The sequence below is a fragment of the Streptomyces sp. R-74717 genome (assembly GCF_047305335.1).
GTDB lineage: Bacteria > Actinomycetota > Actinomycetes > Streptomycetales > Streptomycetaceae > Streptomyces > Streptomyces atratus.
The window spans coordinates 8,010,001-8,067,671 of record NZ_CP102361.1 but is presented as its reverse complement, the minus strand read 5'-3'; the positions used below and the strand labels follow the sequence as shown (position 1 = coordinate 8,067,671).

Annotated in this window: 48 protein-coding genes, 2 rRNA genes, 2 pseudogenes and 1 riboswitch (1 of these 53 running past the window's edge); of the genes and pseudogenes, 19 read left to right on the top strand and 33 right to left on the bottom strand. The window is 67.7% G+C overall.

From position 1 onward, the window contains the following. From NRF20_RS37025 to NRF20_RS36995, 7 genes and pseudogenes are all read right to left on the bottom strand, one after another. Positions 1-434 carry the 5' portion of a uracil-DNA glycosylase gene (locus NRF20_RS37025; RefSeq protein ID WP_114243368.1) on the bottom strand. Its footprint begins 250 nt before the window's first position, so 434 of the gene's 684 nt are visible here — the first part of the coding sequence; the start codon lies at positions 432-434; its stop codon lies beyond the left edge, outside the window. 87 nt (positions 435-521) lie between these two features. Beyond that, the gene (locus NRF20_RS37020) at positions 522-2,102 is read right to left on the bottom strand and encodes an ABC transporter substrate-binding protein (RefSeq protein ID WP_398632477.1); all 1,581 of its coding nucleotides are present in this window, start codon (positions 2,100-2,102) and stop codon (positions 522-524) included. Positions 2,103-2,220: 118 nt separating this feature from the next. Further along, complete coding sequence (locus NRF20_RS37015; protein ID WP_398632476.1) at positions 2,221-2,976, bottom strand: SDR family oxidoreductase; 756 nt, start codon at positions 2,974-2,976, stop codon at positions 2,221-2,223. Positions 2,977-2,996: 20 nt separating this feature from the next. After that, positions 2,997-3,758 carry a 3-oxoacyl-ACP reductase FabG gene (fabG, locus tag NRF20_RS37010; RefSeq protein ID WP_413753981.1) on the bottom strand — a complete coding sequence of 254 codons (762 nt, stop codon included), beginning with the start codon at positions 3,756-3,758 and terminating at the stop codon, positions 2,997-2,999. Positions 3,759-3,993: 235 nt separating this feature from the next. Then, positions 3,994-4,377: a DUF3037 domain-containing protein gene (locus NRF20_RS37005; protein WP_266363421.1), complete on the bottom strand. Its 384-nt coding sequence runs from the start codon at positions 4,375-4,377 to the stop codon at positions 3,994-3,996. Next, positions 4,374-5,231 (bottom strand): HipA family kinase, encoded by an 858-nt coding sequence (locus NRF20_RS37000; protein WP_266363419.1) that lies wholly within the window; start codon positions 5,229-5,231, stop codon positions 4,374-4,376. The genes NRF20_RS37005 and NRF20_RS37000 overlap by 4 nt, the downstream gene beginning before the upstream one ends. 108 nt (positions 5,232-5,339) lie before the next feature. Continuing rightward, positions 5,340-5,642, bottom strand: a pseudogene (locus NRF20_RS36995) (cytosine permease); the annotation flags it as partial. A 69-nt stretch (positions 5,643-5,711) separates the two neighbouring features. On the opposite strand from NRF20_RS36995, the gene NRF20_RS36990 reads away from it, so the two are divergent. Both NRF20_RS36990 and NRF20_RS36985 read left to right on the top strand, forming a co-directional pair. Then, positions 5,712-6,344 carry a TetR family transcriptional regulator gene (locus NRF20_RS36990; RefSeq protein ID WP_398632474.1) on the top strand — a complete coding sequence of 211 codons (633 nt, stop codon included), beginning with the start codon at positions 5,712-5,714 and terminating at the stop codon, positions 6,342-6,344. A gap of 140 nt (positions 6,345-6,484) precedes the next feature. Then, positions 6,485-7,504 (top strand): ankyrin repeat domain-containing protein, encoded by a 1,020-nt coding sequence (locus NRF20_RS36985; RefSeq protein ID WP_413753980.1) that lies wholly within the window; start codon positions 6,485-6,487, stop codon positions 7,502-7,504. Between the two features lie 42 nt (positions 7,505-7,546). Here the strand turns inward: NRF20_RS36985 and NRF20_RS36980 are convergent, their stop codons facing one another. Beyond that, positions 7,547-7,927, bottom strand: coding sequence for a hypothetical protein (locus NRF20_RS36980; RefSeq protein ID WP_398632472.1), 381 nt, complete (start codon positions 7,925-7,927; stop codon positions 7,547-7,549). 39 nt (positions 7,928-7,966) lie between these two features. Between NRF20_RS36980 and NRF20_RS36975 the strand changes: the two genes are divergently transcribed. Both NRF20_RS36975 and NRF20_RS36970 read left to right on the top strand, forming a co-directional pair. Beyond that, positions 7,967-8,608, top strand: coding sequence for an alpha/beta hydrolase family protein (locus tag NRF20_RS36975; RefSeq protein ID WP_413753979.1), 642 nt, complete (start codon positions 7,967-7,969; stop codon positions 8,606-8,608). Between the two features lie 279 nt (positions 8,609-8,887). Next, positions 8,888-9,340 (top strand): Rieske (2Fe-2S) protein, encoded by a 453-nt coding sequence (locus NRF20_RS36970; RefSeq protein WP_398632471.1) that lies wholly within the window; start codon positions 8,888-8,890, stop codon positions 9,338-9,340. Positions 9,341-9,364: 24 nt separating this feature from the next. Here NRF20_RS36970 and NRF20_RS36965 read toward each other — a convergent pair whose 3' ends face one another. Further along, a complete protein-coding gene (locus NRF20_RS36965; protein ID WP_413753978.1) occupies positions 9,365-10,012 on the bottom strand; it encodes a cysteine hydrolase in 648 nt (215 codons plus the stop codon). A gap of 112 nt (positions 10,013-10,124) precedes the next feature. Between NRF20_RS36965 and NRF20_RS36960 the strand changes: the two genes are divergently transcribed. Next, positions 10,125-10,601, top strand: a complete 477-nt coding sequence (locus NRF20_RS36960; protein ID WP_413753977.1) for a pyridoxamine 5'-phosphate oxidase family protein — start codon at positions 10,125-10,127, stop codon at positions 10,599-10,601. Between the two features lie 17 nt (positions 10,602-10,618). Here the strand turns inward: NRF20_RS36960 and NRF20_RS36955 are convergent, their stop codons facing one another. Next, on the bottom strand, positions 10,619-11,533 hold the full coding sequence (locus NRF20_RS36955) for a LysR family transcriptional regulator (RefSeq protein ID WP_398632468.1): 915 nt from the start codon (positions 11,531-11,533) through the stop codon (positions 10,619-10,621). A 74-nt stretch (positions 11,534-11,607) separates the two neighbouring features. On the opposite strand from NRF20_RS36955, the gene NRF20_RS36950 reads away from it, so the two are divergent. Further along, positions 11,608-12,618 carry a DMT family transporter gene (locus NRF20_RS36950; protein ID WP_398632467.1) on the top strand — a complete coding sequence of 337 codons (1,011 nt, stop codon included), beginning with the start codon at positions 11,608-11,610 and terminating at the stop codon, positions 12,616-12,618. Here the strand turns inward: NRF20_RS36950 and NRF20_RS36945 are convergent. Then, positions 12,609-13,940 (bottom strand): aminotransferase class I/II-fold pyridoxal phosphate-dependent enzyme, encoded by a 1,332-nt coding sequence (locus NRF20_RS36945; RefSeq protein WP_398632466.1) that lies wholly within the window; start codon positions 13,938-13,940, stop codon positions 12,609-12,611. The genes NRF20_RS36950 and NRF20_RS36945 overlap by 10 nt on opposite strands. A gap of 35 nt (positions 13,941-13,975) precedes the next feature. Between NRF20_RS36945 and NRF20_RS36940 the strand changes: the two genes are divergently transcribed. Then, on the top strand, positions 13,976-14,671 hold the full coding sequence (locus NRF20_RS36940) for a pyridoxamine 5'-phosphate oxidase family protein (protein ID WP_398632465.1): 696 nt from the start codon (positions 13,976-13,978) through the stop codon (positions 14,669-14,671). A gap of 54 nt (positions 14,672-14,725) precedes the next feature. Here NRF20_RS36940 and NRF20_RS36935 read toward each other — a convergent pair whose 3' ends face one another. The 3 genes from NRF20_RS36935 to NRF20_RS36925 all read right to left on the bottom strand — a co-directional run bounded on the left by NRF20_RS36935 (position 14,726) and on the right by NRF20_RS36925 (position 17,381). Beyond that, positions 14,726-15,682 (bottom strand): DMT family transporter, encoded by a 957-nt coding sequence (locus NRF20_RS36935; RefSeq protein ID WP_398632464.1) that lies wholly within the window; start codon positions 15,680-15,682, stop codon positions 14,726-14,728. A 157-nt stretch (positions 15,683-15,839) separates the two neighbouring features. Continuing rightward, positions 15,840-16,859 carry an EamA family transporter gene (locus NRF20_RS36930; RefSeq protein ID WP_413753976.1) on the bottom strand — a complete coding sequence of 340 codons (1,020 nt, stop codon included), beginning with the start codon at positions 16,857-16,859 and terminating at the stop codon, positions 15,840-15,842. 63 nt (positions 16,860-16,922) lie between these two features. Then, a complete protein-coding gene (locus NRF20_RS36925; protein ID WP_398632462.1) occupies positions 16,923-17,381 on the bottom strand; it encodes a nuclear transport factor 2 family protein in 459 nt (152 codons plus the stop codon). A gap of 103 nt (positions 17,382-17,484) precedes the next feature. Here NRF20_RS36925 and NRF20_RS36920 point away from each other — a divergent pair, with 103 nt between their 5' ends. Then, the gene (locus tag NRF20_RS36920) at positions 17,485-18,057 is read left to right on the top strand and encodes a TetR family transcriptional regulator (protein WP_413753975.1); all 573 of its coding nucleotides are present in this window, start codon (positions 17,485-17,487) and stop codon (positions 18,055-18,057) included. A 23-nt stretch (positions 18,058-18,080) separates the two neighbouring features. Here the strand turns inward: NRF20_RS36920 and NRF20_RS36915 are convergent, their stop codons facing one another. Then, positions 18,081-18,650 (bottom strand): Clp protease N-terminal domain-containing protein, encoded by a 570-nt coding sequence (locus NRF20_RS36915; protein ID WP_413753974.1) that lies wholly within the window; start codon positions 18,648-18,650, stop codon positions 18,081-18,083. A gap of 245 nt (positions 18,651-18,895) precedes the next feature. Between NRF20_RS36915 and NRF20_RS36910 the strand changes: the two genes are divergently transcribed. Both NRF20_RS36910 and NRF20_RS36905 read left to right on the top strand, forming a co-directional pair. Continuing rightward, complete coding sequence (locus tag NRF20_RS36910; RefSeq protein WP_398632459.1) at positions 18,896-19,126, top strand: hypothetical protein; 231 nt, start codon at positions 18,896-18,898, stop codon at positions 19,124-19,126. A 61-nt stretch (positions 19,127-19,187) separates the two neighbouring features. Continuing rightward, positions 19,188-19,619, top strand: a complete 432-nt coding sequence (locus NRF20_RS36905; RefSeq protein ID WP_093893207.1) for an SRPBCC family protein — start codon at positions 19,188-19,190, stop codon at positions 19,617-19,619. Between the two features lie 68 nt (positions 19,620-19,687). Here the strand turns inward: NRF20_RS36905 and NRF20_RS36900 are convergent, their stop codons facing one another. Next, positions 19,688-20,314 (bottom strand): PadR family transcriptional regulator, encoded by a 627-nt coding sequence (locus tag NRF20_RS36900; RefSeq protein WP_114243391.1) that lies wholly within the window; start codon positions 20,312-20,314, stop codon positions 19,688-19,690. A gap of 352 nt (positions 20,315-20,666) precedes the next feature. Continuing rightward, positions 20,667-23,762, bottom strand: coding sequence for a VCBS repeat-containing protein (locus NRF20_RS36895; protein ID WP_413753973.1), 3,096 nt, complete (start codon positions 23,760-23,762; stop codon positions 20,667-20,669). Positions 23,763-24,024: 262 nt separating this feature from the next. Between NRF20_RS36895 and NRF20_RS36890 the strand changes: the two genes are divergently transcribed. The 3 genes from NRF20_RS36890 (at position 24,025) to NRF20_RS36880 (ending at position 31,269) form a co-directional block, all read left to right on the top strand. After that, positions 24,025-30,420, top strand: a complete 6,396-nt coding sequence (locus NRF20_RS36890) for an RHS repeat-associated core domain-containing protein (protein ID WP_413753971.1) — start codon at positions 24,025-24,027, stop codon at positions 30,418-30,420. A 25-nt stretch (positions 30,421-30,445) separates the two neighbouring features. Next, positions 30,446-30,937 (top strand): hypothetical protein, encoded by a 492-nt coding sequence (locus NRF20_RS36885; protein WP_398632456.1) that lies wholly within the window; start codon positions 30,446-30,448, stop codon positions 30,935-30,937. Positions 30,938-31,077: 140 nt separating this feature from the next. Then, positions 31,078-31,269, top strand: coding sequence for a DUF6191 domain-containing protein (locus NRF20_RS36880; protein ID WP_266363381.1), 192 nt, complete (start codon positions 31,078-31,080; stop codon positions 31,267-31,269). 75 nt (positions 31,270-31,344) lie between these two features. Here NRF20_RS36880 and NRF20_RS36875 read toward each other — a convergent pair whose 3' ends face one another. Further along, the gene (locus NRF20_RS36875; RefSeq protein WP_413753970.1) at positions 31,345-31,983 is read right to left on the bottom strand and encodes a hypothetical protein; all 639 of its coding nucleotides are present in this window, start codon (positions 31,981-31,983) and stop codon (positions 31,345-31,347) included. Between the two features lie 460 nt (positions 31,984-32,443). Between NRF20_RS36875 and NRF20_RS36870 the strand changes: the two genes are divergently transcribed. Next, the gene (locus NRF20_RS36870) at positions 32,444-33,265 is read left to right on the top strand and encodes a PhzF family phenazine biosynthesis protein (protein ID WP_398632454.1); all 822 of its coding nucleotides are present in this window, start codon (positions 32,444-32,446) and stop codon (positions 33,263-33,265) included. A gap of 124 nt (positions 33,266-33,389) precedes the next feature. On the opposite strand, the gene NRF20_RS36865 is transcribed toward NRF20_RS36870, so the two are convergent. Next, a complete protein-coding gene (locus NRF20_RS36865; protein ID WP_398632544.1) occupies positions 33,390-34,169 on the bottom strand; it encodes a CPBP family intramembrane glutamic endopeptidase in 780 nt (259 codons plus the stop codon). Positions 34,170-34,353: 184 nt separating this feature from the next. Between NRF20_RS36865 and NRF20_RS36860 the strand changes: the two genes are divergently transcribed. Further along, positions 34,354-36,147, top strand: a complete 1,794-nt coding sequence (locus tag NRF20_RS36860; RefSeq protein ID WP_398632453.1) for a substrate-binding and VWA domain-containing protein — start codon at positions 34,354-34,356, stop codon at positions 36,145-36,147. A 51-nt stretch (positions 36,148-36,198) separates the two neighbouring features. Here the strand turns inward: NRF20_RS36860 and NRF20_RS36855 are convergent, their stop codons facing one another. Continuing rightward, positions 36,199-37,704: a glutamate-cysteine ligase family protein gene (locus NRF20_RS36855; protein WP_413753969.1), complete on the bottom strand. Its 1,506-nt coding sequence runs from the start codon at positions 37,702-37,704 to the stop codon at positions 36,199-36,201. Positions 37,705-38,188: 484 nt separating this feature from the next. Here NRF20_RS36855 and NRF20_RS36850 point away from each other — a divergent pair, with 484 nt between their 5' ends. The 3 genes and pseudogenes from NRF20_RS36850 to NRF20_RS36840 all read left to right on the top strand — a co-directional run bounded on the left by NRF20_RS36850 (position 38,189) and on the right by NRF20_RS36840 (position 40,595). After that, positions 38,189-38,782 carry a hypothetical protein gene (locus tag NRF20_RS36850; RefSeq protein ID WP_398632451.1) on the top strand — a complete coding sequence of 198 codons (594 nt, stop codon included), beginning with the start codon at positions 38,189-38,191 and terminating at the stop codon, positions 38,780-38,782. Between the two features lie 184 nt (positions 38,783-38,966). Next, positions 38,967-40,071: pseudogene (locus tag NRF20_RS36845) on the top strand (IS30 family transposase). 317 nt (positions 40,072-40,388) lie between these two features. Then, entirely contained in the window at positions 40,389-40,595 is a 207-nt protein-coding gene (locus NRF20_RS36840; RefSeq protein ID WP_093897298.1) for a DUF5999 family protein, read from the top strand. An 85-nt stretch (positions 40,596-40,680) separates the two neighbouring features. Here the strand turns inward: NRF20_RS36840 and gcvP are convergent, their stop codons facing one another. Beyond that, positions 40,681-43,566, bottom strand: coding sequence for an aminomethyl-transferring glycine dehydrogenase (gcvP, locus tag NRF20_RS36835; protein ID WP_413753968.1), 2,886 nt, complete (start codon positions 43,564-43,566; stop codon positions 40,681-40,683). 194 nt (positions 43,567-43,760) lie between these two features. Then, a riboswitch (glycine riboswitch) is annotated at positions 43,761-43,857 on the bottom strand. 113 nt (positions 43,858-43,970) lie between these two features. On the opposite strand from gcvP, the gene NRF20_RS36830 reads away from it, so the two are divergent. Next, positions 43,971-44,339 (top strand): PRC-barrel domain-containing protein, encoded by a 369-nt coding sequence (locus tag NRF20_RS36830; protein ID WP_398632449.1) that lies wholly within the window; start codon positions 43,971-43,973, stop codon positions 44,337-44,339. Here the strand turns inward: NRF20_RS36830 and NRF20_RS36825 are convergent. The 12 genes from NRF20_RS36825 to NRF20_RS36770 form a co-directional block, all read right to left on the bottom strand. Beyond that, the gene (locus NRF20_RS36825; protein WP_413753967.1) at positions 44,264-45,724 is read right to left on the bottom strand and encodes a DNA polymerase IV; all 1,461 of its coding nucleotides are present in this window, start codon (positions 45,722-45,724) and stop codon (positions 44,264-44,266) included. The genes NRF20_RS36830 and NRF20_RS36825 overlap by 76 nt on opposite strands. 57 nt (positions 45,725-45,781) lie before the next feature. Continuing rightward, a complete protein-coding gene (locus tag NRF20_RS36820) occupies positions 45,782-46,399 on the bottom strand; it encodes a MerR family transcriptional regulator (RefSeq protein WP_398632447.1) in 618 nt (205 codons plus the stop codon). A gap of 168 nt (positions 46,400-46,567) precedes the next feature. Then, complete coding sequence (locus NRF20_RS36815; RefSeq protein ID WP_006123076.1) at positions 46,568-47,041, bottom strand: bifunctional nuclease family protein; 474 nt, start codon at positions 47,039-47,041, stop codon at positions 46,568-46,570. A 53-nt stretch (positions 47,042-47,094) separates the two neighbouring features. After that, positions 47,095-47,838: a MerR family transcriptional regulator gene (locus NRF20_RS36810; protein WP_413753966.1), complete on the bottom strand. Its 744-nt coding sequence runs from the start codon at positions 47,836-47,838 to the stop codon at positions 47,095-47,097. A gap of 17 nt (positions 47,839-47,855) precedes the next feature. Then, complete coding sequence (locus NRF20_RS36805) at positions 47,856-48,644, bottom strand: FHA domain-containing protein (RefSeq protein WP_266363357.1); 789 nt, start codon at positions 48,642-48,644, stop codon at positions 47,856-47,858. Positions 48,645-48,834: 190 nt separating this feature from the next. Continuing rightward, positions 48,835-49,623, bottom strand: coding sequence for a DUF881 domain-containing protein (locus tag NRF20_RS36800; protein ID WP_398632445.1), 789 nt, complete (start codon positions 49,621-49,623; stop codon positions 48,835-48,837). Between the two features lie 5 nt (positions 49,624-49,628). After that, a complete protein-coding gene (locus tag NRF20_RS36795) occupies positions 49,629-49,961 on the bottom strand; it encodes a small basic family protein (protein WP_003970459.1) in 333 nt (110 codons plus the stop codon). Then, the gene (locus NRF20_RS36790; RefSeq protein ID WP_398632444.1) at positions 49,958-50,881 is read right to left on the bottom strand and encodes a DUF881 domain-containing protein; all 924 of its coding nucleotides are present in this window, start codon (positions 50,879-50,881) and stop codon (positions 49,958-49,960) included. Before NRF20_RS36790 ends, NRF20_RS36795 begins: the two co-directional genes overlap by 4 nt. Before the next feature lie 98 nt (positions 50,882-50,979). Continuing rightward, positions 50,980-53,475 (bottom strand): sugar phosphate nucleotidyltransferase, encoded by a 2,496-nt coding sequence (locus NRF20_RS36785; protein WP_398632443.1) that lies wholly within the window; start codon positions 53,473-53,475, stop codon positions 50,980-50,982. Positions 53,476-53,589: 114 nt separating this feature from the next. After that, entirely contained in the window at positions 53,590-54,198 is a 609-nt protein-coding gene (locus NRF20_RS36780) for a CDP-alcohol phosphatidyltransferase family protein (RefSeq protein ID WP_266363350.1), read from the bottom strand. 148 nt (positions 54,199-54,346) lie between these two features. Further along, positions 54,347-54,463 (bottom strand): 5S ribosomal RNA (gene rrf / locus NRF20_RS36775). A gap of 79 nt (positions 54,464-54,542) precedes the next feature. After that, positions 54,543-57,667: ribosomal RNA gene (locus NRF20_RS36770) — 23S ribosomal RNA — on the bottom strand. Positions 57,668-57,671 lie beyond the last annotated feature (4 nt).

Sequence of the window (57,671 nt, the reverse complement as noted above, 5' to 3'; positions counted from 1 at the left end):
TTCTCCCAGCCCTTGCCCTTGTGCGAGTTCGCCTCGCCCGCGCGCACCGTCAGCACGGCGTTGAGCAGGAGCACGCCCTGCTCGGCCCACGGCATCAGATACCCGTTGTCCGGGATCGGCAGGCCGAGCTCCTCCTTCATCTCCTTGTAGATGTTCCGCAGGGAGGGAGGCGTCTTCACGCCCGGCCGCACGGAGAAGCACAGCCCGTGTCCCTGCCCCTCCCCGTGATACGGGTCCTGACCGAGGACGAGGACCTTCACCTTGTCGTAGGGCGTGGCATCCAGGGCTGCGAACACCTGGTCGCGCGGCGGATAGACCGGCCCCTTGGCCCGCTCCTCCTCGACGAACTCGGTGAGCTCCTTGAAGTAGGGCTTCTGCAGCTCTTCGCCGAGGACGCCGCGCCAGGACTCGGGCAGCAGGTCGGTGTCGGTCACGTCAACAACCTCCGGTAAGTAATAAGTTCTTCAACCGAGAACCTACCGGGGGCCACTGACAACGGACCCTGCGAGCCCCGCCGGGGCCTACCAGCTGGCCTTGCGGTACAGCTCCCACATCTGCATGACCGTCTGCGGGTCCAGGGCACGCTCGCCGCCGCCGATGTCCTCGCCCGACGCGACGTACAGCTTGCCCTGCCACAGCGGCAGCATCCGTACGTCGCCGACCAGGATCTGCTGGGCCCGTTCGAACTGCTTGCTGACCGCGCCCCGGTCGCTCTCCTTGCGGGTCTGCGGCAGCAGCTGCTCAGTGATCTCGCTCTTCATGTACGGCGTCCCGGTGACGCTGTCCTCGCCCACGAAAGGGGCGATGAAGTTGTCCGGGTCCGGGAAGTCCGGGAACCAGCCGCGGCCGAAGACGGGGTACTTGCCCTTGGTGAAGCCTTCCTGGAACTCCTTCCAGGGCTTGCTCTTCAGCGTGATCCGGAACAGCCCGGAGGCCTCCAGCTGTCGCTTCAGCTCGTCGAACTCGGGGGCCGTGGACGAGCCGTACCGGTCGGTCGTGAACCAGAACGTCATCGAGACGGGCTTGGTGATGCCCGCCTTGACAAGGATCTGCTTCGCCTTGTCCTTGTCCGGGTCACCGTAGGCGTCGAAGAAGCTGGTGGTGTGTCCGGCGATGCCCTTGGGGACCATGGAGTACAGCGGCTCGGCCGTCCCCTGGTAGACCTTGGCCACCAGGGCGTCACGGTCGACGAGCTGGGCGATGGCCCGCCGTACGGCCGCATTCCCGGCGGCCGGATCCTCGGGGTTGAAGACCAGGAAGCGGATGTCCGCGCCGACCGTCTCGACAATCTGCAGATTGCTGTTCTTGTCCTTGTTGTCTTCCAGGCTGACAACCTCTTCGGCGGTGAGGCCGCGGTAGATCGCGTCGATCTCGTTCTTCCTCAGCGCCGCGACCACGGGGGCGGATTCCTTGAAGTACCGGATGGTCACAGCGTCGTTCTTACGGTTGGCGAAACCCTTGTAGTCCGGATTCTTCACCAGTTCGGCCCGGTTCCCCGGCTTGTACGAATCCAGGAGATAGGGGCCGGATCCGGTGACCTTTCCGTCGCTGCGGATCTTGTGCTTCGAATAGTCGCTGGGCGCCACCAGCGACATCGCGGGCGTGGCGAGGATGAACGGGAATGTGGCGTCCGGCTTGGTGAGATGGAAGACGACGATGTCGTCCCCCTTGGTCTCGACCCGGTCGAGCGAACCGAGCATGCCGACAGGGCCGCCCTTGACCTTGATGGCCGTGATCCGGTCCATGGAGTACTTCACGGCCTCGGCGTCGAGTTTGTCGCCATTGGAGAATTTCAGGCCCTTGCGGAGTTTGCACCGGTAGGACGTGCTGGTCGTGTCGGTGAACTTGCACCATTCCGCCGCATCGGGCTCGGGGCTGGTGCTGCCTGTGGGGAAGCTCACCAGGGTCTGGAAGACATTCCGCATCATTTCCCAGGAGTTGTCCCACGCCGCCGCCGGATCGAGGGTGGAGAGCTCGCTGGTCGTACCGACGACTATCTTCTGCTCCGCCTTCGAGCCGCTGTCGGAGAGAAGTCCGCAGCCTGCCAGCAGAGAGAGGGAAGCAAGGACTGCAGTGGCCTGCAGACTGGCCCGGTAGAACACGTGAACGCTCCTCGATCAGCCATGGGTCGGCAGACCATACCGCAGTGCCCCGTCGGGTCAATCCGCAGGCCCGACGGGGCACTTGAGTCAATCAGGGCCAAACCCGCTCAGGCCGCTCTCACCTCACGCCCGCATTCAGGAAGATCCCGCCGTCGACCACCAGGGTCTGTCCCGTGATCCAGTCGCTCTGGCTCGACGTGAGGAACGCGGCGGCGCCGCCGATGTCCTCGGGGACCCCCAGCCGGCCGAGCGGGTAGGCCGCGGCGGCCTCCGCCTCGCGGCCCTCGTACAGCGCCTGGGCGAACTTCGTCTTCACGACCGCGGGGGCGATCGCGTTGACCCGGACGGCCGGCGCGAACTCGTGCGCCAGCTGAAGGGTCAGGTTGACCATGGCGGCCTTGCTCATGCCGTACGCGCCGATGAAGGGCGAGGCGGAGATACCGGCGACCGAGGCGATGTTGACGATCGCCCCGCCGTTCTCCTTCTGCCAGGCCTTCCAGGTCTGCTGGGCGAAACCGAGCGCCGAGATCACATTCGTCTCGAAGACCTTGCGGGCGACATCGAGGTCGAGCTCCGCGATCGGACCGAAGACCGGATTCGTACCGGCGTTGTTGATCAGGAAGTCGACACGGCCGAACGCCTCCATCGTGCGCTCGACCGCCGCCGCCCGGTGCGCCTCGTCGTGCGCCTTGCCCGCCACGCCGATGACGCGGTCGGAGCCGAGCTGCTCGACGGCCTCCTTGAGAGCGTCCTCGCCGCGTCCGGTGATGCACACCCGGTCGCCGCGCGCCACGAGCGCCTCGGCGATGCCGTACCCGATGCCCCGGCTCGCGCCCGTGATGAGCGCGACCTTCCCGCTGTCCTGCACAGTCATGATGTCCGTAACCCTTCGGGTCAGTTGAGCGGTCCGCCGGCGACGTACATGACCTGACCGGAGACGAAGCCGGCCTCGTCGCCCGTGAAGAAGGCGATGGCGCCCGCGACGTCCTCGGGGCGGCCGACGCGCTGCACCGGGATCTGGGTGGCGGCAGCGGCCTGAAACTCCTCGAAGCCCATGCCGACCCGGGCCGCGGTCTGCGCGGTCATCTCGGTGACGATGAAGCCGGGTGCGACGGCGTTGGCGGTGATGCCGAACTTGCCGAGCTCCTTGGCGAGGGTCTTGGTGAAGCCCTGCAGACCAGCCTTGACGGCTGAGTAGTTGGCCTGGCCGCGGTTGCCGAGCGCCGAGGAGGAGGAGAGCGAGACGATACGGCCGAACTTGGCGTCCACCATGTGCTTCTGGACGGCCTTGGCCATCAGGAACGCGCCCTTGAGGTGCACGTTCATCACGGTGTCCCAGTCGGACTCGCTCATCTTGAAGAGCAGGTTGTCGCGGAGCACGCCCGCGTTGTTGACGAGGATCGTCGGGGCGCCGAGCTCGGCGGCGACCCGCGCAACCGCGGCTTCCACCTGAGCGCTGTCCGACACATCGCAGCCGACGGCGAGCGCGGTGCCCCCGGCGGCGTCGATCTTCTCGACGGTGTCCTTGCAGGCCGCCTCGTCGAGGTCGAGTACGGCGACGGCGCGGCCCTCGGCCGCCAGGCGTACCGCGGTGGCGGCGCCAATGCCCCGCGCCGCTCCGGTCACGATGGCGACGCGCTGCTCGGTGGTGGACATGCTTGGTTCTCCTCGCCCTTGGATCGCGGCTCAGCGGACGTCGGGGCACCCCCGGCACGGAACCTTCGCGTGCGCGGAGCCTTCCCGATAACTGAGCAACCGCTTAGTACCTTCAGCAGACGAGACGCTAGAAGCCCTGACACTCGGTGTCAACGGCCCACGGCCGCAGGGGCGCATGTCACACCCGGCGGCGCCGCTGCCGCAGTGGCTGCCGGCGGCGCCGCAGGGCGGCGGATCAGCGCACCAGCAGGTCGAGCAGCCGTTCGACCTCGGCCTCCGGGTCGGTTGTGAGACCGCTGTGCACGGGGCTCGGCTGGACAACAGTGGAACGCGGGGCGATCAGCCAGCGGAAGCGACGGCCTGCGTCGTCGCGGGCCGCCTGGCCCGCGTCCGTGCCGCCGCGGCACACGCCCTCGACGGCATGCAGGGCGGCCCGTACACCGACCACGTCCGCACTCGGGTCCAGGGCCTTCAGCTTGGTCTCGTCGAGATGGGTACGCGCGGCGACGAAACCCCGTGCGTGGCAGTAGACGACCACGCCCGCGTTGAAGAACTCGCCGCGCTGCACCCGCGGCACCACGCGCAGCAGCGCGTACTCGAAGACATCGCGCTTGGTCACTGCTGGCCGTCCTTGTCGTTCTTCTTCTTGGTGGGGTGCGGCCAGGGGGTGAGGTGCTCGGTGAGCCAGCCGGGCGCCTGTGACGGCTTGGGCTCGGTGGGGCCCTCCATCGTGATCCGCTCATGAATGGTGGCGGCGCGCGGCAGCAGCGCTTCCACATAGGCGCGGCGAAGCTCGTCGGTGGAGTCGAAGCCGGGCTCGTCCACCAGCCACTCGTCGGGGACATCGGCCGCGACCTCGGTGAGCAGTTCCTCGGTGACCAACGGGGCGAGCTCGGCGGCAGCCGCCGCGATATCGGGGGCGAACGGGGCCAGCGCATGGTCCGAGGCGTTGTACGGCTTGGCGGCGGATGCCTGGGCGCCGGGCCAGTTGTGGTGCCAGATCATGGTGGCGCCGTGGTCGATGAGCCACAGGTCGCCGTGCCAGACCAGCATGTTCGGGTTGCGCCAGGACCGGTCGACGTTGTTGATCAGCGCATCGAACCAGACGACACGTCCGGCTTCCCGGGAGTCCACCTGGTAGGCGAGCGAGTCGAAGCCGATCGAGCCGGGCAGGAAGTCCATCCCGAGATTGAGCCCGCCGCTGGCCTTCAGGAGTTCCTGCACCTCCTGGTCGGGCTCGGCGAGCCCGATGACCGGGTCGAGCTGGATCTGCACGAGGTCGGGGACGCGAAGGCCGAGCCTGCGGCCGAGCTGTCCGCAGATGACCTCCGCGACCAGTGTCTTGCGGCCCTGTCCGGCGCCGGTGAATTTCATGACGTAGGTGCCGAGGTCGTCGGCTTCGACGATTCCGGGCAGCGATCCGCCCTCCCGCAAGGGCGTGACGTAGCGGGTCGCGGTGACTTCGGTGAGCATTTTCCCAGGCTATCCGGCGCTCGGACCGCACGATCCGCGGTCGGGCCGAAGCCTCAGTCCTCCCGTGGGACCCGGCGGGGCGATGAGGGTGATCCCGCCCGCGAAGGCCGCCCACAGGGCCGGACCGGAGACGGCCGGCAGGCCGGCCGGAGCGCAGAACAGGTTGCCCACGACGATCACGGCGAAGGCCTGCCAGAGGCTGAGGCCCATGAGTATCAGTGCGCCGCCGACCACCAGGCTCAGGTAGTTGACGTTTGCTGCCGCCCAGACGGTGAACAGCTCCCGTGCACAGCCGTGCCGTTCACGCTCGGGAATGTGGTCGATGCCGTGGGCCTCGATGCGTCCGGCCTGATCGGAGACCGGCCCGACGCCGGACGCATCTGTGTGCGGGTCGGGAATCGTGGAAGCCATGGAGCACTCCGGGCGCTGGGCGTACCCACTTGCCTACTTATTGGTCGCACACTCAACAGTGTCGCCGGTATGTCGTCCAGCATCCAGCGGAAGCGGATGCGAAAGACACCATCGGACCGACGTGCGGAAATCGTCGACGCGGCTGCCGCCGTCGCCCTGACCGAGGGTCTGGAGTGCAGCACTCTGCGTCGGATCGGCGAGCAGTTCGATGTCCGCCCAGGTCTCATCGGCCACTACTTCCCCGCGGTGCAGGACCTCGCGGCCGAGGCGTTCGGCACTGCCGCCGGCGCCGAACTGGACACCCTGGTACCTACGGACAGGGCGGCGGGAACGCCCACGGAGCACCTCGCGCGCCACTTCGCACTCGGGACGGGTGCCGACCACCAGGAGGCCATGTGGCGCAGCCGCCTGGAGGGCCTCATCCGTGACGGCGTGGACCGAGGGGAGTTCCGCACCACTGACCCGTATGTGACGATCATTCAGATCCTGGTCGTCATCGACGGTCTCGGCGCGCACGCCAACACCGACACCGGAGACCGTCCCGAAGCCGTGACGCGGATGGCCGTCAGCACGGCCGAACGCGAACTCGGCCTGGAGAGCGGCACGCTCATGGACCACGCCGGTGCGCTCGGAGTCAGCCGGACCGTTGTACGTCGGGCGCCCGGGACCGACGACACCACCGCCGCCGGTCCCGGCGACTGAGCAGTCATCGGCCGCGCCCTGGGTCGGCCCGTGCACCGGACCGAGCGGTCCGACCTGTGCCGGACCGGCCAGGCCCTTTTTGCTGCCGTCAGCCCTGCCCAGGACGTCGACGCTCCGAACGGGCCGCCGAGGTCCGCGCCTTGATCGCCGAAGGCGCGGACATATCGGCCCGCGACGAGGACGGAGCCACCCCTCTTCACCGAGCGGTCACGACTCCGTGGGACAGCGAGGTTCCGCTGCCGTGCCCGGAGACCGCACGGGCGCTTCTGGAGCGCGGCGCGGACGTGCACGCCGTCGACAGTCGCGGCGAGACCCCGCTGGGGATCGCACTGCGTCTGCCGCAGTTCAGCCGGACACAACGGGCGACGCGAACGGAGATCGTGGCCATGCTGAAGGCGGCGGGCGCACCGGCCCATGGCGGTGATTCCGCAGTGGACGAGAGGCCGTTGCCCATCGACATGGCGGTTGCCCGCCGGATCGCCGAGGCAAAGCGGGTCACTGCGTCCGAAGCCTGCCGGGCCGCCGGGATTCCGGACGGGAGTGGCTGGCTGACGGAGTTCGTGCGGCCGGAGTTCGACAGCTACCAGGAATTCGTCGCCGAGCTGCGCAACGACGCCGATCCCGATCACGTGCGGCTGATGCCGGAGTTGTGCGCAGAGATTCTCGGCGACGACGCCTGTACGGACCGTACCTTGATCGGTGACCAGCGGACGGGCGTGCCGTTCTTCCACCACGGGGATCTCGTGGTGAAAGGGCATCCGGACGTGGTGTCCCCGTTCGTGGTCACCGGCTCGTTGAGCGTCGAAGGCTGTCTGGCCGACTGCAGCCCCGACTCCGTCGTCGCCGTCGGCGGTGATGTGACAGCCCGCGCGGTGCACACCGACGGCGAGATGTCCGTCGGCGGCGACATCGAGGCCGAGGTCGTCCACGGCTACTACAACGACCAGACTCTCCAGGCGGGCACCATCCGCGCCCGACTGGTCATCGAGGACGAGCACTGCACGATCGCCATGGTGGAGGCGGACACCCACTTCGATCCGGACGACTACCGGCAGGGGTTCGGCGACGGCGTACAGGAGCAGCTGCACCGGACCCTCCTCTTCGCCCGGTTGCGCGAGGGAGAACCGGTCTTCCGCGCGAACGACGCGACAGCTCGCTGACCCCGCATCGTGACCGCACGGGAATCTCAAAAGTCGCATCGCCTACGAACACAGCTCCGCCACGACTCGGCTGCGGAGAAGCTCATACTCCTCACGGAGCCGCACGATCTCCGCAGGCCGTTCAATCACCACTCCGCCGACGACTGTCTCGTCGGGGCCGAACTGCTCGCGGGTGAGATCGACTTCGATCCCCATGCCCAGGCGGTTCCACCAGTGGTAGTCCACTCGCGCGCCATTGACATGAACTTCACCGCGGATCAGCTCACCGCCCAACAGGTCGTGCACCACCAGGGCGGTGACACCGCACTGGTCGCGCGCCGGATTGTCCGGGGTCCAGTGCGGACGGTGATCCGGCGTCGTGGTGTCCGCGCCCCAACCGCCGCGAATGGCCCGCTCAAGGTCGTTGAAGTTCCTCAGTGTCATACCGCTCAGCCTCGCAGACGCCTCTGACAATCACGCGCGATGCGTGGCCCCTCCCCACAGCCCGGCCCGTTCCTGGGGAGGGGCCGGTCCGTCCGGATTCCGCCTGTCGTGGCGTCTCCGTTACTCCCCCGTCCGACTCCACGGCTGACGACGCGCTCGACACCCCCGGCGATTCCCCCTGCAGTTCACCCGCCCCCTCCGCTGCTCGCTCTGAGTCCCCAACAGTTCGCCGTCTCACCGGGCGGCGCCCGGGTGCTCCTCGTACCGACCAGGTCCGGTACGGCTCAGGTCAGCCCGCTCCGGCTGTACGAGGACGGTGACGTGAGCTGCGCAGCAGGCCGCATCTGCCGCCTTGGCACCGGCCGGGGGACGCCCCGCTGCCCGTGCTGCTCAACCCGCACGCGGGCCACTCCATGCAGGGACACGCTGCACGCGGCTGCCGCTCAGCATCCCGAGCTGGACCCGGCGCGGGTCGCCATGCACGGCCGGTCGTTCAGCGGGTATCTCGCGGCTGCCGCTGTGCTGCGTCACCCGGAGGTCCTCCACGCGGCGGTCGCCGGTGGTACGCGGACCGGCCGACGGCTCTGCGACACCCATTGGGAGGAACGGTTTCTCGGCCACTCGGATGTACTTCCGGTGAACCACGACCCCATTTCACTGCTCTCGAGGCGGCCGGGCTGACACGCCCGCTCATGCTGGTGCACGGACTTGCCGATGACAATGTGGCCGTCGCCCACATGCTGCGGTTCTCCGCCGCGCGGCCGACCGCGGGCCGGTCGCGCACGGTTCTGCCGTTGCCGGGCCGGCCATTCGGTCGCCCGGGAGGAGACGGTCAGCAAGCTGTTGCTGCTGGAGCGGGACTTCCCCAAGAAGTCCCTGGGGCGTTGAACGCGGGCGTTCCGCTGCGCGTACCCCTGGTCGGACACTGAAGTCGTGAACATCGCGGAAGGGAAAGCCAGCATGAGCGCATCGCAGGACCACGAGGTCCGTCCCGGGCGTCGGGCCGTTGTCGCAGCGGCCGGGGCCGTATCGGTGGCTGCCGTACTCACCGCTTGCAGCAGCAAGAAGGACTCGGGCGGTTCGGATGCGGTCGAGGCGGCTCATGCCTCACCGGACGGCGGCGGAGACGCTCTGGCGAAGACCGCCGACATTCCGGAGGGCGGCGGAATGATTTTCGCCGCCCGGGGCGTCGTGGTGACACAGCCCAAGGCCGGCGAATTCAAGGCGTTCTCGTCGAAGTGCACCCACCAGGGATGCGCGGTGTCGAGCGTGTCGGACGGCACCATCAACTGCCCCTGTCACGGCAGCAAGTTCGATGTGGCGACGGGCAGCGTGACGGCAGGCCCGGCCACCCAGCCGCTGCCCGCCCGGCCGATCACGGTCGAGGGCGACTCGATCACGCTCGTGTCCTAGCGCCGGTCCGGCCTGATCCGCCGGTCAGACCTTGGCCCGCCCTCGGCTCCGCCAGCAGCCGAGTACGTCATCGGTGGTCGTGATGGTGGCGACGAGGGCGAGTGTGTTGCGGATCATCGCGGGGGTGTAGTCGGCCGGCACCCCCGCGATGGCGTCGGACGGCACCACAGCCGTGTATCCGAGATTCACCGCGTCGAACACGGCATTGGGGATGGCGACATTGGCCGAAACCCCGGTGACGACGAGCGTCCGACAGCCGAGGTTGCGGAGCAGTGCGTCCACGTCCGTGCCGGCGATGGGCGAAAGGCCGTGCAGTCTGCGCACGACGAGGTCTTCGTCCGCCACCTCGATGGGCCCGGCGATCCGTACCGCCGTGGTGCCGGAGTGCTGTTGTACGGGCAACCGGCCGGCGGCCCGGAAGAGGCGGGCGTTGTTGTTGGCACCCCGCCCGTCGGGCCGCCGTTCGGCCACCGCGTGCAGTACCTGGACCCCGGCCTCGTGGGCGGCTGCGACCAGTCGGGCGACGCGGTGGAGGGCACCGGAGGACCTGACCTCCTCGGCCAGTTCGGGCAGCGCGCTCCCGGGGCCCACGACGCCCTGCTGGCATTCGACCGTCAGAAGCACGGCGGTGGCCGGATCGAGCTGCTCGGCGAGTTGTTCCTTCGACGGCACGGCTGCCCCTTTCGGTGGCGAATCGGGCGCGCGAGGTTAACCGCCATTGCGTGATGAGGGAAGAGGCCCCATGATTTCTGACACAAAGTCAGCTATCGGGAGGGGGCGCCCCATGGCCGCCATTCAGCGACGAGGCCGTCGGATCATGATGACGGACGCGGAACGCGACACCTATCTCGCCGAGCAGCGCACCTGCCGGGTCGCCACCGTGTCCGCGGACGGCCGCCCGCATGTCGGCGCCCTCTGGTTCGCCTGGGACGGCACCTCGATCTGGCTGTACTCGATCACCCGCAGCCTGCGCTGGTCCCAGCTGCGCAAGGACCCGAGGATCGCGGTGGTCGTGGACGACGGGGTGGAGTACGAGGATCTGCGCGGCATCGAACTCTCCGGCGCGGCCGTCCCTGTCGGCGAGGCGCCCCGCACCGGCGAGCCGCGCCCCGAACTCGAAGTCCCGGAACGGCTGTTCGCGGCGAAGTACTTCGGGATGGACGCCATGCCGCACGATGGCCGGCACGCCTGGCTACGGCTCACCCCTCAGTCCATCACCTCCTGGGACTTCCGGAAGCTCGCAGGACCGTCCGCGACCTGAGGACACCCTTTCCCGTCCTACGACGACGGCGCATCCAGCTCCCGACCGGCCATCCGCAGCGCCGCCACCGCCGCCCTGATCGACGGACGCCGGTCCGCGTCGGTACGCCACACGGCATGGACGTGCCGTCGCATCTTCTGCCGTACGGGCACGAGCCGCACCCCGTCGGGTACCGGCCCTCGGCCCAGCCGCGGCGCCACACAGACCCCCATCCCTGCGGCGATCAGGGCGAGTTGGGTGTGGTGCTCGCCCGCCAGATGCGCGATGCGCGGTTCGATGCCCTTCGAGCGCAGAGTGAACATCAGCCAGTCGTAGCAGAATTCGCCCTCCGGCCATGACACCCATTCGTCGTCGGCGAACTCCTCCAGGTCCACCTCCGCCCGGTCCGCGAGCCGATGACCGGCCGGCATCGCGATATCAGGTGCGTCGTCGAGGAGTTCGACCTTGGCCAGGCCACCGGGCACCGGCAGCCGCTTGTTGCTCCAGTCCAGCACCACCGCGAGGTCGACGTCACTCCTGATCACCGCACGGATTCCGTCCTCGGGCTCCAATTCGCGTGTGCGCACGCGCAGTTCGGGATGATCGGCGCGCAGCGCGAGGAGCGCCGCGGGGAAGAGTCCGCGCGCCGCGGTCGGAAATGCGGAGAGCCGGATCTCGCCCACCACCTCACCGCGCTGCGCCTCGATGTCGGACTGGGCCAGCGCGACCTGGGACAGGATCCGGGCCGCGTGCTCGGCGAGCAGCTGACCGGCGTCGGTGAGCCGGATCCCGCGGCCGTTCTTGGCGAGGAGCTGCTGTCCCACCTCCCGCTCCAGCTTCGACATCTGCTGGGAGACCGCCGATGTGGTGATGTGCAGCCCCTCGGCGGCACCGCTGACCGAACCGTGCCGGGCGAGGGCATCCAGGGTACGCAGGCGCTCCAGGTTCAACATGTAAGCAATGCTACGCGAATTCCCACACGAAATCTCACTTGTCCTACGCGATTGTTTTCGTCATGGTTGACCCCATGAGCGCCCCTGCCACGCCGAGAACCACTCCTCCCGCCAAGCCCTCCACCCCTGCCCTGCCGACCGGGACGACCACTCCGGCTCCGATCTCAGCGCCTGCCGCGCGCCGGGCCTTGGACTGGCGGATCCGGTTCGGGGCACTCTCGCTCATCTGGGGATTCAGCTTCCTTCTGATCAAGGTCGGCACCGAGGGGTATGCCCCGTTCCAGGTCACTCTCGGCCGCCTGCTGTCGGGCACGGCGGTGCTGGCCGTCGCAATGGCGGTACGGCGTGAGCGGCTCCCGCGCGGCGCCCGCACATGGGGGCACCTGGCCGTCGCCGCGTTCTTCCTGAACGCACTGCCGTTCTCGCTCTTCGCATATGCCGAGCTGAGCATCCCGTCGACGCTGGCCGGAATCTGCAATGCGACCTCGCCCCTGTGGGGCATGGCGCTTTCGCTCGTCGCGCTCTCCGAGGACCGGCCGACCCGTCGCCGCGTCGCCGGACTCGGGCTCGGATTCCTGGGTGTACTCACCGTGCTGGGCGCCTGGCAGGGGTTCTCCGGGCTGGACTTCAGCGGCACGGCCATGGCCCTGCTCGCTTCCCTCAGCTATCCGGTCGGCTGGATCTATGTCCGCAGGACGCTGGCGGGCAGCAGTTCCTCCACGCTCGCCCTGACCGGCAGCCAGCTCTTTCTCGGCACGGTGCAGATCGCCCTGGTGACCCCGCTGTTCACATCGGCTCCCGATGGATTCCCGCTACTCCCGACACTTGCCGTGGTCGCCCTGGGGGCGCTCGGCACGGGCCTCGCGGTGCTGATGCAGTACGGCCTGGTGGAGGAGGTCGGACCGACGACCGCGCAGATGGTCACCTACTTCATTCCGGTGATCGCCACTTCGGCCGGAGTCGTCGTGCTCGGCGAGCAGTTGAGCTGGAACACTCCGGTCGGCGCGCTCGTGGTCCTGGCAGGCGCCGCTCTCACCCAGAGCAGGGCGCGCAGCGGCAAGGCCAGGACCGAGGCTCAGCCGTAGTTCAGCGGTTTCGCCGGTCCCGCCGCTGCCGCCACCGCATCGGCCAGCGGCCCGATGTCGGCCCCGGTCAGCGGTGAGACGGTGAGCCGGATCCCCTGGGGCGCGGCCATCCGGAACCGCGCCCCGGGCGCCACCGCCCAGCCTGCGTGCAGCAGCCGCGCCACCGCACCGGTCTCGTCACTGACCGGTACCCACACGTTCATGCCACTGCGTCCGTGCGCCTCCACGCCCCGCTCCTCCAGCGCCTTCACGAGCGCGTCCCGCCGCTCTGCGTACGCCTCTGCCACCGCGTCCGAATCGACCGCGCCCGAGGACCACAGGTGCACCAAGGCCCGTTGCAGCAGCCTGCTGACCCAGCCGGGGCCCAGGCGCTGCCGGCCCGACACCCTGTCGACCGTGACCGGGTCGCCGGTCAGCACGGCGACCCGCAGATCCGGTCCGTACGCCTTGGCCACGGACCGCACGAATGCCCACCGGTCCGTGGCGCCCGCCAGCGGGTACAGCGGCAGATCGACGATGGCGTGCCCGTGGTCGTCCTCGATCAGGAGGACGCCGCGGTGTCCGGCAAGAACGCCCCGCAGCTCGAAGGCGCGCCCGGCGCTGATCGCGGCCCCGGTCGGATTCTGCGCGCGGTCGGTGACCACGAGGGCGCGGGCACCGGCGTTCAGCGCGTGCTCGACGGCATCGGGCAGCGGTCCCTCATCGTCGAGCGCGACGGGCACTGGGCGCAGCCCCAGCGCCGGTACGAGATCCAGCAAGCTGCCCCACCCCGGGTCCTCGATGGCCACCGCGTCACCGGGCTTGAGATGCGCGACCAGTACGCGCTCGATCGCATCCAGCGATCCGGAGGTCGCGACCACGGATCCGGCCGGCACTCCGTCGGCATCCAGCGCGGCGCGGGCGAGTGCGGCGAACTCCGGGTCCACCGGTGCCTGTCCGTACATCCCGGGCCGCCGCGCATACTCACCCGCGGCCGCCGCGAACGCCTCCCCCAGCGCGGGCAGCAGCGCCGGATCGGGGTTCCCCTCCCCCAGGTCCCGCCCCCCGGGCGGCGCCTCGACCCGGAGCGAACCGCGCGCCGTACTCGCGGGTCGCGGCCGCACCCTGCTGCCCCGGCGGCCGGCCGTCTCGATCACCCCACGCTCGCGGAGCGTGCGGTAGGCGGCCGCCACCGTATTGGGATTCACCCCCAACAGGTCCGCCAACTCCCGCATGGGCGGCAGCACTTGTCCGGGCGCGAGCTCCCCCGAACCGACCCCGCGCTCCACACTGGCGGCAATTTCCGCTGCACGCCGCCCGACGATCCGATACTCTCCTAGCACAAACAAGATTATGCACTAGTGCAATGGAGTACGCAATGCCGGACACCGCATCGCCGCAGACCACGGGCCCGGACGCCCCGGCCGGATACCAGCCGACCGAGCGCACCGTCCCGACCCGTTCCCGCGATCGCGCGGCGTACGACCGGGAACTGGTCCACTCGATACTCGACGAGGCGTACGTCTGCCATCTCGGCTTCGTCCGTGACGGCTCACCGGTCGTCCTGCCGACGCTCTTCGGCCGGGTCGGCGAGCGGCTCTACGTACACGGCTCGACGGGCTCCCGGCCGCTGCGGGAGGCCGGCCGGACCGACCCCGGCCTGCCCGTCTGCCTGACGGTGACGCATGTCGACGGGCTGGTACTCGCCCGTTCCGCCTTCCACCACTCGATCAACTACCGCTCCGTGGTGGTCCACGGCATCGCGCGCACGGTCACCGACCCGCAGGAGAGGCGGACCGCCCTCGACGCGATCGTCGACCACGTGGTGCCGGGCCGGTCCGCGGACTCGCGACCCGCCGACGAGAAGGAGCTGGCCGCGACAGCGGTCATCCGTCTGGACCTCCAGGAGGTCTCCGCCAAGATCCGCACCGGCGGCCCCAACGACGAACCCCGCGACCTCGAGCTGCCCCACTGGGCGGGCGTCGTCCCGCTCGCCCGCGGCTATGCGGCGCCGCTCCCCTCGAACGACCTCGATCCCGCCATCGGAGTGCCGGACTACATCGCCGCGCTCTGACCCCTCCCGGGGTGGCCGAGCCCGCCGCCGGGTACGGCCCGGCCACCCCGGCGGTCAGGCCGGTACGGCCGCGCGGCGGCGGGCGTACGCGGCGCTGCGCGCCTCGGCGAACGCCAGCCCCGCCACGGCCGCGAGGAGCAGCAGTGTCCCGACGACGGTGGCCGCGGTGAGCTGTTCGCGGAGCACCACCACGGCAATGACCGCCGCGCTGACCGGTTCGAGCAGCATGATCACGGACACAGTCGCGGCACGCACCGCCGCGGCGCCCGCGAAATAGAGCGCATAGGCGAGCGCGGTCGGAACCGCCGCCACGTACACCAGCAGCGTCACGACCTGCGCGGCCTGAGCGGTATGCGGTGCGAGCCCCTCGGCCGCAGCCATCGGCAGCAGCCCGACGGCTCCTATCCCGAATGCCCATGCACTGGTGGCGAGCGAGTCGGTGGCGCCGCCGTCGCGGCCGAGCCACCGGGTCAGCAGGGTGATCGTCGCGTAGCCGGCCGCGGAGAGCAGTGCCAGGGCGACTCCGGCGGGGCGCACGGTGGCCCCGTCGCCGCCGAGCACGAGTACGGCGAGCCCGGCCAGCGCACCCACCACCGCGGTGAGTCCGCCGCGTCCCAGCCGCTCCCCCATGGTCAGCCGTGCGCCGACCGCGATGAACACGGGGCCCGCCCCAAGGGTGATGACGGTCCCGACCGCGAGGCCGGTCGCCTCGACGGCTGCGAAGTACGCGCTCTGGAAGACGGTGAGACCGACGCCGGTTCCCAGAACGCGCAGCAGCCGGCGGCGGCGCGGTTCGGCGGGGACGGCCGCACGTCGGGGCCGTAGCGCCAGCGCGGCGAGCAACAGCACGAGGCCGCCCACACAGCGCCAGAACGACAGGGCGAGCGGGCCCAGATCGCTGACCTCGAAGATCAGCGAAGCGGCGGCCCCGGCAGTGCCCCAGGCAACTCCGGCGACGATCAGATAGAAGAGGCTCCGCCCGACGGGCAGGCCGGTAGCAGGGTTCGACACGTGACTTCTCCGGATGAAGACAGGACGGTGGTCGCTCGGCTCCGTACACGGGCAGCGACAAACCGCTCGGGACTGCCCGAGCCCGGTCTTCGTCAGGAGTGGCCGCCCGCGCTAGGCGGCAGGCGGCGGAAGTACGGTCGAATGCATGATCGGCACATTACGTCGCAGCACGACCCGAGGACAACTCCCCCTCGACAGCGGCACGGCCTCCGTCCGGTCCCGCAGTGCGCCCCTCACCCCGTCCGGACGCGACCGGGCCGGAGGGCGTCTTCGGTGTCCCCGACTGGGCGATGAAGGCACCGATCAGCACCATGGAACCGCCGATGAGCTGCGGCGCCGACAGGTGCTCGCCGAGCATCACCCAGGCGAGCACGGTGGCGATGACCGCCTCGAGACAGGCGACGACACCCGCCACCGCGGGTGAGAGCAGCCGCACCGAGATCACCCCGGTGACATAGGCGAACACCGTCGACATCAGCACGATCCAGACGAGCAGCAGCCAGGCGGGTACATCCGTGCCGTCCATGCCCGCGCTGCCGCCCAGAACCGACCAGTCCATGCCCCAGGGCCGTGCGACCACGGTGAGGACGACCGTGCCGACCAGCAGCCCGTACGCGATGACACCGACCGGATGCGGAGGTTCAACTCCTTCCGCGCCGCCCTGGTCCGACAGGACGAAGTAGCCGACCTGACAGCAGGCGGCGCCGAGCGCGAGCAGCAGCCCGAGCACGTCGAAGCTCAGCCCCGACCAGATCTCGACCACGCAGGTGAGTCCCCCGACGGCGAGCACCACACCGACCGCGGCACCCCGGCTGACCGGCCGGCGCTGGACGAAGCGGACCCAGCCGAGGACGAGCGCGGGCGCCAGATACTCGACGAGAAGAGCGACACCGACGGGGATACGGGAAATCGCAGCGAAGTAGAAGGCCTGCACACCGGCCACGGCGAGCAGCCCGAACCCCAGCAGCAGGATCGGCCGGCTACGCACGAGAAGCCGGTGACGCCAAGCGACGGGCAGCATGACAAGGGCGGCGCCCGCCACCCGTAGCCACACCACATGGAGCGGATCGAGTCCTGCCTCGATCAGCGGCTTGGCCGCCACCCCTGAACCACCGAATGCGAACGCCGAGGCCAGGGCAAGTCCCAGGCTGGCGCTTCTCCCCTGAGACGCGTGCATCGGCACATCATGACAGCTGTGGTCAGTAGCGTCACCCCTGTGACCCCTGACGCACGCTCTCCGTCAGACGCTCGGCTTCACCGCGGCTTTCGCCATCAGCTCGCCCAGCCCGGCGACAGCCAGTCCGTCCATGTAGTCACGGACTCGCGTGATCAGTCCGTCATGGACGCGGACGATCAGCACACCAGGCACGGTGAAGGTGCCGCTCCCGGTCGGCAGTGCGCCGACCACGACGTGCTCGCCAATGATCACTTCCGGATCGGCGGTCTCGTGGATCTCCATGTCCTCGATGGCCTCCACCCGGACGGGGCTCCCGCCCCAGGCCGCCCGGTAGCCGGCACGCACCTCCTCGCGCCCCTCATAGCGGGCGGGGAACCCGGGGGAGGAGAACGGGAACTCATGCACCGCGTCCGCGGCGTACAGGTCGGCGAGGTCATCCGCGGACTTGTCGAGCATGGCCTGGTGGTAGCGGCCCAGCACCTCGCGGGGCGTACAGGCCGAGGGTTTCTGCAGACCTGACACGGAACTCACTCCATCCACTGTCCACTCCATTCGCTCAACGAATGTTGACCCAATTAACGTACGAGTGCGTCAAGGCTTCGGTCAACGGCTGTAGAGTGAAATCGTGACCGTCCCTCACGTCTCCCGTGCCGACCGCCGCCGAGCCACCGAGGCACGCATCATCGACAGCGCCCGCGAGCTGTTCGCCGAGCGGGGTTTCGATCGCACCACCATCCGTGCCGTGGCAGCCGCGGCAGTCGTCGATCCGGCTCTGGTCATGCAGTACTTCGGGTCGAAACGCGAGTTGTTCACCCAGGCCGTGCAGGCGCCTCCCGCGCTGCCGGCCGACACCGACACCGACGGCGACTCGCTGGTGGATCAACTGATCGCCACGCTCGGCCTCAAGCTCGGTGGTCTTCCCGACGGCACGCTGGCGATGATGCGCTCCATGCTCACCGATCCGGCCGCGGCCGATCACGCCCGCGCGAGCCTCGACCGGCAGATCGGCAGCATCGGTGCGGCAATGCCGGAGGTCGAGGACCCCGAGCTGCGCGCCGCACTGGTCATCACCACCATGGTCGGTGTCACCATCGGCCACCAGCTACTCGGCCTCGACGCCCTTCGCAACGCTCCCGCCGACCGCATCGCCACCCTGCTCCGCCCGGCCTTCAAGGCACTGACCGAACCGCCACGGTGAATCGGCGCCCGCACGTCAGGCCGTCAGCCCCCGGCTCCCCGCCACCCCTGGCCGGACGCCTCCACGACCCGGGCCGCAAGCTGCTCCGCGTCGACGCCGGCCCGCTGCAGCACCTCGACGGCCCGGCACTCGTGGTCCGAGGCCAGCGCCACCAGCAGATCCAGCCCTCCGGCCCGCGCGTCGCCGCGCAGCTCCGCCCGCTCATGAGCTTCGGCCATCGCCGAAGCGGCCGAGGGCGACCAGCCCTCCACCCCCGTGTCCCGCACCGTGGAATCCGGGTCCTCGACGACCGGGACAGCACCGGAGTCCTCCACCGCACCCTGCCAGCGGAGCCCGTATCCGATACTGCGCTGGACGAGATATCCGAGCACCTTGGCCAGTTGGGGTCCGCCCTCGAAGGCCGCCCGCACCTCGGGGTCCGATTCGATGAGGGAATGCAGCAGATGCGCGGTGTCGATCTGCCGGTCGCCGTCGCGCAGTGCGCGCCTTCGGGCACCCGTCACCACGGCGGCCAGCTCCACAGTGAGTCTGGCGTCGAACTCAGCACGGTTCGGTGCGAGCTGCTGAGGGATCCGCGGCGTCCGGTTTTGCACACCTCTTACCCCATCAGTCCCACCGCGCCGAAGCATCGCCGGAGGGGCCCATTTTGGCATCCCACGCAAGTTGGGCACACCAGAGCAGTTCCTCCTCCTTACGGATGAGATCTCGCCATTCCCGGACCCGATCCGGGAAAACGGCGCGCGCCGCCTTGCACCGCACCCCGGCGCAACCCCGAGCCTCCCTCGTACGTCCCACAGGCCGCACCACCCATACGACAGCCGGAAGGGAGTCCGCGGACGTGTCCTGGCTGGTCGCCCTACCGGCGCTTGACGGACGGGAGTACGTATACCGGATCCACGCACCGGCGCACGCCCTGCGCGCCGACCTCTTCTGGGCCGCGTTCCACTGCCATGACGACGGCCCGCACCCGCGCGCCTCCGACCGATTCGATGCCGCACTGATCTGGCGGGCAGGAGGGGAGGGAACGGAGGGAACGGACCGCGCGGATCTGACAGTTCATCAGTATTGAATGTTCACGTCACTGCGACTACGTTCCGCGACACCGTAACCCGCCGAGAAGGGGTGGTCGCATGGCCGAAGTCAGTGCAGAAGCACGCATCGAAGCACCGGCCGAGAAGGTCTGGGCCCAGCTGACGGACTTCACCGCGTACGGCCAGTGGAACGCCACCCACACCAGTTTCCCCAAGGGCGGCCCGACAACGCTCGAACTCGCGGCCACCTACGAGGAGAACATGAAGCTCATGGGCTTCCCCGCCGAGGTGACCTGGACGGTGGCGGAGCTGGAGACCGCGCGCCTGCTGGCCACCAAGGGCAAGGGGCCAATGGGCGTCAACCTGGCCATGCGCTACTCACTGACCCCCGACGGGGACGCGACCACGGTACGCATCGACGGGGAGTTCACCGGCGCCGCAGTCTCCCTGATGGCCGGAAAGCTCAAGGACTCGGCAACCGCCGCGCTCGTCGAGTCGCTGCGCAAACTGGGAGGGCTCGTCGCCGCCTGACCGCCACCGGAGCGACGGGAAGGGCCTCGCGGCTCGACCGCGAGGCCCTCGGCGCCCTGCCCACAGACTCAGTGCTCGTCGGCGAGGATCAGATAGAGCTTCTTACGCGCGTCATTGATGACCGTGAGCGCCTTCTGACGCTGATCGGCCGAGCCGGTCTTCCAGACCTGACCGAACGCCTCCATCAGGCCGAAACCGGCCTGCCGGATCTCGTTGACGCTCTCCCAGTCGACACCGCGCCCGGCTTCCTCCCAGGGCGCGTCGGGACCCGACTCCGCCTCGGTGCGACCGGTGTCGGTGAGCGTGAACAGCTTCTTGCCGCCCTCGCTCGCGCTGACGATCAGGCCCTCGTCCTCCAGCAGTTGGAGGGTCGGATAGACCGAGCCCGGACTGGGCCGCCAGGCCCCGCCGCTGCGCTCACCGATCTCCTGGATCATCTCGTACCCGTGCATCGGCCGGTCCTTCAGCAGCGCCAGGATCGACGCACGTACGTCACCGCGGCGCGCCCTCCCCCGGCCACCACCTCGGCCGCGTCCGCCACCGAAGGGGCCACCCCCGAAGGGACCGCCACCGAACGGCGGACCGAACTGCCCGAAGGCCGCTCGTCGCCCCTCGAAGTCGCCCCGACCTTGATGACCGGGCCCGCAGTGCCCATGTCCGTGTCCGTGCTCATGCTCGTGTCCATGTGAACGCATCGCTACGCTCCTTCCATCGTTGATCTGTCGCGATGCGTCAACGATATATCGGAACCGGTCGCTTGACAAACACCTTGGTTGGCCTTTGGGTGAGAGGTTCCGGCCGCGAAGCCAGTTGATGTGCTCGGCGGAGTAGTACGCCTAATAAAAAGCGAAGGTTGACGGGAGGCCCTGGGCCTCGGACAGCACATGCAGCTTGCTGCCCTTCTTGCCCGATCGACGACGCGTCGCACCGTTCCTCACGCGACACCGTGACGGCCAGAAGGCGGCACCCCGGACGAACCGGTGGTGCCGCCTCTCATTCCGGCCGGACGGCTCGCGCCGCACGCACCGGATTGTTGCTGGGCTTCCCTTACGAGATGGCCGTTATCGGTTGCCATCCGCCCGTGCCGACGACCACCGGAGTGCCGACGAGCCCACTCTTGCGGCCTGGAACGAATTCCAGACCCGCCGTGGTGTTGGCGGTGGTGGTCCACAGGTCGGGGACGCCGTCGCTGTCGGAGTCACCGCTGGCAGTGATCAGGGGCCGGGCTGTGGTGGTCCAGCCGGTGGCGTACGAAGTCCGGTTGGCGCCTGCACCCAGCGAGGCCGGGTCGGTACCGCCGTCGGGAATGCCGTCGCCATCCGTGTCGCCGTTGCTCTTGCCGTGGTAGAGCCACACCGCGCCGTTGGTGGTGTCACGGGCGACGAGGTCGACGTGACCGTCACCGTCGACGTCACCCGGTGACGCCAACTGCATGCGGCCCCAGCCCGCAGAGCCGATCGGATATCCGGGCTGGATGGTTCCACCGGTGTATCCGGGCAAGAACCACAACTGGTCCCCGATGACCGCGACGAAGTCGGGGTTGGAGGACTCTTCGCCCGTGGACACGTCACCGAGGGACACGATCTGCGTGATGGTGCCGGGATCGAGGGCCAGGTCGGTCTCCGGGTCCGCGAAGAAGTAGATCTCCTGCCTGGTGTCGTCGGTGAACTCGCCCAGCCCGTTGTTGGGGTAGAGCCAGAGCTTGCCGTCGGACCTACGGGCGACCAGGTCCTCGTAGAAGTCCTCGGTCCAGTCGCCGCGGTGAGTCAGCAACGCACCGCCCCATCCAGTGGCCGACCCCTGCTCGATCATGGTCGCCACGACACCGTTGCCGGTGCCGCCATAGAGCCGCAGTCTGCTGTTCCCGTCAGCTGCGAACATGTCGGGCAGACCGTCGCCGTTCACGTCCCCGGGCTTGTCCACGACGCCCGGGCTCTTCGCGTAGAACTTGTACGGGTAGACCGGACCGGCGTTCTTGCCGGCGTCGAAGGCCTGGAGGTACAGAGTGTGCGGGCCGGGGGTGAGCGGGGTCAGCTTGGCCGACGCGTCACCACCCGCCACAGCCGGCTTGACGGAGTTGTTCGGAGGGGCGCTGTCCAGTCCCCACTTGTACTCGACGATGTCGTTCTCGCCGCCGGCTCCGAAGACGAACTCGCCTTCCGTACGCGCCAGCGCGCCCTCGGTTCCCTCCGGGAACACATCCCCGACGGACGTCACGGTCGGCATCACTGAAGGAGCCGTGGGGTCGAACCCGAAGCGGCAGCCGTTCGCGCCCTTCGTCGGCGTCCAGTCGGAGGCGAAGGCAGCGTCGCCCACGTCCTCGACCTGCGCCTTCCAGGAGAACTGGCCGTTGCTCGCGGTCTTGTACTGGTCCAGCAGAGCCTTGCTGACGGTGATCCTGGCCTGTACGCCCTTGGGGTCGCTCGCCAGCACCGTCTTGCGGACCTTCTTGTCGAGGATGATCCCGGGGTCCACGTCGTGCTTGCCGGTCGCCCACAGATGGAACTGGACGTTGACGTCACCACCGTCCGGATCCCAGACCTGCGCGGTCAGGGTGACATCGGTGTTGCCGACGGTCACGTAGGTGCTGCCGTTGCCGCACTCGTTCGTACCGACCTTGGTGCTCGGCGAGGTGTCCAGCGCCCATGGCGCCTTCGGCGGACGGTTGAACTCGACGATCAGCTTGGCGTCGGGCTTGAACTTCTTCCAGCTGTAGACGTCCTTGGCGTCCTCCGCACTCTGCGGGGCACGCAGGCCGAAGGTGATGTTGCTCCATTTGGCCGCTGCGGCCTTGACGGCCGCGTCCTTGGCGATGAAGTCGACGGGCTTGTCGGCACAGCCGACACTCTCGTTGCCGTGGGCGTAGTTGCGGATGTCCTGGCGAGTGGACTGGGCGGGCTGGTTGCTCCAGGTGGTCGCCGAGCTGATGCCGCCCGTCAGGTAGAGCTCAACGGGCTTGGGCGTGCAGGACCACGCGTGCGTCTCGGTGATCTGGAACTGCGCGTCCACGACCTTCACGCCGGCGAGGAACTTGGAGTCGACACGGAAGTACGAGCGGGCGGTGCCGTTGGTGGACGACTCGTAGCCGACCCGGGCCTCGCTGATGGTGCCCCCGTTCCAGCCGGTGCCGTTCCAGTAACTGTCGTTCGGATGCGGTTTGTACGCGATGGTCCATGCCTGACGAGTGCCGGTCACCCGAGGGTCGATGTAGACCGGGTACGTCGTCTCCGGTGAGCCGAGCAGCTCCTGGTCGGGCCTCAGGGTCAGCCGGCCCGGCGAGACCTCGACATCAACGGTGCTGCTGCGGGTGCCCGGCGTCAGGTCGGTCGGGGTCTCGGCGCGCGCGGGGGCCGCGGTGCGGCTCGCGGAGCCGGACACGGTGGGAGCGGCCTCGGCTTCGGCGCCGGAGGAGTCCCACATCCGGGCGGTGGAGGTCGAGAACACCGTCTGACCGGCCGGGTTCACGGCCGTGAGCGTGCCCGCGTCGGCGTCCTGCTTCAGGGTGAGGCCGTCGGCCTTCAGTCCGTAGTTGACCTCGGTGAGTTCGGGATTGCCCGCGGCCTCGGCAGTCTTGACGATCAGGGCCTGGCTGAAGCCGTCGACACCCGCGGCGACCGCCAGGTCGACACCCGGCATGACTTCCGGGTACGTGGCGGTGGAGCCCTCCAGCACAGGGGTGGGCAGGGGCTTCGGCCAGCTCATCGAGAGAGTGCGGCCCTGGTCGGAGATGGTGACCAGCGGGGCGCTGCCACCTGCGGAGAACGTCATGTTCCCGGCGGCCGCCTTGGGGGCGATACGTCCCACGACTTCGGCGAGTGTGGTGTCGATCGGGGTCCAGGACCCTTCGCGCCTGACCCGGACCGGGACGGTGTGCTGCGTACGGCGCAGGTTCCCGTTGGGCAGGGCGTGGGTCTCGCTGGTTTCCGAGCGTTCGGACAACAACTCGGTCGGCTCACCCGTGCGTTCGGCGGCTGCGAACGCCGCCTCCTCCGCACTGACGGACGTCTCGGCGGTCCGGCTTTCGTGCGCTGCGGCCTGGCCGACGGGGACGAGCCCCAGTGAACCGCCGACTATCGCGGCCGCGAGTGCCGTGCGCGTCAGCCTTCGCGCCGGTCTCCATCTCCATGTGGATATGTGTGGCATACGCAAAGCCCCCCAGGACCTGTCTGTTTGCGAGTGTTTTTGGCGAACAGTACACGTCTGAGGTGCGAGCTTTTTGCGTAACCTTGACCGCGCGATTGCCACTTAATGGTGGGACCTTGACTTGCCGTAGACTTTAGCACCCGCTTAATGTCACCCCGTTCATACGTTCGGTTGCGTAGGGTGGGGAATAAGATTGCGTCAACTACTGAGACATTTGCGCCACTTGGGACACTGGCACAGATCCGTGTCATTCGTTGTCTTCATGGCGCTGTTGATCACATTCGTGCCCGACGATCCGGCGGCGGCCGGCGTGGGCAAGGTACGGCTGGCCGACCTGGAGCGCGAGCGCTCGGTCGCCGGGCGTGACTTCAAGGCCAAGCGGCCGGCTGTCAAGAACGACGCCGCGAAGGACTGGGCGCCGTCCACGGGCAGGCTCCCTGCTGGTGACTTCACAGTCCAGGTGTCCGACAGCAGGAGCAGGAAACCGGCAGCTTCAGCTGGTACATCTCCTCACGGCACCCTCGGTTCGCAGGCTCCGGCCTTCGCCGACCTGCCGGTGAGGCTGCTGAAGGTCTCCGCCAAGAAGGCCAGGTCCGCCCGTACCACCGCCCCTGTCGCCGAGGATCCCGCGCCCTCGGGTGCGGCGGCCGAGGTCGCGGTCAAGAATCAGGCCACCGCCCGCGCGGCGGGTGTCGACGGCGTGCTGTTCACCGCCGCTTCGACGAAGACCGAAACCGCCCCGCCCGCGTCGGGAGCGGTCGAGGTCGAACTGGACTACTCAGCGTTCAAGGACACCTACGGCGGTGACTGGGGATCGCGCCTGCGGATGGTGCAGCTGCCCGCGTGCGCGCTGACCACTCCGAAGAAGGCCGAGTGCCGCACCCGGACAGAGCTGGGCGGCTCCAACGACGCGACCGGTCACACGGTCAGCGCGACCGTCGACCTCCAGCAGCCCGACCCGGCCGCGCACGGCGCGGCCGGAGCGCCGATGGTGCTGGCTGCCGTCGCTGCCGCGGCCGGCCCCGGCGGCAGTCACGAGGCGACCTCGCTGTCGCCCACCGGTTCGTGGATGGCCGGTAGTTCCTCCGGCGGTTTCGCCTGGTCCTACCCCGTGGAGTCACCGGAGGTTCCCGGCGGCCCGCAGCCCGAGATCGAGCTGTCGTACTCCTCGCAGAGTGTGGATGGCCGTACCGCCTCCACCAACAGCCAGTCCTCCTGGATCGCCGAAGGCTGGGATTACGAACCCGGGTTCATCGAGCGCCGCTTCAAGTCCTGCGCCGACGACAAGGGCAAGGTCAACGACAAGGCTCCCAACAACAGCGGCGAGAGTGCCGACCTATGCTGGGGCTCGGACCACGTGGTGATGTCGCTGGGAGGCAATTCCACGGAGCTGGTCAAGAAGGACGGCACCGACGAATGGCGTCCAGCCGACGACGACGGCAGCCGCCTGGAGCGCAGGACCGGCGCGGACAACGGTGCCCATGACGGTGAGTACTGGATCCTGACCGGCACCGACGGCGTGAAGTACCACTTCGGCCTGAACAAGCTGCCCGGTGCGACCACTCAGCGCACCAACTCCGCGCTCACGGTTCCGGTGTTCGGCAACCACCCTGACGATCCCTGCCATGCCGCCACCTTCGCGGCCTCCGACTGTGCGCAGGCTTATCGGTGGAATCTGGACTACGTCACGGACCCCGTCGGTGACGCGATGACGCTGTGGTGGAACAAGGAGACCAACTACTACGGCCAGCACATGAAGGCCGACCAGCAGATCGCGTACACCCGTGCCGCACATCTGTCGCGGATCGACTACGGTCAGCGCGCGAGTGCCCTTTTCTCTGGCCTGCCGGCCGGGCGGGTCGACTTCACCACCGCCGAGCGCTGCATACCCGACTCCACGTTCGACTGTGCCGAGTCCAAGCGGACGGCCGCCAACGCCAAGTACTGGCCCGACACCCCTCTGGACCAGGAGTGTGCGTCGGGAGCCAAGTGCACCGACAAGTACTCGCCGACGTTCTGGTCCACCAAGCGCCTCACCAGGATCGGCACACAGATCCTGGCCGGTTCCGCGCTGAGGAACGTCGACGCGTGGGCTCTGGAACAGAAGTACCCGCCCACCGGTGACGGCTCGTCGCCCGCGCTCTGGCTGGAGTCCATCACCCGCACCGGCTACGGCGCCGGCGGCAGCGCGTCCATGCCGAAGGTCTCCTTCGCGGGCACCCAGATGGACAACCGCGTCGACGGGATCGAGGGCCTGCCCCCGTACTCCAGGCTGCGTATCCACGCCATCGACACGGAGACCGGCGGACGCATCGGCGTCACCTACTCGCCGCGCGAGTGCCAGGCGCTGGAACCGCGCAGGATGCCGGCCTCGCCCGAGACCAACACAATGCGTTGCTACCCGCAGTACTGGACGCCCGTGGGTGCTCTCAAGCCCGTCCAGGACTGGTTCCACAAGTACGTCGCCACTCAGGTCCGCGAGGACGACCTGGTCACTGACGCACCCGACAAGATCACCTCGTACGAGTTCCTCGGCTCCCCCGCGTGGGCTTACGACGACGGGGAGTTCACCGAGAACAAGGAACGCACCTGGTCGCAGTACCGAGGGTATGAGCGAGTCCGCACGCGCATCGGCTCCGGTACGGACGTAAAGCAGCTGACCGAGGACCGCTACTTCCGCGGCATGCACGGCGACAGGCTGCCCACTGGGACCCGGACCGCTTCCGTGGTCGACTCCCAGGGCGGCAGTACCCCGGACCTGGGCCACTACCAGGGCCAGCAGCGTGAGCAGATCCTCTACGAATCCGACGGCGGCGCCGTCGATTCCTCGACCCTGACCACAGCCTGGGCGGTCAATACGGCGAGCCGTACCCGGCCGGGCACCACCCCGCTCGAAGCGTGGATGGCCCGCCCACAGACCGTCACGACCCGTGAACGGGTGAAGGGCGAGACCTGGCGCACGTCCACTGAGACGACCAAGTACGACACCTACGGCCTGCCGTACCAGGTGGACGAGACGACGCCCGGCGGCAAGCGGATGTGCTCGCAGATCTCCTACGCCCGCAACACGGCGTTGCACCTCCTGGAGTCGGAGTCCCGCGAGCTGACCACCCTGGGCGCCTGCGGCACCACCGGCGGCAAGGTCGTCGAGGACTCCCGCACGCTCTACGACGATCTCGCCTTCGGTGCCGCTCCTGTCAAGGGGCTGGCCACCGAGGTGCAGGAACTCAACGCCGAGGGTGACGGTTACCTGACGGTCGAGAAGACCGAGTACGACATCCACGGCCGCGAGACAGCCACATGGGACGGCGAGAACCGCAAGACGGCCGTCGTCAACACCCCACCCACCGGGGCGCGTCCGGTCAAGACGGTCACCACGGACCCGCTCGGCCACACCGAGACCACCGAGTTCGATGACGTGCGCGGCTTGCCGGTCACGGAGACCGACGCGAACGACAAGTCGGCCACCATGGAGTACGACCCACTGGGCCGGCTGCTGAAGGTCTGGGAGAGCGACCGCGATCCCGCCACCCAGACGCCCACCGCCACCTACGACTACAGCGTTACCCGTGACAAACCCACGGTCGTCACCAACCGGTCGCTGAAGGACAACGGCGAGTACGCCGTCTCCTACGAGATCATGGACGGGCTGCTGCGCGAGCGGCAGACGCAGGACGAGGCCGTGGCCGGGGCCGGCCGCATCGTCAACGACACCTTCTACGACTCGGCCGGCCGCGAGTGGAAGTCCAACGACGGCTACTACCACGAGGCCGAGCCCGAACCGAAGCTGTTGGAGGTCGGCGACAACGAGGTCCCCTCGCAGAACCGCACCACGTTCAACGGCATGGGCGAAACCATTGCGGAAATCGCCTACCACCGGGGTGTCGAGAAGTTCCGGACCACCACCGAGCGCGACGGTGACGTCTCCACCGCCGTCCCGCCCAAGGGCGACACCGTCACCGCCACCTTCAACGACGCCGAGGGCCGCACCGCGCGGGTCCGGGAATACACCAACGAGGCCCGCACCACGTGGCGGGACACCGTCTACGAGTACGACGACCTCGACAACGTCGTGAAGGTGACCGCGCCCGGCGGCGCGGTCACCACCTTCGAGTACGACGGACGCGGCCGGCAGACCGCGTCCACCGACCCGGACGGCGGTCGGACCGTCCTCACCTACGACAAGTCCGACACCGTCAGCTCGACCACCGACCCGCGCGGCAACACGCTGGTGACGACCCTCGACGCCGGAGGCCGTCCCACCGCACTGCGCGAGGACAGTTCCACCGGCCCCAAGCGGATCGAGTGGACCTACGACACCCTCGCCAAGGGTCTGCCGACGGCAGCGATCCGCTACGAGAACGGCCGCCAGTACCGCGAGGAGGTCACGGCCTACGACAACGCCTACCGGGTGAAATCCACCCGGACCATCATCCCAGCCGAGGAGAACGGCCTGGCAGGCACCTACGAATACAAGTACGGCTACACCCCCACCGGTAATCTCGCCACCGCCCAGGTGCCGGGCGTGGGCGGACTCGTCAACGAGACGTTGGTGTTCCGGTACAACTCGGACGACCTGCCGATCTCCATCGGCGGTGCGGCCCCGTACGTCAACGACGTCCAGTACTCGGCGTTCGGTGAGATCCTGCGCACCGATGCGGGCTCGGCGAGCAAGAAGGTCTACGGGACCTACCTGTACGACGAGTTCACCCGTCGCCTGAGCCAGTCGATCTTCGACCGGTCCCTGAGCCCGGGCCGGATCAGCGACACCACGTACTCGTACGACGCCGCCGGGAACGTCACCGGAATCAAGGACACTCCGGGCGAAGCCGCACCGGACAGCGGTAAGACCGACACGCAGTGCTTCGTCTACGACCAGCTCCGGCAGATGACGTCGGCGTGGACGGCGAAGGACACCTGTGAGGCCGCACCGTCCAAGGACACGGTCGGCGGACCGGACGCATACTGGCAGACCTACGCCTTCGACGCGGCCGGAAACCGCACCGAGCTCGTCGAGAAGGACCCCACCGGTGACTCCGCCAAGGACGTCACCCGGACCTACGCCTACGGCAAGGCCGGCATCGGTGGACCGAACGCCCTCGCCGAGGTCACGTCCACCGGCCCCGGAGGCGAGCAGCGGAACGCCTTCACCTACGACAAGGCAGGTAACACCACCACCCGGCAGCACGACGGCGCCACCCAGACGCTGGAGTGGGATGTCGAAAGCCAGCTGCGCTCGGTGTCGGAGCCGGTGCAGGGCGGCGGGACGAAGACCACGTCCTACCTTTATGGAGCCGACGGCTCCCGGCTGATCCGCACCGACTCCGACGGCAGTAGGACGCTGTACCTCGGAGAGGCTGAACTCAAGGTCAGCGCGGATAACACCACCAAGACGGCTGAGCGGTTCTACGCCCATCCCGACGGCTCCACCACCGTCCGTGCCACGGGCGGCGCGCGGCAGCTGATGCTGGCCGACCATCACGGTTCGTCGAACACCACCGTCGACCTGGTCGCCACCGGCATGAACGTCACCCGGCGCAAGCTCATGCCCTTCGGCGAAGCGCGCGGAACGCAGCCCACGACCTGGCCCGGATCCCGCGGCTTCGTCGGCGGCACCGTGGACGAGGACACCGGACTGACGCGGCTCGGTGTCCGCGACTACGACCCCGGCACCGGCCGGTTCCTCTCCATCGACCCCATGGTCGACTACAGCCAGCCCGCCACCATCAACCCGTACGCGTACAGCAACAACGCCCCGGCCACCTTCTCCGACCCGGGCGGGCTCTTCTGGCCCATCGTGATCATCATTGGTCTCCGTGCCGCCCAGATCGCGGCCCGCAAGGCCGCCATGCGCCGACTGGCGCAGGAAGCGCTCCGCAAGAAGCTGAGGGAGAAGGCCAAGCGCGAAGCGGCAGCTCTCAAGCGGCGCCAGGAGGCGGCCCGCAAGCGCGCCAAGGCCAAGGCCGAGCGCGAAGCGGCGAAGAAGCGCGCGGCTGCCAAGCGCGCCGCCGCAAAGCGCGCTGCGGCCAAGCGCGCCGCAGCGAAGAAGGCGGCTCAACGCCGGGCGGCTGCTCAGGCCCGGATCAGGTCAGAGCGTGCCGCGGCCAAGCGCGCCGCCGCAAAGCGCGCCGCGGCTCGCAAGGCGGCGGCACGCCCGAAGCCGAAGCCCAGGCCGAGGAGCCAGCCCAGGCCGAGGCCGAAGCCCTCCCAGGCGAAGCGGCCTGCGCAGAAGGCCGTGAAGAAGGCAGCCGAGGAGGCCAAGACAGAGGGCAAGGAACAGGCCCAGGAAGCCGTCCAGCAGCAGGCCTCCGAGTGGAGCGAAGGCCAGGAGGACCCGGCTTCAGCAGCCCGGTACGCGCGCGACCTCCAAGGCCAGGAGGATAAGGGAAAGCACTCCGCCTATACTGCTGGCTTCGATCCGGGCAACCCCGGTCGGGTGTTCGTCGGCTGTTCCTCCAACCCCGACGGATGCGCGGAACGCGACGTGGAGCGGCAAACGGGCAGAGGGCCCGCCGGTGTGGTCTTCACCAAGGCGTTCGGATGGCGCGCCAAGAAATGGGTGGAGATACCCATTTGCGTCAAGTGCCAGGCCCGGTACAAGCGGAGCCAATTCCCGCCGGACGCCACGTACGACCAGGGCGGAGCGTGGTCCAATTGATGCGCGAGAACAGGAAAGGTGTCCGGTGAGCAGACAGCTGGCCGAGGTGGAGATCGCCCGCACGCGATGGGAGGATTTCCGCACGCTCGGCAACCGGTCCAGCAGTGTGCCCGACGCACTGCGCCGCCTGCTCGCGGCCGTCGACGAGGACGAGGCCATGGCGGCCTACTGGGACCTCGAGAATGTCGTGGTGGTACAGGGGCAGTTGCACAGCGCTGCGCTGCCGACGGTCTCCGTCCTCCTGGCGGGCCTGCTCGACGAACTGTCGGCCGACGCCCGGGACCTGGCCCTGGAACTCCTTCAGCAGATCGTCATGGGCGAGTCCGACGAGGACGAGGTCGCCCTGGGGCATACCGACCTGGGTGACCGCTGCCGGGAAGCCGCACGCACCGGTCTGTGGCTCGTCTACCGCGAACTGGGTACCCGACGCCGAGAGACAGCGGAGGCCATCCTGGAGCGCATCGAGAACGAGAAGCCGAGACTCGCCGCCTATCTGGCCGGTGTCCGAGGCAAGTAGCGCGCGGATGGTCCTTCAGCCGACCGGTTGAAGCAGCAGGGCCCCTGGAGACCGGCTCGTTCCCGGGCTCCAGGGGCCCTTTCCGAACCCTCGATCGCACGACCCGGCGGACTACCGCCCCGGCAGGTAAAGGAGTGGTCATGTTCGGTTCCTTCGACCAGCTTTTCACACCCAGTAGGCGGCACACCGAGGAAGAACGCCGCCGACAGGAACTGGTCCTCGAGGAGGCCGGGGACGCCGATCCGGGCAGAGGCCCGATAGACCTCAGCAGCGGTGTGGTCCTGATTCGCCCGGCACGCCCCTCGGAACCGCAGGGCACCGAGGACGACTGACCTCCTACAAGACCGGGACGATGCGGTCTCAGCCCCTTGGGGCAATGGCTACCGCCCCGACGGCAGCCCGGCGCGTCACCACGTCTCCTCATCCTCGGGGGACTGCCAGAGGAAACGGCCCTCCAGGCCGTCCGGCGAGAGGAAGGCGTACCCCACCCCGCCGTCACCGAAGTTGACCCAGAAGGGCAGCCGGTCCACGGCGAGCTGCACGAGGAGGGACCAGTCCTCGTCAGGGTCTTCGTCCTCGTCCTGCAGCCAGCGCGGCGGGATGCCCGGACCACCGAAGAACTGCAGGCGAGCCTCGGCGTGCTCACGTCTCAGCGATGCCACCGCGTCCGCCGACGCGGTGACGTCCGGGATCCGGCCTTCCCCGGGCTCCCAGGCGGACACCACCCGCACGTTTCCCTCACCGTCCGGAACCCGCCCGACGAACATCGGCAGCGCGGCAGGCCCCTCCCGCAGCTCCACAGGCATCGCAGCCCCCGGCCAACCCGCGCCCGGCGGGTCCGGAACATGGTCCGGTCCCGCCGTCGGCCCCTGGGCCTGCCTGCGCACGGTCACGAAGTCGGGCACGCGCCCGCCGGGCTGGACCAGCAACGCGTTCTCCCCGGCGTCCGGCTCCCAGGTCCCGTCGACGAATCCCTCCTCGCTGTCCGCCATGAACAGGTAAGCCAGGCGGCCGCCGGAAAGTGCGAACTGCCCAAGAAACTGCATGGGCTCACCGCTCGACCGTGAAAGCGGCCAGGCCGGCTGCTCCAGCCAGACGGGCTGCCCACCGATCTTGGTCACGGCAGTGCCCACGCGGTGCCCAGCGGGAGTGAAGGCGAGGGGAACCGGCACGGGCATTGAGCCTCCATGGGGGCGGGCCGGGATACGAGCCGCGAGACGTGGCCTCAGCGGCAGGGCTGCCGGAGCGGGTGACATCTCGAACGCTAGCTCCCCCACCGACGCCACCGGCCCCCCGCCCCCTGGAACGGACGCGCACCGGCGATCCGGCGGCGGTGCTTCACCCACGGTCCGCCGCATCGAGCCCGGCGCTCACGGCCTGACGAACAGAACAGCACCCGGAATCGGTGGCAGACGATCGAAGTCCTTGTCGCCGTCCGGGCATTTCGGTCCAGCGACACGGAATTGGCCTTGGTCTGCGGCTTTCCGCCGCACGTACGGTCACGTCATGAGGATCCGAATCGTCGATACGTTCACCGACCGCCCCTTCACCGGCAACCCTGCGGGAGTCCTGCTGCTGGACTCCGACGCCTTTCCCGACGACGAACAGCTCCAGCGGATCGCCATGGAGCTGAACCTCTCCGAGACCGCCTTCGCCCACCCGCTGCCGCCGGGCGGCGAAGCGGACTGGGCACTGCGCTGGTTCACCCCGACCACCGAGGCCGACATGTGCGGGCATGCCACCCTCGCGACCGCGCACGTCCTGCACACCACCCGGGCGGCGAGCGGCACGGTGCGTTTCGCGGCGCGGTGCGGCATCCTCACCGCGACCGCCCACCCCGACGGCACGGTCACACTCGACTTCCCCACAGCCCCACTGACGCCGGAGACCGCCCCGGCCTGGCTGGCCGCCGCCCTGGGCGCGGAACCACTCTCCGTCCACGACACCGGCCCTCACATCGGCGACCTGGTCGTCGAACTGACCGACGAGGTGACCGTACGAGAACTGACCCCGGACCTCGCCGCACTGAACCGACTCTCCCGGCGGGGCATCATCGCCACAGCCGCCGCCGAGGACCCCGCCCGCGGCTACGACTTCGTCTCCCGCGGCTTCTTCCCACGCGTCGGGATCGACGAGGACCCGGTGACCGGCAGCGCCCACACCGCGCTGGCCCCCTTCTGGTCGGCCCGCTTCGGCCGTGACGAGCTGACCGGCCTACAGGCCTCCGCCCGTCCCGGTCTGGTCCGCACCTCACTGCGCGGCGACCGCACCCTGCTGACCGGCAACGCCGTGACGGTCATCGACGGCGAACTGCTCACGGCACCCTGAGCCTCCCAATGACAGCGCGGAGGGCGTACGGACCAGTCCCGTACGCCCTCCGCGCCGAACACCGCCCAAGGACCACTCCCGTTCGCCCCGTCGGTGAACACCACACAGCGACGCCCCACCCCGCTCACGGCGTGGGCAGCCACCCCACCTTCCCCGCCAGCAGGGCGTATCCGACAAAAGCCCCGATGTCGAGCAGCGCATGCGCCGCGACCAGCGGACCGACCCGACCCCAGCGCCGGTACAGCAGCACGAAGACAACACCCATCACCAAGTTGCCGATGAAGCCGCCGACACCCTGATACAGGTGGTACGAGCCACGCAGCAACGAGCTCGCCACCAGGGCCGCCATGGGCGTCCACCCCAACTGCCCGAGTCTGCGCAGCAGATACCCGACGACGATCACTTCCTCCACCACGGAGTTCTGGAGCGCGGAAAGGATCAGGACCGGGAATTTCCACCACACATCGGGCAGTGATTCCGGGACCACGGTCAGATTGAAGCCGGCTGCCCGCGCCACCAGATAGAAGGCGAGTCCGGCACTTCCGATACCCGCCGCGACCATCGCACCGCGCCCCAGATCCGGCCATGGCCTGGTCCGGTCGAAACCGATGGCTCGCAGGCCGGCCCCCTCTCTCATCAACAGATGCGCGACGAGGGCGACGGGCACCAGAGCCGTCGTGATTCCGAAGAGCTGCCAGGCGAGATCCAGCCATGGACGCCCTGGTGCGTACGAGCTGTTGAGCGTCGCGGCCTGTTCTTTCAAACCCCCTGGTTTCGTCAGTGATCCGACAAAACTGATCAGGGCAGACACCCCACTGGCCCCCAATGAGAGAGCCAGCACCAGCACCGTTTCGGACCGCAAGATCCGTCGCGAAACAGCCTCTCGGGGGAAAGATTCAGCCACGTGCCCCGCCTCCACCTGTACACCTGCCTTGAGTTGTGCATTCACGCCCCATCCCCCTTCCCGTCCCGCTAAGGTCTCGAATGCAGGTACGAAGATCATGCGCGACAGGCCGGGGGACAACCACCATTGGTGATGGTGTGGTCCCCCTTTTCCTTGTTCATCCTCAAGGAGGGGCACCACCGTCATGGGACGTCACAGCTTGCCCGACGACTACGCGACCGATGGAAGCGGGGACGGTCCGCCGCCGCCGCGCCGCCGGCGGACCGTAGCGATCGCGACCATGCTCGTCCTCGCGGTGGCGGCGGGTACGGCAGTCGCGGTGCAGGGAGGCCTGCTGTCGTTCTCGAAGTCCTGCGAGGACTCCGCCGTACGTCTTTCCATGGTGGCCTCACCGGACATCGCCCCCGCCGTACGTGCCGTCGCCGACAAGGCGCGCCAGGACGACCTGAGATCCGACGGCCGCTGTCTGTATGTGCGGGTGGTGGCCCGCGATTCCTATAAGGTCGCCGATGCTCTCTCCTCCGGCGCCCGTACCCCGGACTACCAGATCTGGCTGCCCGACTCCGACCTCTGGCTCGACCGGGCCAAGGGCTCCGGTGACGGCGTCCCGATCACCCCCGGCGATTCCGTCGCCTCCTCCCCCGTCACCCTGGCCACGGTGCCGTCGGCGGCCAAGAGCCTCGGCTGGCCGAAGAAGAAGTACTCCTGGGCCGAGTTGACGGCCGCGGCCACGGACTCGGACAAGGTGCGTCTCGGCGCGGCCGACCCGGCACGCAGTGCCACCGGTCTGCTCGCACTCTCCAGCATCGGCGCTTCCTCCGAGAAACAGGGCGGCGACAGCGACACCAGGGTCGCGGCGACCGCCAAGCTGCTGGCACAGCGCATGTCGGACGGTGACACCCAGGTACTCGAAACGCTGGCGCAGGACGATTCGGGCGCCGAGCAGGGCAATCCGGAGCGCAACCAGGCGGTGCTCCTCTCCGAGCAGGCCGCGTTCGCCCACAACGCGGAGTCGACCGACGGTGGAAGGCTCGATCTCTTCTACCCCAAGGACGGCACCCCACTGCTCGACTATCCGTACACGCTGGTGGACGAGACCAGGATGAGCACCTCCGAGGGCCGGGCGGCCCTGCGGTTCATGACACTGCTGAATGAGCCGGGCGCGCAAGCCATCCTGAAGGAACACGGCTTCAGAAACGTCGACGGGAAGGCCGGGGAGTCGGTGGTCGCATCGGCGGGCGGCAGGAAGCCCCAGCCGTACGCCGCCGCGGCCGCCGCAGCGCCGTCTGCCGTGGCGCTCCAGCAGACGCTCGGCATGTGGACGATCACGGTGCAGAGTGCCCGGCTGACGACGGTCGTCGATGCCTCGGGTTCAATGGCCACGATCGTGCCGGGGCGCAACCAGTCCCGGATGGACGTCACGAAGGCGTCCCTGATCCAGGCCCTCAACCAGTTCACCCCGAACGACGAGATCGGGCTCTGGGAGTTCGCCACCACGCTCGACGGCGACAAGGACTACCGCAGGCTGGTGCCGACGGGCCGACTCGGGGACCCTGCGAAGGGCGGCGGCACCCACCGCGAGAGGCTCGACGCGGCCTTCTCCGCGCTGCAGCCGGTGCCGGGCGGCGCGACCGGTCTGTACGACACCACTCTGGCCGCGTACAAAGATGCCCAGGCAACGTATGTGAAGGGCAAGTTCAATGCTGTGGTGATCCTCACCGACGGCTCGAACCAGGACAACCGCTCCATCTCCCGCAGTGCCCTGGTCGCGGAACTGAAGCGGATCGCCGACCCGGAACGCCCGGTGCCGCTCCTCGCCATCGCGGTCGGCCCCGAGGCCGACCGCGAAGAGGTGAACGAGATGGCGAAGGTCACCGGCGGCGGGGGCTACCAGGTCACCGACCCGGCCGAGATCCAGGCCGTGATTCTGCAGGCCGTCATGACGGCCGGGCAGAGCAACCACGCCGCCCAGGAGTAGCGCTCGGCGCGGTCGGGAACAGCAGCGGTCGGCGGCGCCCGCCATGACGAGTCACAGTGCGGGGACAGCCGTCGGCCAGCTGTGCACAGGTTCGCCGCTGTGCATCAGCTCGGCGTACCGGCGGGTGGTCGCGGCCAGTGCCGCATGCCGGTCGAGTCCGGCCTCCCGTGCCCGGTGGTACGTGTCCACCTGCCAGGACGCTCCATTCACCCGCCGCTTGCAGCGCTCCTCGATGACCCCGAGGTAGCGGTCGCGGTCCGCGGGCTCGATGTTCCAGGCATCGAGCCCCGCAGCGGCCAGCGGCAACAGTTCGTCCCGTACGAGCTTGACCGCCGGCACCCGGGTCAGCCCGCCCGAACGGCCGGGACGGGGCCAGATCAGCTCCGCGTCGATGCCGTGGCGGCAGGCGGTGTCGAAGTTCTCGGCCGCTGCTGCGAACGGGAGCCTGGTCCACACCGGACGGGGTTCCTCGGCCAGCGCCCGCACGAGCCCGTAGTAGAGGGCGGCGTTGGCGATCACATCAATGACCGTGGGGCCGGCGGGCAGGACCCGGTTCTCCACCCGCAGATGGGGTACGCCGTCGGCCAGCCCGTACACGGGCCGGTTCCAGCGGTAGACCGTGCCGTTGTGGAGCACGAGCTCCTGCAGCCGCGGCACCCCGCCCTCGTCGAGCAACCGCAGCGGGTCCTCCTTGTCACAGATCGGCAGCAGCGGGGGGAAGTAGCGCAGGTTCTCCCCGAAGAGCTCGTACGCCGAACCGACCCACCGCTCGCCGAACCAGGTTCTGGGCCGCACCCCCTGGTTCTGGAGTTCGGGCGGCCTGGTGTCCGTGGCCTGCTGGAAGAGCGGCGGCCGCGATTCCCGCCACAGTTCCCTGCCCAACAGGAAGGGCGAGTTGGCGCCGAGGGCGATCTGGACCCCGGCGACGGCCTGGGCCGCGTTCCATACGGCCGCGAAGCGCGCCGGTGTCACCTGCAGATGCAGCTGGACCGATGTGCAGGCGGCCTCGGGAGTGATCGAGGAGGAGGTAGCGACCAATCGTTCCACGCCTTGGATATCGAGGGAGAAATCCTCGCCCCGCGCAGCCACCATTTGATCATTCAGCAGTGCGTAGCGGTCCACGTCCGAGAGGTTCGCCGCAACGAGGTCCTGACGGCCCAGGGTGGGCAGAATTCCGATCATCATGATCCCGGCATCAACCTCGCCCGCCTTCCGATGGGCATATCCGAGGCCGGTCCTGAGCTCTTCCGCCAGCTGATCGAAAACGCGTCCGCCCAGGTGGTGCGGGACTATGTTCACCTCCAAATTGAACATCCCGAGTTCGGTCTGGAAATCACGGCTCGCGATGCGCGGGAGCACCTCCCCATTCATCATCTTCGGCATGCCGTCGGAACCTGCCAGATTCAGCTCGATCTCCATGCCCATGAGGTTGCGGGGGCGGTCGAACCTCCGCTCCGCCAGGAGCCTCTCCAGCCCCTCCAGGCACTGGTGGAGCTTCCTCCGGTACCTCTGCCGATCGGACAGATCAAAGGCGCCCGCCACGACCTTCTCCCCCATCGAAGCGTCCCTCCCTCGAGTGGGCGGCCCGCGGCCCAGGCCGCTCGCGTCACGATCGATAATGCCCAGGCCGGGTGATCCATAACGCCCCCACGAACACCGCGCACCCAGTAATCTGAGGGCGCCCGCCCGGGGCACATTCCCTCGGCATGGTGCAGTGCGCAGTTTCCGCGGCCGGGTGCGTGGTGAAAACGCCGACGCGTTTCGGCCGACCGCGTCCAGGGAAAAATCCCTGGCGGTGGCTGCGCCGCTGACGACGAATCAGCAGAATCTCCGCATAATAAAGTCCTGATACCGCCTTGTCGGCAATACCTGCGACGGCTAGTGGAATCACTGCGTGAACACGTGTCGTATAAACTTCGCGGACGAGGCAGAGAGTTGACGCACCGGCCCAGTCACCGGCCTCCTCTGGCCCCGCATGCCGACAGCGCCGTCTGCACCCGCCCACGCATCACCGTGTCTCCGAAGTGAGAGGCGACCCACTATGCCGCTGCATGTTCCCCCGGCTCCCGCGCCCGCTCTGCGCAGCGTTCTCGCGGCACTCGGTTCACCCACCGCAGTCCGCGAGGCCCGCACACCCGCCCTCCGCGCCGCCCAGGGACCACTGAGCCCCGAACTCCCGCTCCCCGTCCATGTACTGGACCGGATCGGCCCGAACGGGCTCGCACCCGCCACCCGGCTTGCCGCGTGGCGATTCCTGATCCGCAGCTCGGAGCAGGCCGTCGCCGCGGCAGACACCATGCTCACTCCGGACGGCTGGACCTTCTCGCACTTCTTCGAGGGCCCCTACATCGCCTCGACCGAACTCGCCGTGCGCCAGGCCGAGACGGTGACACCGCACTACCAGCCACGGCTGCTGTCCATCCCGGAGCTCTACATGCTGGCGCTGTGGCTGCACTCCGACACCGAGGCCGACGCCTCCGGCGGGGCACTCGCCCCCGCCGATCTCCTGGTGCCGCTGGCACCCGCACCGCCGGGTATCGCGGCGCATCGCCCGCACCGGGTCGCCGATCTGCTCCGCGTGATGACGCTGCGCATCACCCCGGGCACCGGCCCCCTGCTCGGATCACCGGCCTGAAGACGGCCGCATCCCACAACACCGCGCTGTGCCCCGCCACCGTCCCCTTGAGTTCTAGTAGTCGTTGCAACACCCCAGTTCAGGGAATGCAAGGGACTTCCAGATCCGCAAAGAACGCTTGAGGCAAGGGCCCAAGAAGCTGTACCGGGAACGGGAGGCATACTTCGCGCTCATGAAGCAGGGCGTGAGCAACACGGAAGCCTGCCGAATCGTCGGAATCAACCGGCGCACGGGCAAGCGATGGCGGCATGGCTACCAGATCGCCGGCAGGAAGTGGGTGCCCCCGACCAGGGTGGTTCCCACTTCCGGGCCGTCGCGCTACCTGCGAGAAGCAGACCGGATCCACATAGCCGACCGGCTGCGGGAGAAGGCATCGATACGGGTCATCGCGGCTGAACTAGGACGTAGTCCCTCGACCGTCAGCCGCAAGATCAGACGCAACCGGCATCCAGAGAGCGGCCAGTACCGCCCGTTCGCAGCTGCGGCCCGAGCCGAGGCCCGCAGGCCCCGGCCGAAGCTGGGGAAGATCGGTCAGAACCCGGAGCTGCGGGAGTACATCCAGGACCGCCTGGGCAGGCGCTGGAGCCCGGAGCAGATAGTCCAGCACCTGCAGCGCGACTTTCCCGACCGTCCGGAGATGCACGTGGTCCACGAGACCATCTACCAGGCCCTCTACGTCCAGGGACGCGGAGAACTCCGGCGGGAACTGACCAAGGCTCTGCGTACAGGACGCGCCCGTCGCAAGCCCCGCCGCCAAGCCCAGCAGCGTAATCCCCGCTACTCGGCCCCATGGTGATGATCAGCGAGCGCCCGGCCGAGGCCGCTGACCGGGCTGTCCCCGGCCACTGGGAGGGAGACTTGATCATCGGCAAGGACAGCGGGTCAGCCATTGGCACACTGGTGGAGCGGACCACCCGATACGTGATGCTCGTCCACCTACCCCACGGTCGTGGCACTGAACTCGTGCGCGATGCCCTCCTGGAGACCGTCCAGGTCCTGCCGACACATTTGAAACGGTCGCTGACCTGGGACCAAGGCAGTGAAATGGGCCGCCATCACGAGTTCGCAATCGCGGCCGGCATGCCTGTCTACTTCTGCGATCCGGCCAGCCCCTGGCAACGAGGCTCGAACGAGAACACGAACGGCCTGCTGCGGCAGTACTTCCCGACTTGTCCGGGCACACCCGGGAGCATCTGGACGGCGTGGCAACCGAGCTGAACAGCCGACCACGCAAGACGCTCGGCTGGGAAACCCCAGCCGAGCGCCTACATAGACTGCTCACGGCCTGATCACCCGACCGCGTGTTGCAACGACTCCTGGAATTCGCCCCCTGGTGGTGGGGCACAGCGCTGCGGGGTGCACGCCCTGCCCATCTGGACTAGCCCGGTCCGGCCACCCCGAACCACCCGAAGTGACAGTGCAGTTGCGGTGAACCGTCCGGCCGGGTGACACGTCCTTGGAGTAAGGAGAAGTGCTGCTGCGAAATCCCTGCGGATTGACGCCCGTGGGGCAACACTGGGACCGGACCGATCGATACGGGGGGGCGGCCATGAACACCTCATCAAGCCGCAGGACATTCACCACAACGCAGCGAAAGAACCCATCCATGTGCCAGCACCAGCCACCATGCCCGACCGCCGACTCAGCCGACCGGGAAGCCGCCCGCCTGACGGCACACCATCCGGAACAGGGCTGGAGCCTGCTGTGCAACGGCGTCCTGCTCTTCGAGGACACCGGTGAGCTGCTCCCGGACGGGCAGATCATCGCACCTCACCGGCCCCTTGAGACCGGCCGAGTGATGAAGGCCGCCTGACTGCGGCCGGTACGAACTGGGGCCGGCCCGGAGAACTCCGCACCGGCCCCGACGCATGTCCGCGTCACGCCCTACCGCTCATGCCTCAGTTGTCGTACTCGTCCAGCGGCGGGCAGGAGCAGACGAGATTGCGGTCACCGAAGGCACCGTCGATCCGGCGCACCGGCGGCCAGTACTTGTCGGCGGCCGAGACTCCGGCCGGGAAGACCGCCACCTCACGGCTGTAGCCGTGGTCCCACTCCCCGCCCAGCATCGCCGCGGTGTGCGGAGCGTTGCTCAGCGGGTTGTCGTCCGCGCTCCACTCGCCGGAGGCCACCTTCTCGACCTCGCCACGAATGGCGATCATCGTGTCGCAGAATCGGTCGAGCTCCGCGAGGTTCTCGCTCTCGGTCGGCTCGATCATCAGCGTCCCGGCGACCGGGAACGACATGGTCGGCGAGTGGAAGCCGTAGTCGATCAGGCGCTTGGCAATGTCGTCGACGCTGACGCCAGTGGCCTTGGAGATCGGCCGCAGGTCCACGATGCACTCGTGCGCGACGAGCCCGGCCGGGCCGTTGTAAAGAATCGGGTAGTGCGGTTCGAGACGCTTGGCGATGTAGTTGGCGGCGAGTACGGCGACCTGCGTCGCACGCTTCAGGCCCTCCCCGCCCATCAGGCGTACATACGCCCAGGAGATGGGGAGAATGCCGGCCGAGCCCCACGGAGCGGCCGAGATCGGTCCGACACCGGTCTCGGGGCCAGCCGCGGGCTGCAGCGGGTGGTTCGGCAGGTACGGCGCGAGGTGCGCGCGGACACCGACCGGGCCGACGCCGGGACCGCCGCCGCCGTGCGGGATGCAGAAGGTCTTGTGCAGGTTCAGGTGCGAGACGTCGCCGCCGAACCGTCCCGGCTTGGCGAGGCCGACCAGCGCGTTGAGGTTGGCACCGTCGACGTAGACCTGACCGCCGGCGTCGTGCACCTCGGCGCAGATGCCGGCGACGTGCTCCTCGAACACACCGTGCGTCGACGGGTACGTGATCATGAGCACGGCGAGCTCGTCGCGGTGCTTCTCGATCTTGGCGCGGAGGTCCTCGATGTCGACCTCGCCGTCGTCGGCGGTCTTCACCACGACGACCTTCATGCCGGCCATCACGGCGCTGGCGGCGTTGGTGCCGTGCGCGGAGGACGGGATGAGGCAGATGGTCCGCTGGTCGTCGCCGTTGGCCCGGTGGTACGCACGCACGGCCAGGAGGCCGGCGAACTCGCCCTGCGATCCGGCGTTCGGCTGGATCGAGACCGCGTCGTACCCGGTGACCTCGGCAAGGCGCTCTTCAAGCTCACGGATGAGGGTGAGGAAGCCCTGCGCCTGCTCGGCCGGCGCGAAGGGGTGCAGTGCGCCGAACTCGGGCCAGGTGATCGACTCCATCTCGGTGGTCGCGTTCAGCTTCATGGTGCAGGAGCCGAGCGGGATCATCCCGCGGTCCAGGGCGTAGTCCCGGTCGGCGAGCTTGCGCAGGTAGCGCAGCATCGCGGTCTCGGAACGGTGCTGGTGGAAGACCTGGTGGGTGAGGATCTCATCGGTCCGCAGCAGGCCCTCGGGCAGCGCGTCGGCAGCCGCTGCGTCCAGTGTCTCGATGTCCCCGTCGGCGCCGAAGGCGGCCCAGACGGCGGCGATCTGCGTGCGCGTGGTGGTCTCGTCGCAGGCGAGGGAGACCAGGTCTGCGTCGACGAGCCGCAGATTGACACCGCGCTCGCGGGCGTCGGCCACGACATCGGCGGCCTTCCCCGGGACACGCACGGTGAAGGTGTCGAAGTAGGCGCCGGTCACGACGTCGATGCCGGAGGCGCGCAGGCCCTCGGCCAGGATCGTCGCGTAGCGGTGGGTGCGCTGAGCGATCGTCCGCAGCCCGTCCGGGCCGTGGTAGACGGCGTACATCCCGGCCATGACGGCGAGCAGCACCTGCGCGGTACAGATGTTGCTGGTGGCCTTCTCGCGGCGGATGTGCTGCTCGCGGGTCTGCAGAGCCAGCCGGTATGCCTTGTTGCCGTCCGCGTCGACGGAAACGCCGACGAGGCGGCCCGGCAGGCTGCGGGCGAACTTCTCGCGTACGGCCATGAAGCCGGCGTGCGGTCCCCCGAAGCCCATCGGTACACCGAAGCGCTGCGTGGTGCCGACCGCGATGTCCGCGCCCAGGTCGCCTGGCGAGGTGAGCAGGGTCAGGGCCAGCAGATCGGCGGCGACCGTGACGATCGCACCGAGTTCGTGGGCCTGCTCGATGACGGGCTTGATGTTCCGTACCGCCCCGGAGGCGCCCGGGTACTGCACCAGGACACCGAAGACGCCGCGCTCGGCGATCTCCGCCGGGACGCCGTCGGAGAGGTCGGCGACGACGACCTCGACACCGGTCGGCTCGGCGCGGGTCTCGATGACGGCGATCGTCTGCGGCAGGGCGTCGGCATCGACCAGGAAGACACCGTTCTTGACCTTGCCGACGCGCCGCGAGAGCGCCATGGCCTCGGCGGCCGCGGTGCCCTCGTCGAGCAGGGAGGCGCCGGAGGTGGGCAGCCCGGTCAGCTCGGCGACCATCGTCTGGAAATTGAGGAGCGCCTCCAGGCGGCCCTGCGAGATCTCCGGCTGGTACGGCGTGTAGGCCGTGTACCAGGCAGGGTTCTCCATGACGTTGCGGAGGATCACCGGCGGGGTGAAGGTGCCGTAGTAGCCGAGCCCGATCATCGGGGCCAGCACCTGGTTGCGGTCGGCGAGGGAACGCAGTTCCGCCAGGACCTCGGCCTCGGTGCGGGCAGTCGGCAGCCGCAGCGCCTCCGCGCTCTTGATGACATCGGGCACCGCTGCCGCGGTCAGCTCGTCCAGCGAGCCGTAGCCGATCTGAGCGAGCATCTTCGACTGCGACTCCGCATCGGGACCGATGTGGCGCTGTTCGAACGGAATGCCCTGCTCCAGCTGGGAAAGCGGAGTGCGACGGGGGGTCATGGTGGAGGCCTCCTGGTCTGTCACGACCTGCGAGGGGCACCACGGCGCGGGTGCCCGAACGGCCTCCCCCTCTGTCATCTCAACCTGAGAGCTTCACCGGCGCGCCCTGCGGCGTACCGGCTTTCACCGTCGGTGAGGAAGGGAACCGTACCGGCACTCGGCCGCACGAAACCCGCCCTGCTTTCCAGAGTGACCTCGTCCGTGCGGTACGGGGGCCTGAGAGATTCCGGGGAGGATTTGCTCCTTCGGCGCCTTCGGATTCGCTCCGGAGGACTCTCCCGCACGGGGTCAGCAGCCATCACCAGCCTACCAGCGGGGTTCGCGGCGGAATTCTCGAGTGGCCAACCCCTCGGATCTGCACTTCTGTAGTGCTTGTGGAGTAGCCGCGACCAGTGGGAGGGACCGTGCAGACCGACATCGATCCGCGCAGCCTGATCGGCCGCAAAGCGTTCGACCGCAAGGGCACCAAGATCGGAACCGTGGACGAGGTGTACCTCGACGACGCCACCGGTGTGCCCGAGTGGGCGGCCGTACGTACCGGACTGTTCAGCCGGGACGCGTTCGTCCCGCTGGAACCCAGCGAATTCGTGGAGGATTCGCTCCGCGTCCCCTTCGACCGTGCACTGATCAAGGACGCACCGGACTTCGGCGTAGGCCGCCATCTCTCACCGGAACAGGAACTCCAGCTCTACCGGCACTACGGTCTGGACTCCCCGCCCGAGGAGACCGGCCCGGACAGGGAATTCGGCAGACTGGCCGGCCAGGACGAGTAGTCCACCGGGTTCCGCACCAGCGGCAGCGGATCGGCCGGCTGCAGTACCGGATCGTCGATGCGGAACGTACGCACCCGGCCGGGCGCCGATTCGGGTTCCTCGAACCGCACCGTCACCCGGCCGACACCGCTGCCCTGCACCCAGCCGTGGCCGTAGGTGTCATGACGTACGTCATGTCCGGCGGGCCAGCGCCGTGCGGCGAGCTGCTCGGCGGTCTCCTGGGTCTCCTCCCGCGTACCGTCCACCAGCTTGTCCCCGTCGCCCGCCGCCGCTGTCTCCTCCTCGGCCGCTTCCCCGGTTGCGGCCTGTTCACCGGCGGCCTGGGCGAAGAGGTCGTCCTGCGTGTAGTCGGCAAGCCCCGTGACGCCCACCCCCAGGAGCCGTACCCCTCCGGTGGTGTCCACGGCCTCCAGGAGCCGTGCGGCGGCCTCCCGGACCACTGCCGGGTCGTCCGTGGGCCCACGCAGCGTCTCGGACCTCGTGAGCGTGGAGAAGTCGTACCGCCGCACCTTGAGCACCACCGTCCGCCCGGACCGCCCCGCGCCCCGCAGTCGCTGGACGCATCGGTCGGCCAGCCGTTCCACCTCCGTCCTGACCCGCACCCGGTCGTGCAGATCCGCGTCGAAAGTGTCCTCGACCGACACCGACTTCGCGTCCCGCTCCGCGACCACGGGCCGGTCGTCGTACCCGAACGCCATGCGGTGCAGCGAGCCGCCGTGCGCCTTCCCCAGCAGGCGTACGAGCTCCGCCTCACCCGCCTCGACCAGGTCATTGACCGTCGTCATCCCGGCGCGGCGCAGATGGTCCGCCGTCGCGGGCCCGACGCCGGGGAGGATCCGTACCGACATGGGCGCGAGCAGCTCCCGCTCCGTTCCCGGCTCTATGAGCAGCAGCCCGTTCGGTTTCGCCTCCTCCGAAGCGATCTTGGCCAGCATCTTGGAACCGGCGAGCCCGACCGAACCGGTGAGCCCTGTGACCGCCTTGATGGCCGTACGCAGCTGCTCACCGATCTCCAGCGCGGAAGCGGTGTCATCGGCCGTGCCACCCGCTTCGAGGTCCACAAAGGCCTCGTCCAGGCTGAGTGGCTCCATCAGCGGGGAGAGCCGTCCCAGCAGCTCCATCACCTGGTCACTGACCGTCCGGTACAGCAGGAAGCGGGGCACCAGATAGGCCGCGTTGGGAGCCAGCCGCCGCGCCTGCGCCATGGGCATCGCCGAGTGCACCCCGAAGCGCCGTGCCTCGTACGACGCAGTGGCGACGACTCCGCGTGGTCCCAGCCCGCCCACCACGACCGGTTTGCCGCGCAGGCTGGGCTTCGCCGCCTGCTCGGCAGAGGCGTAGAAGGCATCCATGTCCAGATGCAGGATGGTGGGCGCGGCTCTCACATCAATCGATGCTGCCCTACGGCACTGACAATCGCCGCGCCCGATTCCCCGGCCGGGTCAGCCGGCGCGGTTGCGTCGACGCGCCAGCTCATCGGTGGGGTTGTTCCCGACCAGCGTCTCACCGGTGTCCACCCGCTCACCGTGCAGCTGTGACAAGGCGGCGTCGACGTCCTGCCACACCACACCCACGGCGATACCGAAGACACCCTGGCCGCCCTGGAGCAGATCGACGACCTCGTCGGGCGAGGAGCACTCGTAGACCGTCGCCCCGTCGCTCATCAGCGTCATCCGCTCAAGATCCTGGAAGCCGCGGGCCCGCAGATGCTGAACCGTGGTGCGGATGTTCTGCAGGGCGACGCCCGTGTCCAGGAAACGCTTCACGATCTTCAGCAGGACGACGTCCCGGAAGCTGTAGAGCCGCTGTGTACCCGAGCCGTATGCCGGACGCACGCTCGGCTCGACCAGCCCCGTGCGCGCCCAGTAGTCGAGCTGCCGATAGGTGATCCCCGCGGCCGCGCAAGCTGTCGGCCCGCGATAGCCGATGTCGTTGGCCGATGCCACGCCGCCCCCCGCCACCGCCGCCGGTTTAACCGGTTGCCTGATGGTGTGGCCGGCTGTACTCCCCTGCTGCGGATACGGCCCACCCGCTGCCGTACCGTCGCCGCTGCTTCTCACGCCGACCTCCGTCCTTGACCTGCCATCTCGAAGGTAGGCAGTCACTCGGGGTGCGTCAACGATCGCCACACTCGGCACGCCGAGTGATAATCACCCTGAGAGTGGTTTCCCGTGTCTCGCGAGCGGGAAAGGCTTGTCGGATGCGCTGACTGCGACCCCGTAGAACGGTTACTGACTGTTGGTACCGAAGTCCTCCGGTGAGATCTGGTCGAGGAACTCGCGGAACTTCTCCACCTCGTCCTCCTGCTCGTCCGGGATGGCGATGCCGGCATCGTCGAGCACCCCGTCGCTGCCGTAGATCGGCGTTCCGGTGCGCAGCGCGAGCGCTATGGCGTCGGACGGCCGCGCGCTCACCTCGACCCCGCTGGCGAAGACCAGCTCCGCGTAGAAGACCCCTTCCCGCAGGTCCGTGATACGGACCTCGGTGAGCTCCTGACCGACGGCCTCGAGCACATCCTTGAAGAGATCATGGGTCAGCGGCCTGGCCGGAGCCATGCCCTGCTGGGCGAAGGCGATCGCGGTCGCCTCACCAGGACCGATCCAAATGGGGAGGTACCGGTCGCCTCCCACTTCACGCAGGAGCACGATCGGTTGGTTGGAGGGCATTTCCACCCGGACACCCACAACGTCGAGCTCGTTCACACAGCAACCCTAGGACGTGCTCGGCAGGTTTGGGTAGTCGGGCACCGACGTGATCAGTGGAGCCGGACCCGCAGAGCGGTCTGCACAAGCGCCGAATGAAGCCGCACGGACAGCTCTGCGAGCTCCCTCGCGGTGGCCTCCGCATGTGCTCTGGTCTGCGGATTCCGGTGTCGGCGCAGGGGCGCGACCACCTGCTCGATGAGTCCCGCCTCACGGTCCGCGGCCGCCCGAATGGCACGCAGGTGACGTGGTTCCAGACCGAATCGACCCAGATCCGCCACAAGCTTGGCCACCGTGACCATCTCCGCGTCGTAACCGCCCTCGGCGGTCGGAGCGACCAGGCCGTACGACTCCCACTCATCCAGGTCACTCTCGGTGACCTCGGCGGCCGCCAGCAGCTCGGCACGGCCGATACGGGCCGCAGTCGCCCGCCCGGGGCCGCCGTCCCAGCCGCCCTCGGTCAGATCCCGCAGGTCGCCCCCGGACGGCAGGGTGGACTGTTCGCCACGGGCGAGGGCATCCAGATGCTCTCGGATGACCTTCAGCGGGAGGTAGTGGTCCCGCTGCATACGCAGCACCTGAGCCAGCCGCTCCACGTCGGCCCCACGGAACTTGCGATAGCCGGAGGGGGTCCGCTGCGGTTCGACGAGACCTTCGGCCTCCAGGAAGCGGATCTTGGAGATCGTGACTTCCGGAAACTCGTCCCGCAGTTGCAGGAGCACCGTGCCGATACTCATCGGGCGGTCGTCGGCGGTGGCGGTGCCGTGACCGGCACCGCCCGTCGGTGTTCTCAGCATGGACCTTCCCTGACGGGTCAGATGCCCCGCTGGCTCGCGTAGAAGACCAGCCGGTACTTGCCGATCTGCACTTCGTCACCGTTGGACAGGGCGACGGAGTCGATGCGCTCGCGATTGACGTAGGTGCCGTTCAGGCTGCCCACGTCCCCGACCGTGAAGCTGCCGTCGGGGTTCCTGCGGAACTCCACATGCCGCCGCGACACCGTCACGTCGTCGAGGAAGATGTCGCTCTGCGGATGGCGGCCGGCCGTGGTCAGCTCACCATCCAGCAGGAAGCGGCTGCCGGAGTTCGGACCACGTCGCACCACCAGGAGTGCCGAGCCGAGCGGAAGCGCATCGACTGCGGCCTGTGCCTCGGGCGAGAGGGACGGTACGGGCGTCTGCCCGGTGGCCTCCGCGTCGTACGCCTCAAGACCCGAGATGGAGATGGTCGAGGTCGTCTCCGAGGCACGCTCGGGGATTCCACCCCTCAGCGGCGCACCGCAGTTGGAGCAGAAGCGACTGGCCTCGGCGTTGCGATGCCCGCACCTCGTACAGACCGGCATGGACGAACCCTCCTGCCTCGGGGTGAACCCTCCACCCGTACTTGAGGTTGACGGTTCCGAGAAACCTATGCGGCCGGCACCGGCAGGGTCAACAGACGACGCGCCGGAAGCGCCCGAATTGTCGCTGCCCGAACCGGACACCTGATCGCGGAAGAGCGGGCGCTCCGAGCCCTGCTCCTCTGCCTGGCCATGGCGCGGTGCGCGATGGCGGGCAGCTTCATCGCGAGCGCTCTTGCCGAACAACTTCCCAAACAACTTCACGGGCGATTCCCCTTGACCGAAATAGACCCGCCCGTGGGGCAGGACGAACCCTGAACGAACACACCTGCCGACCCGGACATCTTCACAACGTCCGTATCCACTCGACAGTTTCCACCACGCACCACCATTACGATGCGGCGACCCCCCGCAACCTCCCGCCCGTGTCCTTCGACCCCTCCGTGGCGCGGCCTCACGAGGATGACGACCGAGCGTAGTCAGGCCGCTTCGCCGGTCGCAAGGCATCCACGACGATGTCGTCGGCCTGCTCCACGTGCACGGTGGCCTGCTCCTTCTCCAGTGTCTGCACCACACCGCCGGGGATGTTCAGCGCCGGCTCCAGATCCTGGGGCTTGCCGATCACCTTGAACACGTACGGCGCGGTGATCTTACGGCCGTCAACCTTGACGTTGCCGCCATCACCGGAGAAGAACGTATTGGCCACCACTCTCACTCCGTTGACCTCGATCGCCTCGGCACCCGCTGCACGCAACTCCTGCAGCGCGTCGAGCAGCATGTCCGCCTTGATCCCGTCTCCCGGGTCATTGACGGTGAGCGTGATCCCAGGCCCGTGTGCCGCCACGGTGCCCGCGAGAATACCGAGTTGCCGCTCCTTCTCCACCGTCTGCTTACGGGCCTCCTCAGCCTGGTCGGAGCTGTTCTCCAGCTCCGTACGCTGAGCGTCGAGGCGCTGCTTCTCGTCCTCCAGACGCTGTGTTCGGTCGTCCAGCTCATCGAGAATGCGAACCAGGTCCTCCTGGCGGGCACCCCTCAGCGCGCTGTTGTCACTGTTCGAGCGCACCTGAATGGCCAGCCCAAGGCCTAGGACGAACAGCAGCACCGCGACGATGAGTTGGGCTCGCGTCACGCGCGGCGGCCAGAGTCCGGCGATCAGCCGCTGACGTCCGGTGAGCTCCTTGGCGGCGGCGGCCGGCTGCTCGCCGATGCGCCCCTTGTCGCTGGGAAGTTCTTCGTTGCTCATCGGCGTCAGGCCCGGAAGACGTGCCGGCGGATGGCCGCGGCGTTGGAGAAGATCCGGATCCCGAGCACGACCACCACACCGGTGGAGAGTTGCGCTCCCACGCCCAGCTTGTCGCCCAGGAACACGATCAGTGCGGCCACCACGACGTTCGACAGGAACGACACGACGAACACCTTGTCGACGAAGATTCCGTCGAGCATGGCCCGCAGACCCCCGAAGACTGCGTCGAGGGCAGCCACGACGGCGATCGGAAGATAGGGCTCGACCACCGCCGGCACCTCGGGTCGGACCAACAGTCCGACCACGACTCCCACGACGAGGCCCAGTACGGCGATCACGATGTGCCCTTCCCTGTGTCTGCCGCACCACTGCCGGTGTCTGCGGCCTTATAAGGCTCTGCTGTTCGTACGATCAGGCTCGGCACAACCGGGAGGTTCACCTTCCCCTGGACGGACATGCTCGTCCGGATGTCGAAGGTGTCCTTGAGCGCCTGCAGATACTGGCCGTCAGCACTGTCCTGGAATGCGGTGCTGAGCTGCTTCCCATTCCCCACCGCCAGCACCGTGTACGGCGGCACGAGCGGTCTGTTGTCGACCAGTATGGCGTCGCCGGCCGCACGGATCGCCGACAGGGCTGTCAGACGCTGCCCGTTGATCGCGATCGCTTCCGCACCGGACTGCCAGAGTCCGTTGACGACCCGTTGGAGGTCCCGATCGCGGACCCGCCCGGTGTCGGCGAATCCGCTGGTCTCCCTCGGCCCGCCACCGCCCTGGTCGGTGTCCTTGGCGTCGTCGACGACGAGTTTCACGCCGGGCCCCTCCACCGCTGTCGCCCCGGCGAGCAGCGCCACCAGCTCCCCCTGGTCCCCGCCGTGCTTCTCCAACGCCTTGCGCTGGCGTCTACCCACGTCGTCCCGGAGCTTGTCGACCTGCGACTCAAGGGTGTCGGCCGCCGCCGTCTCCCCGTCGATACGATCGATCAACTCCTGGCGCTCCTTGGCGAGGACCGGCGCGGAGACATGTGCCTGCGCAGCCCCGAGCGTGACCACAAGTGCAGCAAGCACCAGGCATGCGGCGAGGCCGAGTCTCGACTTGAGCGTGCGGGGCATGCCCTCGCTCCCGTCGGCGTTCCGACGCGCCGATGCCTCGGCGTATCCGTCGTCCAGGCTGTGGTCCATCACATTGGTCAGCAGCGACATGGACGCGTCGGGACGCGCGGGAGGCGAGGCGGTACTCCGATCGGGGGGCTGCTGCGACATGCCGCACATCGTCGCACGTCGCCACTGCTACCGCCGAATGGCCCCACCGGTGTGCCCAAAGGCGTCGCTGGACGCCGCCGGGAACACCGGTGGAACCCTCAGTGACCTGCGCTCTCCACGACCGCCGCCCATTCGTCCAGCAGCGCCTGCGCGGAGGCGTCGTCCGGACCCTCAGCCCACAAATGGGTGACCGCTTCGGCCGGGTCCGGCAGCACCATCACCCATCGCCCGTCGGCCTCCACGACCCGTACACCGTCCGTCGTATCGACACTGCGGTCACCGGCGGCCTCCACGACCCGCCGCATGACCAAGCCCTTGACGGCCCAGGGTGTGGCCAGATCACGGCGCAGGACATGGGCCCGGGGAATACGGGCATCGATCTGGCTGAGAGTGAGCTGTGTCCTGGCGACGAGCCCGATGAGTCTCACGAAAGCAGCCGATCCGTCGAAGACGCTACTGAATTCGGGAACGATGAATCCACCGCGGCCGTCTCCACCGAAGATGGTGCCTTCCTCGCGTCCCACACGCGTCAAGTCGTCGGGCGATGTCGTCGTCCATTCGACCTGCGTGCCGTGGTACGCCGCGACCTGCTCGGCGACCCGCGTCGTGGTCACCGGCAGCGCCACCCGCCCGCTGCGCCGCTCGGCCGCCACGAGGTCGAGCATCACCAGGAGCGCCCGGTCGTCCTCCACGATCCTGCCCCGTTCGTCGACCAGGGAGAGCCGCTCGCCCACCGGGTCGAACCGCACGCCGAACGCGGCCCGTGCCGAGGAGACGATCTCGCCCAACCGCACCAGTCCTGAGCGCCGGGTCTCGGCGGATTCGGTGGGCCGTGATTCGTCGAGGCCGGGGTTGATGGTCAATGCGTCCACGCCGAGCCTGCCCAGCAGGCTCGGCAGGACAAGCCCGGCACTGCCGTTGGAGGCGTCGACGACAACCTTGAGGCCCGCGTCCGCAATCCCCACGGTGTCCACGTTCCGCAGCAACGATCCGGTGTACGAGTCGAAGACGCTGGACGGGAAGTGCAGGTCCCCGATCTCCCCCGGGAAGGCACGGCGGTATTCCTGACGTGCGTAGACTCGGTCCAGCTTCCGCTGCCGCGCCTGGGAGAGGTCCGCGCCCCGCTCGTCGAAGAACATGATGTCGACCGAGTCGGACACGCCGGGGGACGTACGGATCATGATCCCGCCGGCGCTGCCCCGCGCCGTCTGCTGGCGTGCGACGGGCAGCGGTACGTTCTCCAGGTCCCGGACATCGATGGCACTGGCCTGGAGCGCCGAGATCACCGCTCTCTTCAGCGCACGGGCGCCGCGGGAGTGGTCACGGGCGGTGGTGACCGTCGAACCCTTCTTGAGGGTCGTGGCATAGGCTCCGGCGAGCCGGACCGCCAGCTCCGGCGTGATCTCGACGTTCAGGATCCCGGACACACCGCGGGCCCCGAAGAGGTGGGCCTGTCCGCGAGATTCCCAGATCACCGACGTATTGACGAAGGCGCCGGCCTCGATGGTCTTGAACGGGTAGACGCGGACATTGCCCTGAATGATCGATTCTTCACCGATCAGGCACTCGTCTCCGATGACCGCGCCGTCCTCGATACGGGCGGCCCGCATGACGTCGGTGTTCTTACCGATCACGCATCCGCGCAGGTTGCTGTGCTGGCCGATGTAGACGTTGTCGTGAACCACTGCCCTGTGCAGGAAAGCTCCGCTTTTCACGACGACGTTCGACCCGATGACCGTGTGCTCGCGAATCTCTGCTCCGGCTTCGACCTTTGCGTAGTCCCCGATGTAGAGAGGTCCCCGCAGTACCGCGTCGGGATGTACTTCCGCGCCTTCCGCGACCCATACACCCGGCGAGATCTCGAATCCGTCGATCTCGACGTCGACCTTGCGCTCAAGAACGTCTGCCTGGGCCTTCACATAGCTCTCGTGGGTACCGACATCCTCCCAGTAGCCCTCGGCGACATAGCCGTAGATGGGCTTTCCTTCCTTCATGAGCTGCGGGAAGACATCACCGGACCAGTCCACGGAGACGTCGGCCTCGACATAATCGAACACCTCGGGTTCCATGACATAGATGCCCGTATTGACGGTGTCCGAGAAGACCTGGCCCCAGGTCGGTTTCTCCAGGAAACGCTCGACCTGACCCGCCTCGTCCACGATGGTGATGCCGAATTCCAGAGGATTCGGCACACGGGTCAGGCACACCGTCACCAGCCCGCCCTTTTCCTTGTGGAAGGCGATGAGGTCGGTGAGATCGAAGTCGGTGAGCGCGTCACCGGAAATAACGAGGAAAGTGTCGTCCCTCAGCGCTTCCTCGGCATTCTTCACGCTCCCCGCAGTGCCGAGCGGTTTCTCCTCATTGGCATAACTGAGCTCCATCCCGAGCTCTTCGCCGTCTCCGAAGTAGTTCTTGACCAGCGAGGCAAGAAACTGGACCGTTACGACGGTCTCGTTGAGCCCGTGCCGCTTGAGCAGCCGAAGCACATGCTCCATGATCGGCCGATTGGCGACGGGCAGAAGCGGCTTGGGCATGCTTGAGGTCATGGGGCGAAGACGAGTGCCTTCGCCGCCAGCCATCACGACGGCCTTCATGTCGGAAACGTCCTCCTTGCAGAGACGACGGTTTAGCCGACTTCGCCCGTCAGGGCACCACACGGGTCATCAGCGGCGGGCCGGCCACACTGCGCGGCACCCGCATCAACGAGCTCAATCGGCTGCTACATCCGCCTTGACGAGCCGGCGGACCTGAACCACGTAGAGGATCCCTGCCCACCAATAGAGCGTTGTACCCCAACCTGCGAACGCCCATCCGAAAATGGCGGCCAGCGATGCAAGCCAATCACTTCCGTCGCTGAGCAGCAACAAGGGGAACGCGTACATCAAGTTGAACGTGGCAGCCTTGCCCAGAAAGTTCACCTGGGGCGGCGGATAGCCGTGGCGGCGAAGGATTCCCACCATCACGAGGAGCATCAGCTCGCGGGCCAGAAGTGCCGCGGCGAGCCAGAGCGGCAGGATCTCCCGCCAGGTCAGGCCGACGAGGGTCGAAAGGATGTAGAGGCGGTCTGCAGCAGGGTCCAGGAGCCGACCGAGGCTGCTGATCTGGTTCCACCGGCGGGCGAGCTTACCGTCGAGGTAGTCGCTGATGCCACTGAACATCAGCACCAGCAAGGCCCAGCCATCGCTTTGGGGGCCGCCGAACACGGGGCGAAGAATCAGCCACAGGAAGAGCGGAACCCCGACAAGGCGAGCCATGCTGAGGATGTTGGGGATGGTGAGTACCCGGTCCGTCTGAACCCGAGTCTCCTGGACCTCCACCCGGGGGCCTCCTGTGTGAAGAACGTGCCAATGATGCCCCCTGACCTTACCCTCAGCCACCGCCGGCCGGTGCACAGGGGTATCACAAGACTTCGTGAACGCAGAAAAGCCCCGTGCCACAAGGGCACGGGGCTTTCCCGTAAAAGGAGTTCGGCGGCGTCCTACTCTCCCACAGGGTCCCCCCTGCAGTACCATCGGCGCTGAAAGGCTTAGCTTCCGGGTTCGGAATGTAACCGGGCGTTTCCCTAACGCAATGACCACCGAAACACTATGAAATTAACCAACACCGGAACACAACACGGCCGTTCGTTATTTCAGAACAAACACAGTGGACGCGAGCAACTGAGGACAAGCCCTCGGCCTATTAGTACCAGTCAGCTCCACCCGTTACCGGGCTTCCACATCTGGCCTATCAACCCAGTCGTCTACTGGGAGCCTTAACCAATCAAGTTGGTGGGAATACTCATCTCGAAGCAGGCTTCCCGCTTAGATGCTTTCAGCGGTTATCCTTTCCGAACGTAGCCAACCAGCCATGCCCTTGGCAGGACAACTGGCACACCAGAGGTTCGTCCGTCCCGGTCCTCTCGTACTAGGGACAGCCCTTCTCAATATTCCTACGCGCACAGCGGATAGGGACCGAACTGTCTCACGACGTTCTAAACCCAGCTCGCGTACCGCTTTAATGGGCGAACAGCCCAACCCTTGGGACCGACTCCAGCCCCAGGATGCGACGAGCCGACATCGAGGTGCCAAACCATCCCGTCGATATGGACTCTTGGGGAAGATCAGCCTGTTATCCCCGGGGTACCTTTTATCCGTTGAGCGACAGCGCTTCCACAAGCCACTGCCGGATCACTAGTCCCGACTTTCGTCCCTGCTCGACCCGTCGGTCTCACAGTCAAGCTCCCTTGTGCACTTACACTCAACACCTGATTGCCAACCAGGCTGAGGGAACCTTTGGGCGCCTCCGTTACTCTTTAGGAGGCAACCGCCCCAGTTAAACTACCCATCAGACACTGTCCCTGATCCGGATCACGGACCCAGGTTAGACATCCAGCACGACCAGAGTGGTATTTCAACGGCGACTCCACAACCACTGGCGTGGCTGCTTCAAAGTCTCCCACCTATCCTACACAAGCCGAACCGAACACCAATATCAAACTGTAGTAAAGGTCCCGGGGTCTTTCCGTCCTGCTGCGCGAAACGAGCATCTTTACTCGTAGTGCAATTTCACCGGGCCTATGGTTGAGACAGTCGAGAAGTCGTTACGCCATTCGTGCAGGTCGGAACTTACCCGACAAGGAATTTCGCTACCTTAGGATGGTTATAGTTACCACCGCCGTTTACTGGCGCTTAAGTTCTCAGCTTCGCCGACCCGAAAGTCAGCTAACCGGTCCCCTTAACGTTCCAGCACCGGGCAGGCGTCAGTCCGTATACATCGCCTTACGGCTTCGCACGGACCTGTGTTTTTAGTAAACAGTCGCTTCTCGCTGGTCTCTGCGGCCACCCCCAGCTCACCGAGCAAATCGGATCACCAGTGATGGCCCCCCTTCTCCCGAAGTTACGGGGGCATTTTGCCGAGTTCCTTAACCATAGTTCACCCGAACGCCTCGGTATTCTCTACCTGACCACCTGAGTCGGTTTAGGGTACGGGCCGCCATGAAACTCGCTAGAGGCTTTTCTCGACAGCATAGGATCATCCACTTCACCACAATCGGCTCGGCATCAGGTCTCAGCCTTAACGTGTGACGGATTTACCTACCACACGGCCTACACCCTTACCCCGGGACTACCACCGCCCGGGCTGGACTACCTTCCTGCGTCACCCCATCGCTTACCTAGTACAAGTCTGGTTCGTCGGCTCCACCACTACCCTCAACTCCGAAGAGATCGGGCCGGCTTCACGGACTTAGCATCGCCTGATTCAGTATTGGGCGTTTCAAAGCGGGTACCGGAATATCAACCGGTTGTCCATCGACTACGCCTGTCGGCCTCGCCTTAGGTCCCGACTTACCCTGGGCAGATCAGCTTGACCCAGGAACCCTTAGTCAATCGGCGCACACGTTTCTCACGTGTGTATCGCTACTCATGCCTGCATTCTCACTCGTGAACCGTCCACAACTCGCTTCCGCGGCTGCTTCACCCGGCACACGACGCTCCCCTACCCATCCGTACTCCCGTTGGGGATACATGTACGAATGACACGACTTCGGCGGTACGCTTGAGCCCCGCTACATTGTCGGCGCGGAATCACTTGACCAGTGAGCTATTACGCACTCTTTCAAGGGTGGCTGCTTCTAAGCCAACCTCCTGGTTGTCTCTGCGACTCCACATCCTTTCCCACTTAGCGTACGCTTAGGGGCCTTAGTCGATGCTCTGGGCTGTTTCCCTCTCGACCATGGAGCTTATCCCCCACAGTCTCACTGCCGCGCTCTCACTTACCGGCATTCGGAGTTTGGCTAAGGTCAGTAACCCGGTAGGGCCCATCGCCTATCCAGTGCTCTACCTCCGGCAAGAAACACACGACGCTGCACCTAAATGCATTTCGGGGAGAACCAGCTATCACGGAGTTTGATTGGCCTTTCACCCCTAACCACAGGTCATCCCCCAGGTTTTCAACCCTGGTGGGTTCGGTCCTCCACGAAGTCTTACCTCCGCTTCAACCTGCCCATGGCTAGATCACTCCGCTTCGGGTCTTGAGCGTGCTACTGAAACGCCCTATTCGGACTCGCTTTCGCTACGGCTTCCCCACACGGGTTAACCTCGCAACACACCGCAAACTCGCAGGCTCATTCTTCAAAAGGCACGCAGTCACGACTGCATGTGCAAGCACATACAGCGACGCTCCCACGGCTTGTAGGCACACGGTTTCAGGTACTATTTCACTCCGCTCCCGCGGTACTTTTCACCATTCCCTCACGGTACTATCCGCTATCGGTCACCAGGGAATATTTAGGCTTAGCGGGTGGTCCCGCCAGATTCACACGGGATTTCTCGGGCCCCGTGCTACTTGGGTGTCTCTTAAACGAGCCGTCAATGTTTCAGCTACGGGGGTCTTACCCTCTACGCCGGACCTTTCGCATGTCCTTCGCCTACATCAACGGTTTCTGACTCGTCTCACAGCCGGCAGACCGTGAAAAAGAGATCCCACAACCCCGCATGCGCAACCCCTGCCGGGTATCACACGCATACGGTTTGGCCTCATCCAGTTTCGCTCGCCACTACTCCCGGAATCACGGTTGTTTTCTCTTCCTGAGGGTACTGAGATGTTTCACTTCCCCTCGTTCCCTCCACACTGCCTATGTGTTCAGCAGCGGGTGACAGCCCATGACGACTGCCGGGTTTCCCCATTCGGACACCCCCGGATCAAAGCTCGGTTGACAGCTCCCCGGGGCCTATCGTGGCCTCCCACGTCCTTCATCGGTTCCTGGTGCCAAGGCATCCACCGTGCGCCCTTAAAAACTTGGCCACAG

What these genes read in the sequence shown, in the direction of transcription:
- NRF20_RS37015 (WP_398632476.1), bottom strand. Translation starts at nt 2,976, where the DNA reads ATGACTGTGCAGGACAGCGGGAAGGTCGCGCTCATCACGGGCGCGAGC.
- fabG (WP_413753981.1), bottom strand. Translation starts at nt 3,758, where the DNA reads ATGTCCACCACCGAGCAGCGCGTCGCCATCGTGACCGGAGCGGCGCGG.
- NRF20_RS37000 (WP_266363419.1), bottom strand. Translation starts at nt 5,231, where the DNA reads ATGCTCACCGAAGTCACCGCGACCCGCTACGTCACGCCCTTGCGGGAG.
- NRF20_RS36990 (WP_398632474.1), top strand. Translation starts at nt 5,712, where the DNA reads ATGTCGTCCAGCATCCAGCGGAAGCGGATGCGAAAGACACCATCGGAC.
- NRF20_RS36980 (WP_398632472.1), bottom strand. Translation starts at nt 7,927, where the DNA reads ATGACACTGAGGAACTTCAACGACCTTGAGCGGGCCATTCGCGGCGGT.
- NRF20_RS36975 (WP_413753979.1), top strand. Translation starts at nt 7,967, where the DNA reads ATGCGTGGCCCCTCCCCACAGCCCGGCCCGTTCCTGGGGAGGGGCCGG.
- NRF20_RS36970 (WP_398632471.1), top strand. Translation starts at nt 8,888, where the DNA reads ATGAGCGCATCGCAGGACCACGAGGTCCGTCCCGGGCGTCGGGCCGTT.
- NRF20_RS36960 (WP_413753977.1), top strand. Translation starts at nt 10,125, where the DNA reads ATGGCCGCCATTCAGCGACGAGGCCGTCGGATCATGATGACGGACGCG.
- NRF20_RS36955 (WP_398632468.1), bottom strand. Translation starts at nt 11,533, where the DNA reads ATGTTGAACCTGGAGCGCCTGCGTACCCTGGATGCCCTCGCCCGGCAC.
- NRF20_RS36950 (WP_398632467.1), top strand. Translation starts at nt 11,608, where the DNA reads ATGAGCGCCCCTGCCACGCCGAGAACCACTCCTCCCGCCAAGCCCTCC.
- NRF20_RS36940 (WP_398632465.1), top strand. Translation starts at nt 13,976, where the DNA reads ATGCCGGACACCGCATCGCCGCAGACCACGGGCCCGGACGCCCCGGCC.
- NRF20_RS36930 (WP_413753976.1), bottom strand. Translation starts at nt 16,859, where the DNA reads ATGCACGCGTCTCAGGGGAGAAGCGCCAGCCTGGGACTTGCCCTGGCC.
- NRF20_RS36905 (WP_093893207.1), top strand. Translation starts at nt 19,188, where the DNA reads ATGGCCGAAGTCAGTGCAGAAGCACGCATCGAAGCACCGGCCGAGAAG.
- NRF20_RS36900 (WP_114243391.1), bottom strand. Translation starts at nt 20,314, where the DNA reads ATGCGTTCACATGGACACGAGCATGAGCACGGACACGGACATGGGCAC.
- NRF20_RS36895 (WP_413753973.1), bottom strand. Translation starts at nt 23,762, where the DNA reads ATGCCACACATATCCACATGGAGATGGAGACCGGCGCGAAGGCTGACG.
- NRF20_RS36890 (WP_413753971.1), top strand. Translation starts at nt 24,025, where the DNA reads ATGGCGCTGTTGATCACATTCGTGCCCGACGATCCGGCGGCGGCCGGC.
- NRF20_RS36880 (WP_266363381.1), top strand. Translation starts at nt 31,078, where the DNA reads ATGTTCGGTTCCTTCGACCAGCTTTTCACACCCAGTAGGCGGCACACC.
- NRF20_RS36875 (WP_413753970.1), bottom strand. Translation starts at nt 31,983, where the DNA reads ATGCAGTTTCTTGGGCAGTTCGCACTTTCCGGCGGCCGCCTGGCTTAC.
- NRF20_RS36870 (WP_398632454.1), top strand. Translation starts at nt 32,444, where the DNA reads ATGAGGATCCGAATCGTCGATACGTTCACCGACCGCCCCTTCACCGGC.
- NRF20_RS36860 (WP_398632453.1), top strand. Translation starts at nt 34,354, where the DNA reads ATGGGACGTCACAGCTTGCCCGACGACTACGCGACCGATGGAAGCGGG.
- NRF20_RS36855 (WP_413753969.1), bottom strand. Translation starts at nt 37,704, where the DNA reads ATGGGGGAGAAGGTCGTGGCGGGCGCCTTTGATCTGTCCGATCGGCAG.
- NRF20_RS36850 (WP_398632451.1), top strand. Translation starts at nt 38,189, where the DNA reads ATGCCGCTGCATGTTCCCCCGGCTCCCGCGCCCGCTCTGCGCAGCGTT.
- NRF20_RS36840 (WP_093897298.1), top strand. Translation starts at nt 40,389, where the DNA reads ATGTGCCAGCACCAGCCACCATGCCCGACCGCCGACTCAGCCGACCGG.
- gcvP (WP_413753968.1), bottom strand. Translation starts at nt 43,566, where the DNA reads ATGACCCCCCGTCGCACTCCGCTTTCCCAGCTGGAGCAGGGCATTCCG.
- NRF20_RS36810 (WP_413753966.1), bottom strand. Translation starts at nt 47,838, where the DNA reads ATGCTGAGAACACCGACGGGCGGTGCCGGTCACGGCACCGCCACCGCC.
- NRF20_RS36800 (WP_398632445.1), bottom strand. Translation starts at nt 49,623, where the DNA reads ATGAGCAACGAAGAACTTCCCAGCGACAAGGGGCGCATCGGCGAGCAG.
- NRF20_RS36790 (WP_398632444.1), bottom strand. Translation starts at nt 50,881, where the DNA reads ATGTCGCAGCAGCCCCCCGATCGGAGTACCGCCTCGCCTCCCGCGCGT.
- NRF20_RS36785 (WP_398632443.1), bottom strand. Translation starts at nt 53,475, where the DNA reads ATGAAGGCCGTCGTGATGGCTGGCGGCGAAGGCACTCGTCTTCGCCCC.